The organism is Micromonospora sp. NBRC 110037 (genome assembly GCF_001652995.1).
GTDB classification, from domain to species: Bacteria; Actinomycetota; Actinomycetes; order Mycobacteriales; family Micromonosporaceae; genus Micromonospora; species Micromonospora chalcea.
In genome coordinates, this window is the sequence record NZ_BBVA01000004.1 from 680,855 (window position 1) to 727,088 (window position 46,234).

Sequence of the window (46,234 nt, forward strand, 5' to 3'; positions counted from 1 at the left end):
GGCGAGCAGGTCCGGCTCGGGCCGGTCCGGGTGTCCGACGTAGCGCAGCAGCTGGTAGCGGGCCCGGGCCGCCTCCGGCGAGTCCGGCGGCCACCAGCCGTGCAGCAGACCCAGCCAGGCCATGGTGTGGTCGACCGTCACCAGCTCCAGCAGCCCGTCGCGCAGCCGGTACGCCCGCGAGTCGCCGAGCTGGACCAGCCAGCCCTGGTCGCCGTCGGGCTGGACGACGAGCGCGGTGAGCGTGCATCCGGTCAGGCCGGGCTGCGCCGCTCCGGCCTGGCGTACCCGCCGTTGGGTCTCGGCGACGGCGGCGCGCAGCCCGGTGGGGCCGACGGCGGGCCAGTCGGCGCGGACCCGCGCCACGAACGTCTCGGCGGCGGTGGTGCCGGCGATCCGGCTGCCCTCGCCGTCGCCCATGCCGTCGCAGACCACCGCCAGCGGCAGCTCCGGGTCGACGTGCAGCACGTCGTAGTTCTCCGGGTAGCGGTGCCCGACGACGCTGCCCCCGGCGATCTCCAGGGTGAGGCGGCCGGCGGTGAGCCGGCGCGCGGGCTCGACCGGCCGGTCCAGCGGACGGCGGCGGAACACCAGCGGACCGTAGCACCGCCGCGGGCCGCGGGTGGCAGGCCACGACGGGTGTCAACCAGGGTTGACACCCGTCGTGCTGTCAACCTACATTGACACCATGAGTCAGGCGACGGAACTCGCGGCGGCGGCCGGCAGCACCGACCCCAAGATCGGCCTGCGTGCCGTGCTCGCCCTGCGCCGGCTGCTGGAGCGGCTGGAGGTGATCCAGGTGGACAACGCCCGGCGACAGGGCTGGTCCTGGCAGGAGATCGCCGACGCCCTCGAGGTCAGCCGGCAGGCGGTCCACAAGAAGCACGCCGGGCGACCGGCGGTACGCGACAGCTGGGAGGCGTGATGTTCGAACGATTCACCGACCGGGCCCGTGCCGTGGTGCACCACGCGCTCGACGAGGCCCGCACCGAGGGACGGCGGCCGGTCGGCACCGAGCACCTGCTGCTGGGCGTGCTCGCCGACCGCGACAACCTGGCGGTACGGCTGCTCGCGGCCGGTGGCGTCGAGGCCGACGCCCTGCGCGCCGCGGTGGCCCGCCACACCGCGCAGGGCGTGGACGGGCTCGGCGCGGCGGACGCCGCGGCACTGCGCGAGATCGGCATCGACCTCGCCGCGATAGTGGCCCGGATCGAGGAGTCCTTCGGCCCGGACGCGCTGCGTGAGGCGACCCCGCGCCCGCGCCGGTGGTGGCGTCGCGGGACGCACCACGGCACGTTCTCGCCCCGCGCCAAGAAGGTGCTGGAGCTGTCGCTGCGCGAGGCGCTGCGGCTGCGCCACCGGCACATCGGCACCGAACACATCCTGCTCGGCCTGCTGCGCGAGGGCGACGGCCTGGCCGCCGCGGTGCTCACCGAGGCCGGGGTGGACATCGACGACCTGCGACGCCGCATCGACACGGCGCTGCGCGAGGCCGCCTGACCCGTACCCGGTTTTCAAACCTGTTTGCGGTCATCGCAACGTCCCGCTGCGCCGGGTCGCCGTCACGCCCCGTGTCCTGCACACTGACGCCGTGGACGGTGCAGACGACAAGCGCCCGGTGAACGCGGAGAACCGCACCCCGCGCTCGGCAGTGGTGGTCAACCCGGTCAAGGTGGCCGACCTGGACGAGTTCCGCCGGACCGTGGAGGGCGCGCTCGCCGCCGCCGGCTGGCCGGCCCCGACCTGGTACGAGACGACAGTCGAGGACCCGGGCCGCGGGCAGACGGAACAGGCGGTGAAGGCGGGCGCGGAGGTCGTCTTCGCCTGCGGCGGCGACGGCACGGTGATGGCGTGCGTGACCGCGCTGGCCGGCACCGACGTGGCGCTGGCGGTGCTGCCCCAGGGCACCGGAAACCTCCTCGCCGCCAACCTCGGCCTCTCGAACGACCTGGCCGCCGGGCTCCAGGTCGCCGTCGAACGCGGGATGCGCCGCCTCGACGTCGGCGTGGTCGGCGACCAGTGCTTCGCGGTGATGGCCGGGATGGGCTTCGACGCCCAGATGCTCGACTCCACCTCCGAGACCACCAAGAAGCGGATCGGCTGGCCGGCGTACCTGATGGGCGCCGCCCGCCACCTGCGCGACCGGCCGATGCGGGTCTCGGTGCGCATCGACGGCCGCCCGCCGCTGCGCCGCCGGGCCCGGTCGGTCCTGGTCGCCAACGTCGGACGCCTGCAGGGCGGGGTACGCCTGCTCACCGACGCCGAGCCGGACGACGGCTGGCTCGACGTGGCGGTGCTGACACCGCGCGCGCTGCGTCACTGGCTCGCCATGGGCTGGGCGGTGCTGCGCCGCCGCGACAGCGTGCCCCGGATGGAGGTGTTCCGGGCCCGCTCGGTCGAGATCACCAGCACCCGGGCGCAGCCCCGGCAGCTCGACGGCGACCTGATCGAGCCGGGCCGCTCACTGAAGGCCACCATCCGCCCCGAGTCGCTCTGGCTCTGCGTACCGCGCCCCGAGGAGCACCCCGACCTGGCGGTGGACGCCGACGCGGTCGGCGAGCGCGGCGAGCACCTGGTCGAGGAGGCCCGCCGTGAGTAGCACCAAGCTGGTCCCCGAGACCCGGTTGATGACCGAGAACGAGCTGTCCGCCGACGACGCCTGGCACACGCTGCGCCGGCACGGCGGCTGGTGCCTGCTGCGGGACGCGTTCGTCCGGTTCCGCTACGGCGACGGCTTCAGCCACTCCCGGGCGCTGGGGTTGCAGCTCTGCCTGGCGGTGGTGCCGTTCCTGATCGCGCTCACCGGCCTGATCACCGACCTGGGGGTGGACGAGGGCGGCAAGGTCGTCGCGGACACCGTACTGGCCATCACGCCCGGCCAGAGCGAGGCGATGGTGCAGGACCTGCTGACCGACAGCGAGCGCAGCGAGGACGCCGGCGAGCTGGCGCTGACCCTCGGCCTGCTCACCGGGCTGGTCGCGCTGACCACCACGATGGCGCAGATCGAGCGGGGCGCGAACCGGATCTACGGCGTCGAGCGGGACCGTCCGGCGCTGGCCAAGTACCTGCGCGCCACGGTCCTCGCGGTGGTCGCCGGCGTACCCGCGCTGGCCGGCTTCCTCATCCTGGTCGGCGGCCGGGCGATGGGCGAGTCGGTACGGCGGCACTACGAGTGGGGCGACGCCGCGATGGCCGGATGGGACGTGATCCGCTGGCCGCTGAGCCTCGGCCTGACGGTGATCGCCGTCGCGGTGCTGTTCCGGCACGCGCCGCGACGCCGCCAGCCCGGCCTGTCCTGGCTCGTCTTCGGCGCGGCCATCGCCATCGCGATCTGGTGGCTGGCCAGCCTGCTGCTGGCCGCCTACGTGAAGTACAGCGGCGGATTCGGCCAGACCTACGGCGCGTTGACCGGCATGATGGCGCTGTTGCTCTGGGCCAACCTCACCGGCATGGCGCTCTTCGGCGGGCTGGCCTTCGCCGCCCAGCTGGAGGCGATGCGCATCGGCGTGGAGGAGCCGGCCCAGCCGGATCTGTGGCAGCCGGAGGCGCACCGCGAGGACCTGTTCGACACCGGTGAGATGACCTCGCTCTGACGCCGCGCCGGTCCGGCGTGTACGGGACACGCCGATCGGGTACAGCGCGCCTCGCAGAGGAACGAGGGAGGTGCGGTGTGACCGCGGTCAAGGAAGCCGGGCGCCGGCCGCTGGGCCATTTCGCCGAGCGGAGTCTGGCGGGCCTGCTCGCCGTGGCCGGCGCGGGAGTCGGGTTCGGGCTGCTCCTGATGCTCGTCCGGTTCCGCTGGAGCCCGCTGCGCGACGCCGATCATGCGGCGGCCGAGTGGTTCAACGGCCTGGTGGCGCCGCACGGCCCGCTGGTCATGGTGCTCCAGGCGATCACCGACCTGGGCGGCCGGCCGGTGCTGATCTGGCTGGTCACCATCGCGGTGGTGGGTCTGCTGATCCGCCGCCAGTCCCGGCTGGCGGTCTACCTGATCGTCACCGGCGTGGGCGGGCTGATCCTCGACCCGTCGCTCAAGGCGCTCGTCGGCCGGCTGCGCCCGGTGGTGGACGTGCCGATCGCCGACGCTCCCGGCAACAGCTTCCCCAGCGGGCACGCGCTCGGCTCGTTCGTCGCGTACGGGGCGCTGCTGCTGGTGTTCCTGCCGGCCATGTCGCCGCGCTGGCGCAAGCCCGCCATCGCCGTCGCCGCCGTGCTTGTCTTCCTGGTCGGGCTGACCCGGATCGCGCTGGGCGTGCACTTCGTGTCCGACGTGATCGGCGGCTGGCTGCTCGGCGCGGCCTGGCTGGGCGTCACCGCGTACGCCTTCCGGCTGTGGCGGCGCGAGCGCGGCCGGCCGGTGCCGCCGCTGCGCGAGGGCCTGGAACCGGAGGCGGGCGACGAGCTGGCGCTCGCGCCGGACGAGGAGAAGGTGCTGGAGCACCCCCGCTCCGCGGTGGCCGAGCTGCTGGTCGGCTGGGTGCTCGTCTTCGGCGCGCTCTACGCGTTCGGCATGTTCGTCAGCTACCACGCCAAGGGCACGTTCTTCGACACGCTCGACACGAAGGTGCCGCGCTGGTTCGCCGAGCGGCACACCGATCTGCTCACCGACCTGAGCTGGTGGTGGAGCAAGTTCGGCGACACCCACGCCATCCTGCTGGTGTCGCTGGTGTTCTGCCCGATCGTGCTGGCCGTGTGGCGGCGCTGGCGGCCGGTGCTGTACGTGGTGCTGGCGATGTTCGGCGAGCTGAGCCTCTTCCTGGCCAGCGCCCGGGTGGTGGACCGGCCCCGGCCGCCGGTGGAGAACCTGGACGGGCAGATGCCCACCTCGTCGTTCCCCTCGGGGCACATCGCGGCCACCATCTGCCTCTGGGCGGCCATGGCGGTCATCGTGTTCCCGCGTACCGACAGGTGGTGGCGGTGGCTGTTCGTGGGCATGGCCGTGCTGATGCCGGTCGGCGTGGCCACCTCCCGGATGTACCGGGGCATGCACCACCCGACCGACTTCATGGGCGCGATCCTGCTCGGCGCGCTCTGGCTGTCGCTGCTGTACTGGGTGATCAAGCCGAACGCCGACGTGCACGAGGGCAACCAGCCGGCGATCGAGTCCGAACAGGTGGACGAGCTGGACGACGAGCTGGCCAAGGCCGCGCGGCCGGACTGAGCCGATGCTGCGGGTGATGACCTGGAACATCCGGACCGGCGGGCGGGACGCGGGCGGCGCCGACCGCCGGGACCGGATCGTCTCGGTCGTCACCGCGCAGCGCCCCGACGTGCTGGCGTTGCAGGAGCTGCGCGGCATGGACGCCACGCTGGGCGGGCTGGCCGAGCGGCTCGGGATGGCGGCGTACCTGGCCCGGTCCTGTCTCGGCCAGCCGGTGGCGGTGCTGGTCCGCCCGCCGCTGCGGGTGCTGCGCGCCGGCCGGGTCCGCCGCCCGTTCCACCACGCCGCCGCCCGGGTGCAGGTCGCCACCGGCGCGGGACCGCTGACCGTGCTGAGCACGCACCTGTACCCCTACTCGGGTGGGCGGCGGCGGATGGAGGCGGACTGGCTCGCCGCCGCGCTGCGGCGGACCGGGGGAGAGCTGGCGCTGCTGGCCGGGGACCTGAACACGCTGGAGCCCACCGTCGACCACACCGCCCGGCTGGCCGGGCTGGCCACTCCGTACCGGCGGCGGCACCTGCGCCGCGACGGCCGTACCGTGGACACCCGCGCGGTGGCCCGGCTGCTCGACGCCGGGCTGGTGGACCTGTGGCCGCGCTCCGGCGGCGACGAGCCCGGCGGCCGGACCGTGCCGACCCGGCACGGCGGCGCCGAGTTCGCCGGGATGCGGCTGGACTATCTGCTCGCCACCCCGGCGCTGGCCGACCGGGTACGCGCGGTGCGGGTGGTCCGCGACGGTGACGCCGACTCGGCGTCGGACCACTATCCGGTGCTGGCCGAGGTGGACCTCACGGCCGGCTGAACGACGCGCCAGCCCAGACCGAAGGCGTACGTGGGCCGGGGGCGCAGCCACCCCGTTCTGGTGTCGCCGCCGAGCGCGCCGGGCCGGGTGCTACAGGACCAGGTTGAGCAGCACGGTGAGCACCACCGAGGCGACGATCGAGAAGAGGATCATCAGCAGGCAGCCGAGCCCGCCCCCGGCGGGCCGGATCTCGGTGTTCCCGATACGCATGGCGTCAACTCCTCAGCGGTCACAGCTCCCGCAGCCGGGGCAGCAGCTCCTCCTGGGCCCAGTCGAGGAACATCGGCTGGGTGTCGCCGCCCACCTGGACCAGCGCGACGTGGGTGAAGCCCGCCTCGACGAACTTCTTGAACGCCTCGACGTGCCGGTCGGTGTCCGGGCCGCAGGAGATGCCCTCGGCCACGTCCTCCTCCCGGACGAACCGGGTGGCCGCCTCGAACGACTCCGGGCCGGGCAGGTCGGCGTTGACCTTCCAGCCCAGGCCGAACCAGCGGAACTGGTCGTGCACGATCTTGCGGCACTCGTCCTCGTCCGGGCCGTAGCAGATGGCGACCTGCCCGTAGCGGGGGCGGCCCGCGCCACCGGCCTCCTCGTACATGTCGATCAGGTGCGACAGCGGGTCGGTGGCGATCATCGCGTCGGCGTACTCGGCGGCGAGCGTGGCCGACTGTCGTCCGGACGCGGCCACCGCCATCGGCACCGGCCGGTCCGGGCGGTCCCAGACGTACGCGTCGGGCACGTCGAAGTGGTTGCCGGAGAACGTCAGCGTCTCGCCGTTGAGCAGCGGCCGGATGATCTGCAGCGCCTCCTCGAACATCTCGTGTCGCTGCTGCACGTGCGGCCATCCGCCCACCACGTGCTCGTTGAGGTTCTCCCCGGCGCCGAGGCCCAGCGTGAAGCGGCCGTCCGAGAGCACCCCGATGGTGCTGGCCTTCTGCGCCACCACGGCCGGGTGGTACCGCCGGATCGGGCAGGTCACGAACGACATCAGCTCGGCCCGGCTGGTGGCGTGCGCGACCGCGCCGAGCACCGACCAGGCGTACGGGGAGTGGCCCTGCGATTCCAGCCAGGGGTAGTAGTGGTCGGACATGACCAGATGGTCGAAGCCGGCGGCCTCGGCGCGTACGGCGTGGTCGACGAGTTCCTTCGGGCCGGCCTGCTCGCACATGAGGGTGTAACCGACGTTGACCATGGCACGTCTCCTTCCCGGGCGGATCGTCCCCGGATACCCCGCCCGGCGCGGGTCAACCCTGCTGTCCGCTTTCGCATTCGTCTCTTAACCGGTTCAGTTCATACGGCGCGTCAAGCGGTGTCGCCTCCCGGCCGATCCTGCTTAACCGGTTGCCTCACGCCTTCCATCGTCCTACGCTGATGCCTGCGTCCGTTCGGGAACCGGGCGGCGGCTACCGGGCTCAGTCGCCACCACCCTCTCACCGTCACCGCACCCCCGCTCGGGCACGGGGGATCCTTCCCCTGAGGACAGCCATGAAGAAACTGCTCTCCGTCGCGGGCGCCGCCCTGCTGACGGCCCTCGCCGCCGTCTTCGCCCTCGGGCAGCCGGCCCAGGCCGCCACCGGCTTCTCCGTCTCCAACGGGCGTCTCTACGACGCCAACGGTGTCGAGTTCGTGATGCGTGGCGTCAACCACGCGCACACCTGGTACCCGCAGCAGACCAGCTCGTTCGCCAACATCAAGGCGCTCGGCGCGAACACCGTCCGGGTGGTGCTGTCCAGCGGCGACCGCTGGACGAAGAACAGCGCCGCCGACGTGGCCAACGTGATCTCCCTGTGCAAGGGCAACCGGATGATCTGCGTGCTGGAGGTGCACGACACCACCGGGTACGGCGAGGACGGCGCCGCCACCACGCTGGCCAAGGCCACCGACTACTGGCTGAGCATCGCCGACGTGCTCAAGGGCCAGGAGAGGTACGTCATCGTCAACATCGGCAACGAGCCGTTCGGCAACCAGGGCTACAGCGCCTGGACCACCGACACGTCGAACGCGATCAAGCGGCTGCGCGCCGCCGGCCTGACCCACACGATCATGGTGGACGCGCCGAACTGGGGCCAGGACTGGTCGTTCACCATGCGCGACAACGCCGGCACCGTGTTCGCCGCCGATCCGCAGCGCAACACCGTCTTCTCCATCCACATGTACGGCGTGTTCGACACCGCCGCCGAGATCAGCGACTACCTGGGCCGCTTCCGTACCGCCGGGCTGCCCATCGTGGTCGGCGAGTTCGGGTTCAACCACTCCGACGGCAACCCGGACGAGGACGCCATCATGGCGTACGCCCAGGCCAACGGCATCGGCTACCTCGGCTGGTCGTGGAGCGGCAACGGCGGCGGCGTGGAGTACCTGGACATGACCACGTCGTTCAACCCGGCCCAGCTCACCAGCTGGGGGCAGCGCATCTTCAACGGCGCCAACGGCATCGCCGCCACCTCCCGGGAGGCGTCGGTGTACGCGAGCACCACCCCGACCGCCAGCCCGACGGTCAGCCCCACCGTGAGCCCGACGACCAGCCCGACCGTCAGCCCGACCCCGCCGCCGCCCACCACGCCCCCGCCGTCCGGTGGCTGCACCGCCACCTACACCGTCGCGAACTCGTGGCAGGGCGGCTTCCAGGGCGAGGTCAAGGTGACCGCCGGAGCCGCGGCGATCACCGGCTGGACGGTGCGCTGGACGTACGCCAACGGCCAGTCCGTCACCCAGGCGTGGAACGCGAGCATCAGCAACAGCGGGTCGGCGTACACCGCTCGCAACGTCGACTACAACGGCCGCCTCGGCGCGGGCGCGAGCACCACCTTCGGCTTCATCGGCAGCTGGCAGGGCACGAATTCCACCCCCGCGGTGACCTGCACCCCCGCCTGACCCTCTAGTGCGTGATCAAGGAGTTTGTGTCCCGTTCGGACGCCTGCGGTGACACAAACTCCTTGATCACCGGGGTGGGGCGCGGGGTCAGGCCGCGACCACCTCCAGCAGGAGGGCCTGTTCGGGGTGCAGGGCGGGGAGCTGAACGCCGACCGTGCCCAGCACCGAACCGGTCACCGTGATGCCGTCGCCCGGCCAGGCCAGCCAGCCCGGCGGGGACAGCTCCAGCATCGCCGGCTCGGGCGCCTCGGCGGGCGGACGGACCCGGTAGCGCCGGGCCGGGTCCAGCCCTGGGAGCCGCACCACGCCCGGCACCTGCGCCGCCGAGGTGGCGACCCGGCTGACCGCGTACACCGCGTGGTCGCGGTCGTGGGCGACCACGCCGTGGGCCTGCACGGCCGGGTCCGGGTGGTCGACCCGGACCACCCGGCCGCCGTGCAGCAGCGGGCGCAGCCGCTTGTGCAGCGCCACCCAGGCGGCGAGCTCGGCCCGCTCGGTCGCGTCGATCGCGGTGATGTCCCACTCGATGCCGTGGTGGCCGAACAGCGCGGTGACCGCCCGGAAACCCAGGTCGTGCACGCGGTGCGTGGTGTGCGAGCGCTGCGGCCCGATGTGCGTGCCGATCAGCTCCGGCGGCAGCAGCAGGCCGGTCCAGCGCTGGATGGACAGCCGTTCCAGCGCGTCGTTGCAGTCGCTGGCCCATACCCGGTCGGTGCGGCGCAGGATCTCCAGGTCGGCCCGGGCACCGCCGGACGAGCAGCTCTCGATCTCGACGCCCGGGTGCCGGGCGCGCAGCTCGTCCAGCAGCCGGTAGACCTCCAGGGTCTGCGCGTGCACGCCGGGCCGTCCGGCGTGCCCGGCCTCGGTGAGGTCGCGGTTGTGGTCCCACTTCAGGTACGCGATCCCGTCGTGCTCGCTCAGCACCGCGTCGAGCCGTTCGAGCAGGTACGCGTACGCGTCCGGGTTGGCCAGGTCGAGCACCTGCTGGTGCCGCCACGGCGGCGGCAGCCGGCCCGGCGTCTGGAGCACCCAGTCCGGGTGGGCGCGGAACAGGTCGGAGTCGGGGTTGACCATCTCCGGCTCCACCCAGAGCCCGAACTGCATGCCGTGCCCGCGTACGTGGTCGATCAGCGGCTGCAACCCGTCCGGCCAGACCTCGCCGTCGACCCACCAGTCGCCGAGCCCGGCCTGGTCGTGCCGCCGGCCCCGGAACCAGCCGTCGTCGAGCACGAAGCGTTCCACGCCGACCTCGGCGGCGGCGTCGGCGAGCGCCCGCAGCCGGTCCAGGTCGTGGTCGAAGTAGACCGCCTCCCACACGTTCAGCGTCACCGGCCGCGGTGTGCGCGGGTGCGACGGGCGGGCCCGCAGGTGCGTGTGCAGCGCCTCGCTGAGCCCGTCCAGCCCGTCGGTGGAGTGGGCCGCGTAGAGCAGGGGAGTGGCGTACTCCTCGCCCGGCCCGAGCACGATCTCGCCGGGCGCCAGCAGCTCACCGCCGCCGAGCGTGGACTCGCCTGTCGGGCGGCGCTCGGCGGCGGTGACGTGGTCGCCGCTCCACGCGGTGTGCACCGCCCACACCTCGCCGTGCCGGAAGCCGAACCCGGCGGTGCCCGCGACCAGCAGCAGCGTGGCGTCGTGGCCGGTGCGGCCGTGCCGCCCCTCGCGCACCCACGCGCCCATCGGCCACGGGTGCCGCTGCGGCGCGCGTTCCCGGCACCACCGTCCGGTCAGGTCGAGCAGTTCGGTGGCGACCGCCGGCACCGGCAGCACGGGCGTCAGTTCCCGCAGCTCGTACCGGCCGTCGCCGTCGTTGCGCAGCCGGTGCCGCAGCGTGAGCACGCCCGCCGGGTCCAACGTGATCTCGACGGTCAGGCTCAGCCCGGCGCCCGGGTCCGCCGCCCGCACCACCACCCGCCCGGAGGAAAGGAAGGGCCCCTTGTTAACGCCTGGTGCATGTAAAGGGGCCCCTCCTAACCGCGCGGGCCCGCCGGCGGCGGCACCATCGGGCGGCGCCGCGGGCTCGTCGTGCACGTCGAGGCCGGTGAGGCGGAACGCCGTCGACCAGTCCCGGCCGTCGCGGTGACCGGCGAGACCGGGCCGCCCGCTCCACCCGGCGCTCGCCTCGGGCAGCAGCGACAGCACAGTTGGCGCGTCGAAGCTGCTCGGCACCACCGGCGGCACCGTGGCGTCGGCGAGCGCCGGCAGGTCCTCGTCGGGCAGCGGGCCGAGGTCGGCGCCCCAGTGCACGACCCGGGGCAGCCCAGGGCCGCGTGCGTCGAGCACCAGGCTGGTCCGCGCGCGGCGCAGGTGGACGATCGTCATCCCTTGGAGGCTCCCAGCGTCAGACCCCGGACGAACTGCTTCTGCAGCAGGAAGAAGATCACCAGGGTGGGGATCGCGACCAGCACCGAGCCGGCCGAGACCAGGTTGTTGTCGGTGAAGAACTCGCCGCGCAGGTTGTTCAGCGAGCTGGTGACCGGGAACTTGTCGCCGGTACGCATGAGCACAGTGGCCCAGAAGAACTCGTTGTAGATCCAGGTGACCTCCAGCGTGGCGAGCGCGGCGAGCGCCGGCCGGCACAGCGGCATCGTCACCTGCCAGTACTGCCGCCACACGTTCGCCCCGTCGACCATCGCTGCCTCGTACAGCTCGTGCGGCAGCGCCTTCATGTAGTTGCTGAGCACGAACACGCAGAAGCCGCACTGGAACGCGACGTTGACCAGGATCAGTCCCCAGTAGCTGTCGTACAGCAGCTCCGAGTCGCTCATCCAGGCCGGCAGCGGGATCTCGGTGAACATCCGGAACAGCGGGATGAGCAGCGCCTGCTGCGGCAGCAGGTTCGCCGCGGTGAACAGGCCGAGCAGCGCGATGTTGAGTTTCCAGCTGAACCGGGCGATCACGAACGCCACGCACGAGGCGAGGAAGAGCGTGAGCAGCACCGCCGGGACGGTGATGTACGCCGAGTTGAGGAAGTGCTTGCCGAACTCGGCGGTGCGCCAGGCGGTGACGTAGTTGTCGACGGTCCAGCCGCCGAGCGACACGTAGCCGTTGGCGGCGGTGTACTCGTAGGAGCGGAACGAGGTGAGCACCGCCCACAGGATCGGGAACAGCCAGCCCACTGCGACCGTACCCAGGAAGAGGTGCAGGACGGCCCGGGCGGGCCGCACGGGGCGGCGGCGGCCGGCGGAGACGGCGGTCATCGCTTGTCCTCCCGCATCACGGTCCAGAGGTAGATGGTGATGAAGACGAGCGAGACGGCCAGCATGATCGTCGCCAGCGCGGAGCCGAAGCCGATCCGGCTGGCCTCGCCGACCACGTTCTGGGTGACCAGCGCGGAGATCAGCTCCAGCCCGTTGCGGCCCTTGTTGATGACCCAGACCAGGTCGAACGCGCGCAGCGACTCGATCACCGTCACCACCAGCACGATGATGTTGATGGGGCGCATCACCGGGAAGACGACCCGGAAGAACGTGCTGGTCTCCGAGGAGCCGTCGACAGCGGCGGCCTCCCGCAGGGACGGGTCGACGCCCTTGAGGCCGGCCAGGTAGAGCAGCATGATGTAGCCGACGTGCCGCCAGCCGGCCGCGACCAGCACGGCCCAGATGTTGACGTTCGGGTCGCCGTACCAGTCGGTCTCGCCGCCGAAGACGCCGTTGAGCAGCCCCTGGTCGCGGCTGTAGATGAGCTGCCAGACGAAGCCGATGAGCGCCAGCGACAGCACCACCGGCAGGTAGAGCGCGGTCTGGTAGAAGCGGCTGCCGCGAATCTCCTTGTCCAGCAGCACGGCGAGGAACATGCCGAACGGGGTGGCCACCACGAACAGCGCGGCCAGCCAGAGCAGGTTGTTCTGCACCGCGGGGACGAACGGCGGGTAGATGTTCACCACGTCGTCGTAGTTCTTGAGGCCGACCCACTCGATCTCGGAGACCGGGCCGATGCCGTCCCAGTTCGTGCCGGAGAGCAGCACCGTCGCCACCGCGGGCAGCCAGACCAGGCCGGCGACGAGCAGCAGGGGTACCAGCACCATGAGCGTGATGACCACGCGGTCGGTGCGGGACAGGAGCCGTAGCCGGCGACCGCGACCACCGTTGCTGGTGGTCGCGGCCGGCGGCGGCACGGCGCGATCCGCTTGGATCAGGGGCAGGTCGGACATGATGTCCTTCCCCCTTCCGCCGTCAGCTGGTGAAGATCGACTTCTTCTGGTTCTCGATGCTGGTGAGCAGCCCGCCGATGTCCTTCGGGTCCTTGATGAACTGCTGCAACGCCGGGATCATCACGGTGGAGGCGAAGTCCGGCCGGGTGTCGCGGTCGAGGAACTGGGCGATCTCGGTGGCGGAGCCGACCAGCTCGGCGGCCTTCTTCTGCAGCGCGGTGTAGGCACCGGTGTCCGCGCCGCTGTTGGCGACGAGCGTGCTCGGGTCGTTCTTCACAGTGATGTCCGCTGCCTCCTTCGAGCCCAGGTACGTCAGCAGCTTCTGCGCGGCGTCCTTGGACTTCGGCTTGCGGGCCATCATGTAGCCGTCGATCGGGGCGTCCAGGGCCTTCGCGCCGATGGTGGAGTCGATCTCGGGGAACGTGAAGAAGTCCAGGTCCTCCAGGTCGGCGCCGCTGAACTGCTGGCCGACGAACAGGCCGAGCAGGTACATGCCGCTCTTCTTCTGCTGCAGCGACTGCGCGGCCTCCTGCCAGGTGCGGCCGAGCGAGTCCGGCTGGTGCAGGGGGAGCAGCCCGGCCCAGGTGTCGAAGACCTTCTTCACCTTGTCGGAGGTCCACGCCTCCTTGCCGGCCATCAGGTCGATGTGGAACTGGTAGCCGTTGATCCGCAGGTTGAGGATGTCGAACGTGCCCATCGCCGGCCAGCCGTCCTTGTCGGCGAACGCGATCGGGTTCAGCCCGTCCTTCTTCATCTGCGCGCCGAGCGTATTCAGGTCGTCCAGCGTCTTGGGCACCTCGTAGCCGCGCTGCTGCCACACCGACTTGCGGTAGAAGACGGCCCACGGGTAGTACGACGCGGGCACGAAGTACTGCTTGCCGTCGTCGCCGGTGGACGCCTTCTTGAACGCGTCGGAGTAGCCGTCGAGCTTGCCCCACACGTCGCTGAGGTCACCGGCCAGGCCCTTTGCCGCGAAGAACCGCATCCGGTAGCCGGCGAACCAGGTGAACACGTCGTCCGGCTTGCCCTGCAGGTAGTTGTTGATGTTCTCCTGGAACGTGTTGTGGTCGACCGTGTTGATGTTGACGGTCACCCCGGAGGACGTCTTGAAGCCGTCCATCACCTTCGCGACGACGTCCTTGGGCTTCGGGTCCGACTGGTTCGAGCCGACCGAGACGCTCTTGGCGTCACCGCCGGATCCGGAGTCGGAGTCGCCGCAGCCGGCGAGCAGACCGGTGCCGAGCAGCGCTCCCGCGCCGGCCGCGCCGGCGAGCAGCGAGCGCCGGTTCAGGCCGGCGACGGACGGGGGTACGAGCCGGGCGAGGTATTCGGCTTGCGAGCGGGGACGGGACATGGTGCCTCCTGCGTGGAAGAGGTGCGCTGCGCTCATGGACCGTGATCGTTGGCGGTGAGCGGTGTCGTGTCGGTCGCGGTAGATCCACCGAGAATCCACACGTCCGAACACAAACAGCCGGTGGCGCTTGAAGCTACCCCTTGGCGCGGCGCTGTCAAGGGGGCAAAAAGGCGACGCCGTCGGCGGTTAGGCGGGGCAAAGAGCCGGTAAACGTTGGAACTTCAGTCGATGTTGGAAAGTGTTGACTTGGGTGCTGTTCGGGGGCAACCTCTGCTGTCATGCGGAACTGGCACGGCGAGGGCATCTGGTACGGCGCCGACTACAACCCGGAGCAGTGGCCCGAGCAGACGTGGACCGAGGACGTCGAACTCATGCGACGGGCCGGCGTCAATCTGGTCTCGGTCGGCATCTTCTCCTGGGCCCTGCTGGAGCCCACCCCCGGTCGGTACGTCTTCGACTGGCTGGACCGGGCGATCGACCTGCTGCACGACGGCGGCATCAGCGTCGACCTGGCCACCGCCACCGCCAGCCCGCCACCGTGGCTGGCGCACCGGCACCCGGAGACGCTGCCCCGCCGCGCCGACGGCACGGTGCTCTGGCCCGGCGGCCGGCAGGCGTACTGCCCCAGCTCGCCGGTGTTCCGGGACCACTCGCTCGCCCTGGTCGAGGCGGTCGCCCGGCGGTACGCGCGCCACCCCGCCGTCGTGCTCTGGCACGTCTCCAACGAACTCGGCTGCCACAACGTGCACTGCTACTGCGACGTCAGCGCCGAGGCGTTCCGCGGCTGGCTGCGCGAGCGCTACGGCGACCTGGACTCGCTCAACGCCGCCTGGGGCACCGCGTTCTGGAGCCAGCGCTACCACGACTGGGCCGAGATCAACCCGCCGCGTACCGCGCCGACGTTCGCCAACCCCACCCAGCAGCTGGACTTCCTGCGGTTCTCCTCCGACGAGCAGCGCGCCCAGCTGCGCGCCGAGCGGGAACTGCTGAACCGGCTCGTCCCGCAGCCGGTCACCACGAACTTCATGATCGGCACCGGCATCAAGTACCTGGACTACCACTCCTGGGCCGCCGACGTGGACGTGGTCGCCAACGACCACTACCTCACCGCCGCCGACCCGCAGCCGCAGGTCAACCTGGCGCTCGCGGCCGACCACACCCGGGGCGTGGCAGGTGGCGCGCCCTGGCTGCTGATGGAGCACTCCACCAGCGCCGTCAACTGGCAGCCCCGCAACGTGGCCAAGACACCCGGTCAGATGCGCCGCAACAGCCTCGCCCACGTCGCGCGCGGCGCCGACGGCGTGCTGTTCTTCCAGTGGCGGGCCTCCCGGGCCGGCGCGGAGAAGTTCCACTCCGCGCTGGTGCCGCACGCCGGCCCGGACACCAAGGTGTTCCGCGAGGTCTGCCGGCTCGGCGCCGACCTGCGCGCGCTCGCCGAGGTACGCGGCAGCCGCGTCGACGCCGACGTGGCCATCCTCTTCGACTACGAGGCGTGGTGGGGCGCCGAACTCGACTCCCACCCGAGCGTCGACGTCACCTACACCGACCGGTTGTCCGCGCTGCACGCCGCGCTCTGGCGGGCCGGGATCACCGCCGACGTGGTGCACCCCTCGGCCGACCTGTCCCGCTACCGGCTCGTCGTGGTTCCCACGCTCTACCTCGTCCGCGACGCCGACGCCGACGCGCTGCGCCGGTTCGTGGAGGCCGGCGGCACCGCTGTGGTCACCTACTTCAGCGGCATCGTCGACGAGCACGACCACATCCGGCTCGGCGGCTACCCCGGCGCGTACCGCGACCTGCTCGGCGTACACGTCGAGGAGTTCTTCCCGCTGCGGGCCGGCGAGACGGTACGCCTCGACGACGGCGCCCGCGCCGACGTGTGGACCGAGTGGCTGCACGCCGAGGGCGCGGAGGTGCTGGCCGCGTACGCCGACGGGCCCCTGCCCGGCGTGCCGGCGCTGACCCGCAACACCGTCGGCGCGGGCGCGGCCTGGTACGTCGGCACCCGGCTCGACGACGAGGCCACCGACCGGCTGGTGGCCCGGTTGCTGGCCGAGGCCGGCGTCCGGCCGCCGGTGAGCGCGCCGACCGGGGTGGAGGTGGTCCGCCGCCGCGCGGAGGACCGGAGCTGGCTGTTCCTGATCAACCACACCACCGAGCCGGTACGGTTGCCGGTCACCGGCGTCGAGCTGCTCGGCGGCGCCCGCTGCGACGGCGAGCTGGAGGTGCCGGCGGGGGAGGTGGCGGTGGTCCGCGAGGAGCCCGCGCCGGCGCCCGTGAGCGCCTGACCGCAACCCTGCCGTTCGCGCCGATGGAGGTCCACATGCTCGCCCAGCAACGGCAGAGCGCCATCCTGGAGTTGATCCGCCAGAGTGGCGGCGTCCGGGTCAGTCACCTGGTCAGCCGCTTCGGGGTGTCCGACATGACGATCCGCCGCGACCTGGAGGTGCTGGCCGAACGCGGCCTGATCGACAAGGTCCACGGCGGCGCGACGCTCGCCGGTCCCGGCTCCACCGAGGAGCCCGGCTTCGCCGCCAAGTCGGTCCGGCAGCAGGCCGAGAAACGGGCCATCGTGGAGCGGGCCGCCGGCCTGGTCGAACCGGGGATGGCGGTGGCGCTGTCCGCCGGCACCACCACCGCCGCGCTGGCCGCGCGGCTGGCCGAGGTACGCGGGATCACTGTGGTCACCAACTCGATACCGGTGGCCGACGCGCTCTACCAGAACCCCCGCGCCGATCAGACAGTCGTGCTGACCGGCGGCATCCGTACCCCGTCGGACGCGCTGACCGGCCCGGTCGCCGAGGCGGCGATAGCCGCGCTCAACGTCGACCTGCTCTTCCTCGGCGTGCACGGGATGAGCCCGCGCACCGGGTTCACCACGCCGAACCTGCTGGAGGCGGCGGTGAACCGGCGGCTGATCGGTTCCGCCCGGCGGCTGGTCGTGCTCGCCGACCACACCAAGTGGGAGACGATCGGCATCGCCACCATCGCGCCGCTGGAGGAGGCCGACATGCTGATCACCGACAGCGGCCTGTTGCCGGAGGCCCGACGCCAACTCGGCGAGCAGGTCGGCGAACTGGTGGTGGTCCGGGCGGACTGAGTCCACGACCTGCCTCACAGCCACTTCTCAGTCGCGGCATTTAGGGTGCCCTGACGAAGCGTCCGACGGTCCATGTCGGAATGCAGTTCAGCGGGAGTGACCGATGGTCTTCAAGAAGATGTTGAGCGCGTTCGGCGTGGGCGGTCCGAGCGTCGACACGGTGCTCACCAACCCGAACACCCGGCCCGGGCTGACCCTGGACGGTCACGTCAACCTGGTTGGCGGCGACAGCCCGGCGCGGATCGAGCAGATCAACCTCGGCCTGGTCACCCGCGTCGAGATCGAGAGCGGCAACCACGAGTACGCGGGCGTCATGGAGTTCCACCGGCTGCCCGTCAGCGGCGCGTTCGATCTGGCGCCGAAGCAGCAGCTGTCGATCCCGTTCCAGATGCCGGTGCCGTGGGAGACCCCGATCACCGACGTCTACGGCCAGCGGCTGCACGGCATGACCATGGGCCTGCGTACCGAGCTGGCGGTGGCCCGCGCCGTCGACAAGTCCGACCTGGACCAGGTGTCCGTGCACCCGCTGCCGGTCCACGAGCGCATCCTGGAGGCGTTCCAGGCGCTCGGTTTCCGGTTCAAGCACGCCGACCTGGAGCGGGGCCACATCTACGGCGTGCCGCAGACGCTGCCGTTCTACCAGGAGATCGAGTTCTTCGCCGCGCCGCAGTACGCGCAGACGGTCAACGAGGTCGAGCTGACGTTCGTGACCAGCCCGCAGGGCGTCGAGGTGATCCTGGAGTGCGACAAGCGGGGCGGCTTCCTCAGCCCCGGGCACGACGTGATCGGCCGCTACTCGGTCCCGCACACCGACGCCGCCCGTACCGACTGGGTGCAGGTCGTCGACGGCTGGCTGCGGGAGACCACCGGCCGCTACGGCAGCATGCGCGCCCAGGGCTTCGGCATGCCGCACCACGGCGGCCACGGCTACCCGGGTCACCACGGCTACGCCGGCCACGGGCGGCGCGGCCCGGGCATGGGCGGCGTCATCGCGGGCGCCGCGCTCGGCGTCGCCGGCGGCATGATCGCCGGCGAGATGCTCGACGACGCCTTCGACGGCGGCGGTGACGACTTCGGGGACTTCGGCGAGGAGTGAGCAGACGCGACGACGCCCCCGGGACGGATCCCGGGGGCGTCGCCGTTCGCGCGGCGTCGGATCAACGTCCGCGGCGCTCCTTGCCGGAGCGGCGCGCGCTGCCCGCCTTCGACAGGCCACGGCTGACCAGGTACGCGCCGGTCAGCGCGGTCAGGTACCACCAGGCCTGGTTCGGGTTGTTGATGTTCAGGCCGTTGGCGGTGGTGCCCTTCCAGAACGCGGCGATCACCACGAGCGCGACCGCTGCGGCGTACACCCAGAACTCGGTGGTCAGGAACGCCTGCTTCGTCTCCGTACCCGGGGACGGCATGTTCTCCCGGTGACCGTCGTGCATCGACGGCATGTGCCGGGTCGACGTGTCCTGCATGCTCGACCGGTTCTGGACGTCGGACATCGGCCGGTTCATCGGCCTGGTGGATGCAGCCTGCGTGCTCATCTGGTCCTCCTCAGGATTTGATGAGTCGTTAACCTGCACACCCTCGCCCCGCTACCGCAGGTCGGCCACGGCGCGGTTCGCGCTCTGTGGCGGGGGCACCCTGGGTCTACCCGAGGCCGGAGACAAGGTAACCGCCGGTCGCCGTCGAATGGCCACCACGCTCGGCCTTGCAGCCGGAACCGGACACGAGGGCGCACACCGGTCCTCCCGCCGCCGGTTCCGGTTTCAGCCACCCACCCTCGGGCACGCAACACCGATACCCCGAGAGCTGCGAGGTGGTTGACGTGCGTGAGGACGACATGCGGCAGGACGCCGCCCGGCGGGCCGAGCAGCGGGTCGCCGGCGGCGTGTACGGCGACGGCGCGCTGGACGAGATCACCGTGCCGCAGACCGACGTGGAACGGATGCGGCAGGAACTCGACCCGGACGACCCGGCGGACGTACCCGTCGACCCGACGGTGCTGCGCGACGGCGGACCGACCCGGGGTCAGGGCGCGGTGACCACGACCGGTGGCACGGCCGGCCCGGCCAGTGTGCGCCGGTTGGCCCGGCAGCCCGAGAAGCACCCGGGCAAGGTGGCCCCGACGACGACCGGGGACGCGGGTACGGGTGGCCTGAGCACCCCGGCCGGTGGCTCCACGAGCGACAATTCGGCCACCGGCGCGCAGGTGGGCAACTTCACCAACAATCGCCCTAATCCGGGCTGACCGAGGCAGTACGCGAGGGCGGGGGTGGCCTCCGGCCACCCCCGCCCTCGCGCACCCGCGTCTTGACTGCGCCACTTCGCCGAAGTGGCGTGGTCAGCGCGGCCATGATGTAGCAACTTCCCCGTTCTGGTGCGAGGGTCGCCAGTTCGGCGGGGTGGTGTGGTCGGGGCGGGTGTGATGCAGCAACTTCCCCGATCTGGTGCGCGTGACCGCCACTCCGGCGAACTGGCGCGAACAGGCCACCCGGACACACGCCCCCGTCCGCCGCCCCCAAGCCCGCACTCGCCGATCTTGCACTTCCGACCCAAAAAATGTCCGTTTGATGGCGCTTTTCCGGGGCCGCAACTCCATGATCGCCGAGCGGGGCGAGGGGCGAGAGTGGGCGCGGCGGGACGTGAGGCAGCACGTGCTCGGCCCGGTCGATCATGAAGTTGGCGGCCGACTTGGAGATCGACAAGGCCGCCAACTCCATGATCAACGGGGCGGAGGCGGAGGCGGTCAGGGGGTGCGGAGGATGCCCAGGCGCTGGGTGGCTCTTGTCAGGGCCACGTAGAGGTCACTGTGGCCCCTCGGGGACTCGGACACGATGCGGGCCGGGTCGACCACCAGCACCGAGTCGAACTCCAGGCCCTTGGCCTGCTCGGTGGTCAGCACCACCACCCGGTTCGCCAGCTCGGGCTGCTCACCCACTGTCGCCTCCGGCAGCGCCGCCACCACCGCGCCGCCCAGCTCGTCCACCCGCCCGGTCGGCACCAGCACGCCGAGCCGCCCGTCGCCGAGCGACGCGGCCTCCCGGGCGGTCGCCTCGACCAGTTCGACCACGAGGCGGTCCGCCGGCACGGTCCGGTCCCACGGCGGTACGCCGGTGGCGCGTACCGAGCGGGGTGGCCGCAGCGCCGGGTCGATCTCGGCGAGCACGTCGGCGGCGACCGCCATGATCTCGGCCGGGGTGCGGTAGCTGACCGTGAGCTCCTCCAGCCGCCACCGGTCCGCCACGTACGGCGCCAGCGCCTCGCCCCACGACGGCGTGCCGGCGAGCGCGCCGGTCTGCGCCACGTCGCCGACGATCGTCATCGACCGGCTGGGGCAGCGGCGCATCAGCAGCCGCCACGCCATCGGCGACAGCTCCTGCGCCTCGTCCACGATGACGTGCCCGAACGCCCAGGTCCGGTCGGCGGCGGCGCGCTGGGCGGTGGTGAGCCGGTCGGACTCCTCCTGCCGTTCGGAGAGCCGGTCGGCGTCGATCAGGTCGGTGACGCCGAGGATCTCGCCGCCGTCTGCCTCGTCCTCGACGTCGATGGAGCGGGAGCCGCGCCAGATCTCCAGCACGCCCTCGGCGTACTCGCGTTCCAGCGCCCGGATCCGCTCCCGCCGGGCGACGGCGGCGCGCTCGTCCTCGCCGAGCAGTTCGGCGGCCTCGTCCAGCAGCGGCACGTCGGCGGGCGTCCAGCCGCCCGGCTCGCGGTGCAGCGCGGCCCGCTCGTCCTCGGTGAGCATCGGCGCGGCGGTGGCGATCCGCTCCGGCGAGGCGTACAGGTCGGCGAGCAGGCGTTGCGGGGTGAGCACCGGCCACAGCTCGTCCAGCGCGGCCCGGATCTCCGGCTCCTCGCGCAGCTCGCGGCGGATCTCCGCGCGGTCGGCCTCGGAGAGCAGGTTCTCCCCGCCGAGCGGGTCGGCGCCGATCCGCTCGGCCACCTGGTCGGCGAGCGCGTGGACGATCTCCACGTCGAACAGGGCGCGGGCCAGGTTGTGCGGGCGGCCGGTGCGGCGTACCCGGTCGCGGGCCTGCCGCACGGTGTCCGGGTCGAGCGTCAGCACCTCCCGTTGCGGCAGTTCGATGGTGACCGGCTCGTCGGGCACCCACTGCCGGTCGCGGACGGCCGCGGCGAGCACGTCGGCCAGCACCGCGCGGCCCTTGAGCGCCGCGGTGGTGGCGGGTTCCGCGCGGCGCGCGTGCACGCCGGGGAACAGGTCTGCCTGGGTACGCAGCAGCACGCCGGTCTCGGCCAGCGTGGGCAGCACCTGGGAGATGTAGCGCAGGAACGTGGCGTTCGGGCCGACCAGCAGCACACCGCGGGTGGAGAGCTGCTGGCGGTGGGTGTAGAGCAGGTACGCGGCGCGGTGCAGCGCCACCGCGGTCTTGCCGGTGCCGGGGCCGCCCTGCACCACCATCACGCCGGGCAGGTCGGCGCGGATGATCCGGTCCTGTTCGGCCTGGATGGTCTCGACGATGTCGCGCATCCGGCCGGTCCGCCCGGCGTTGAGCGCGGCGAGCAGTGACGCCTCGCCGGTCAGTTCCTCGTGGGCGGTGGGGGAGGCGGCGGTGATGTCCAGCACCTCGTCGTTGAGCCCGGTCACCTTGCGGTCGCGGGTACGCAGGTGCCGGCGGCGGCGTACGCCCTGCGGGTTGGCGGCGGTGGCCAGGTAGAACGGCCGGGCGGCGGGGGCGCGCCAGTCCATCAGCAGCGGGTCGTAGTCGCCGGAGGAGTCGAAGATCCCGATCCGGCCGATGTAGCGGACCGCGCCGTCGTCGCCGTCGAGGCGGCCGAAGCACAGGCCGCTCTCCACGGCGGAGAACTGCTCGACCTGGTCGGCGTACATCGCCACGGTCGAGTCGCGCTGGGAGCGGGCCTGCTGTGTGCCGCCGGTGTGGCGCAACTCCTCGTCGAGCCGCCGGGCGGCCTGTTCCCGCATGCCGTCCAGCCGGTCGTACAGCATCGAGACGTATTCCTGCTCGCGGCCGATCTCGTCGTCCTGGCGCAGGTCAGCCGACACGTCGGAGTGCGTTGACAATCCGGCTCCTCATTGACTAAAATTGCCGCAGGAATGGCATTCAGAAGCCATTCCTTTTTTGTGCCTGAACTGAGAAAGATAGCGCGTCGGCCGCCACCCGACCAAGCCCGGACACGACTCGGGGCCCGGTCGACGTCAGCCGACCGGGCCCCGGGCACGGCGATTCTCAGCCCTTGGCCGCCTGGTAGAGCCGCTCCGGCGTGACCAGACCGGCGATCACCCGGCCGTCGTCGGTCAGCAGCACGCTGAACAGCTTGCCGCTGAGCAGCCGGCCGCTGCCCCAGTCGCCGCTGACCTTCGGCAGGTCACCGAGCACCTGGGCGAGCATCTGGGCGTCCGGCGCGTCCGCGCCGGGCTTCGCGCCGTCGCCGGTCGCCGCATCGCCGATCTTGGCGACCACCACGGTGGTCCAGCCGGTGCCGACGGTACGCACGTCCGGCTTCTCGGCGTCCTTGCGATCGAACCGCTTGCCCGCCGGACCGGGCCGCTCGCCCTCGGTCGCCTCGGTGACCTTCACGCCGGGCGGCGGGTTGAACCGGAACTGGTCGGCCTCCGGCGTGCGGAAGTCGACCTGGGTGAACGCCACCTGGAACGCGGGCTCGTCCTGCCCGTCGGCGAGCACCTGCAGGCGCAGCGGCACGTGCTCCTTCGCGTCCAGCGCGATCCGGACCTGGTGGACCAGGGACGCCTTGTCGCGCGGCGTGAGCACCAGCTCGTACGCGTCCCGCCCGGCCACTGTGGCGGTGCGGCCGACGGTGACCGCGGTGGTCGGGTCGATCGCCTCCAGCGCCCGGTCCGCGGCGTCGGCCGGGGTGGCCGGCACGGTGGCCCGGTCCGGCGCGTCGGCCGGCAGCAGCCGGTGCGTGGCGGTGTTCTCCCGGCTGTTCCAGGTCCACACGTCGCGGCCGTTGCGCAGGATGTCCTGCTCGCCGAGCGTGTCGACCAGCGCGAGCCGCTGCCGGTCCTCGCCGCCGTACCAGACGCGCAGCGTGTGCGTACCGGAGACCAGGCCGGCCAGGTCGTTGCCGGCGGCCCGGCCGGCGAGCGCGGCGATCGGCGGCAGGCCGAGGTCGGCGCGCTGCACCACGGTGCCGGAGAGCCCGTCCAGGCGGGACGTGCGCAGGTCTTCCAGGAGCTGGGCGGCGCTGCGCGGCGGCAGCGCCGGGTCGGCGCCGGCGGCGAACGTGCCGACGGCGGCGCCACCGCCGATCACGGCGACCCCCGCGGTCACCGGGACCAGCCAGCGCAGCACGGCGCGGTTCTTCATCACGGACATAGTGTGCACCTCCTGCGCACCATGCTGCGCGAGCGTCGCTGTGACCACGCTGAGGAGATCCCCTACGGGTGACCCCATGGTGGCACCCTGGACCGGTGCGGTTGCTGGTGGTGGAGGACGAGACGCGGCTCGCGGCGGCGCTGCGCCGTGGTCTGTCGGCGGAGGGTTTCGCGGTGGACGTGGCGGCGACCGGCCCGGCCGGGCTGGACGCGGCGCGGCACGGCGAGTACGACGCGATGATCCTCGACGTGATGCTGCCCGGCCTGTCCGGCTACGAGGTGGTGCGCCGGCTGCGCGCCGAGCAGCGCTGGCTGCCGGTGCTGATGCTCTCGGCCAAGGACGGCGAGTACGACCAGGCCGACGGCCTGGACTGCGGCGCCGACGACTACCTGACCAAGCCCTTCTCGTACGTGGTGCTGCTGGCCCGGCTGCGGGCGCTGCTGCGTCGCGGCGCGCCCCGCCGGCCGACCGTGCTCACCGTGGGCGACCTGCGCCTCGATCCGGCCCGCCGCCGGGTCACCCGGGCCGACGCCGAGGTGGTGCTGACCAGTCGCGAGTACGCGCTGCTGGACTATCTGATGCGCCGCCCCGGCGAGGTGGTCTCCAAGACCGAGCTGCTGGACCACGTCTGGGACGCCTCGGTCGACACCGCCCCGAACGCGGTGGAGGTCTACGTCGGCTACCTGCGCCGCAAGATCGGCCGGGAACGGCTGGAGACGGTACGCGGCGCGGGCTACCGGCTGGCCACGTGAGCCGCTGGGTACGCGGGCCGCTGCCGCGCCTCGGCCTGCGGGCCCGGCTGCTCGCGCTCGGTGTGCTGGGGCTGGCGGTCGGGTTCGCGTTCGGCGGGACGCTGCTGGTCGGCGCGCTGGGCTGGACGCTGCAGCGCTCGGTGGACGAGGAGGCGCTGCGTACCGCCGACGCGGTGGCGCTGCTCACCGCCGAGGACGCGCTGCCGGACCCGCTGCCGGTGGCCGGCGGGCAGTTGCGGGTGCAGGTGGTCGACGTCCAGGGCCGGATCCGGGCCGCCTCGATCGACGCGGACCGCCTGGTGCCGATGCTCGGCCCGGACGAGCTGCGGCCCGGGCAGCGGCAGCGGCTGGTGGTGGACGGGCGGCGGGTCGGCATGCCCGGCCCGGTCCGGGTGGTCACGGTGCCGGCCGGCACGCCGCAGGAGCCGCGTACGGTGCTGGTCGCCAGGTCGCTCACCGACGTGCGGCACAGCCTGCGCGTGGTCCGCAACCTGCTGCTGGTGGGCTTCCCGCTGCTGGTTGCCGGGCTGGGCGTGGTGGCCTGGCGGGTGGTGGGCGCGACGCTGCGACCGGTCGAGCAGTTGCGCAGCGGCGCCGCCGAGATCACCGGGCGGGCCGGGGCGGAGCGGCTGCCCGTACCGGCCGGGCAGGACGAGATCCACCGGCTCGCGGTCACGCTCAACGACATGCTGGACCGGCTGGCCGCGTCCCGGGACCGGCAGCGGGCGTTCGTCGCCGACGCCGCGCACGAGCTGCGCAGCCCGCTGACGAACATGCGTACCGAGCTGGAGGTGGCGCGGCGGCTCGGCGACGACACCGACTGGCCGGCGGTCGCCGACGACCTGCTCGCCGACACCGAGCGCCTCAGCCGCCTGGTGGACGACCTGCTGCTGCTGGCCCGCCTGGACGAGCAGGACGCCCGCCCGGCGCCGGTGGGCCCGGTGGAGCTGGGCGAGCTGGTGCGCGCGGTGGCGGCCCGCTACCCGTCGCCGCCGCTGCGGCTGACGCTCCCGGACGGGCCGCTGTGGGTCGAGGGGAACGCGGGGGAGTTGCGCCGGGTGCTGGTGAACCTGGTGGACAACGCGCTGCGGCACGCGCGTACCGGCGTGGAGCTGGCCGTGAGCGGGCCGGACGGGGCGTACCACCTGGTCACGGTGACCGACGACGGGCCGGGCGTCCCGGCGGCGGACCGGGAGCGGGTGTTCGCCCGGTTCACCCGGCTGGACGACGCGCGGGCCCGCGACGCGGGCGGCGCGGGCCTGGGCCTGGCGATCGTGCGTGAGCTGGTGCGCCGGGCCGGCGGCGCGGTGGAGCTGGCCGACGCGACGCCGGGCGCCGCCGCGCCGGGGCTGCGGGCGACGGTACGGCTGCCCGCGCTGGCCGAGCCGGACCCGGAGTGAGCGGTCAGCGGCGGCGTGTGGTGCAGACCGGGCCGGTGCGGGCGACGGTGTCGGTGGACCAGACGAGCGCGACGGTGAAGCAGTAGTCGGTGGTGCGGTCGAGCCCGTAGGCGATGTAGTCGGCGGAGCCGGCGGGCAGCGTGGCGAACGTGCCCTGCGGCTGCCCGGCACGGCCGCCGGCGACCACCACCGGTCCTTCCGCGCCCGGCGGGTACGTCCAGCTCAGCACGATGCTGTCGCGGCGGTCGGTGAGCGTGAAGCTGCCGGGCGGGGTACCGGGCTTGGCGGCGGCGGGAGTGGACGGCGCGGGACCGGCGGAGGTGGGCGGAGGCGCGCTGGACGCCGGTGCGCCGGTGGCCGGTGGCGGGGTGTCGCGGCGGTCGTCCACCCGGGACACCCCGGCGATCACCGCGATGGTGCCGAGCAGCAGCGCCACCACCACGCCGAGCACCACGAGCGGCAGCCAGGGCAGTGTGCGCCGCTCGGCGGCCGGTGGCCGGGGCACGTGCACCGGCAGGTAGCGCGACGGCGGCTCGGGCGGGGCCGGTGGCACCCGGCGTACGCCGTCCGGCTCGTCGCCGGTGAGCCCGACCACGGTGGGCGGCAGCGGGTCCGCGCCGGGGCGCCACAGCTGGTCGGCCGGCTCGTCGGGCGGCCAGGGGTAGTCGTCGAGCGCGTCGGCGTCGGCGTCGGGCGCGGTACGCGGCGTCGGCACGTGCGCGGTCTCGGCGGCCCGGCCGGGCGGGTGGTAGAGCGGCGTCTCGACCGGCTCGTCCAGCGCGGGCGGGCTGTACGGCGGCAGGTCGTGCGGCCCTTCGTCCTGCGGCGGGACCCGCGCGGCGGGCACCACCGGCGTGGTCCGGGCGGGCGGCGGCTCGGGAGCGGGCGCGGGCGGGGGCGCGGGGCAGACGTGGTCCGGGTCGGCGGCGGCGCGGGCCAGCCCGGCCACCTGGGCGGCGAGCGGGTCGTCGGGGTCCAGGTGCAGGCGGCACAGCTCCTCGGCGAGCGTCAGGTGCTCGTGCGCCTCGGCGTACCGGCCGCAGTCGCGTTCCATCGCGCCGAGCTTCGCCAGCATCTTGATGCCGCTGGGGTGGCCGTCGCCGTAGACCTCCCGGTGCAGCTCCCAGGCGTCCTGCAACCGGTCGCGGGCCACCTCGCACTGGCCGCGCGCGTACTCCACGGTGGCCAGGTCGGCGTGCGCGGCGAGCACCCGCTGCGATTCCGGGCCGTCGCGGGCGGTCAGCTCGATGATGACGTCGGAGTAGAGCCGGGCGGCCCGGGCGTCGCTGCCGACCCGGTGCAGCACCGCGGCGAGCGTCGCGGCGGCGGTGACGGTGCGCTCGTCGGAGCGGCCGAACAGCCGGGTGGCGGCCGCGTACGCGAACGCGGCCCAGCCGCGGGCGGAGTGCGGCTCGCCGAGCGCGACGAGCACCCGGGCCTGGAGTCCGGCCGCCTCGGCCAGTTCGGGGGAGGCGTTGTCGGGGCGGGGATCGGCGTCGCTGAGCGCGTCGGCGAGCAGCCGCTCCGCGCCGGTGAGGTCGCCTTCGGACACCAGTTGGTGCGCCTGGACGGTCAGGTCAGCGAAGCCGGAGGACACGCCCCATCGTGCTCGTCCGGCGACGGTATGTACAAGACCCGGAGTGGATCAGTTTGGTCCCGAATCCGTCAAGTGTTCGGCGAGCGTCTCGCTGATCCGGCGTAGCTGGTCGACCTGGGCCGGGCTGAGCGCGTCGAACAGGTGCCGGCGTACCCCCTCGACGTGGCCGGGCGCGGCGGCGGCCAGGGTGGCGAAGCCGGTGTCGGTGAGCACGGCGATCTGCCCGCGCCGGTCGGTGGGGCAGTCCTCGCGGCGGATCCACCCGGACGCCTCCAGCCGGGCGGCGGCGTGCGAGAGCCGGCTGCGCGAGGAGCCGGTGAGCTCGGCCAGTTCGCTCATCCGCAGCCGCCGGTCCGGGGCCTCGGAGAGGCGGACCAGGATCTCGTAGTACGCGTGCGGCATGCCCGCGTCGCGTTGCAGCTCGCGGTCGAGCGCGTCCATCAGCGCCCGGGAGGCGGTCAGGAAGGCGCGCCAGGTCCGCTGCTCGTCGGGGTCCAGCCACCGGGTCATGACGCCCATCATAGCGCCGATAGTTGAACGCTCAACAAAACCGGGGTACGGTCGGTGGCATGGGCATCCACCGACTCAACCACGCCGTCCTCTACGTCAGTGACCTGGAGCGCAGCGTCGCCTTCTACCGCGACGTGCTGGGCTTCCGGCGGGTCCCGATGACGCCCGAGGGCTTCCGCGGCGCCGCGTTCCTCCAGGCGCCCGACTCCACCAACGACCACGACCTCGGGCTGTTCGAGATCGGCGCGGCGGCCGGGGCGTCCCAGGCCGGCCGGGCCACCGTCGGCCTCTACCACCTGGCCTGGGAGCTGGACACGCTCGACGAGCTGGGCGCCACCGCCGAGCGGCTGGCCGCCGCCGGAGCGCTGGTCGGCGCGTCCGACCACGGCACCACCAAGAGCCTCTACGGCCGCGACCCGGACGGGCTGGAGTTCGAGATCGTCTGGATCGTCCCGGCCGAGCTGCTCGACGACGCAGCGCTGGCCGCGCGTACCCGCATCGGGCGGCTCGACCTGGACCGCGAGCGGCAGCGCTACGGCGGGCAGACCCGCGGCGGCGTGGGCATCTCCGTCCCGGTCTGAGCGGGGTTCACGGCCGGTCCCGCCGCGCCGTGCGGTAGAAACGGCACCATGTCGACCGACGCCGTCCTGCGCGAGCTGCTCGTCCGCCAGCTCGACCACTGGCTCCCCGCCGCGCTGCACCGGGCGCGGCGGGCCACGCTCGCGCTCGCGTACGCCGGGGGTGACGCCACCGGCGCGGAGGAGGCGTTGCGGGTGGTGGCCGAGTTCGCCGACCGGCTGCGCGGGCGGCGGCTGACCGTGCTGGTGGTGGCCGACGACGGCACCGACCTGGCGACGCGGCTCGGCGCCGCCGAGGCCGCACTGCCGGCCGACGTCGCCGTGCACCTGGTGCCCGGCGGACCGGACCGGCTGCCGGTGGCGCTCAAGGCCGCGGGCGCGGCCGGCGCGCCGCTGCTCACCGTGGCCGACGGCGCCGACCCGGACCCGGCCCTGCTCGCCGCCGCCGCGTCCGGCCGCCCGGCCGAGCTGCTGCTGGTCACCGTGCCCGGCCGGTCGCTGCGCCCGGCGCTGAGCGCCGCCGGGTTCCCGCTCGCCACCGAGGTCGAGCTGGTGCCCGACGGGGACGCCCCGGCGCGGCTGCTCGGCTACGCCACCGGCTCCGACAAGGGGCTGGAGACGGTCAAGGAGGCGCTCTGGGCGGTCGACGAGTACGCCGGGGTGCGCTACCGCGACCCGGCCGACCCGCAGGGGCGGCTGCTCGACATCTCGCTCGAACCCGAGCCCGGCCCGCTGCGCCGGGAACTGCTGGCCGAGCTGGCCCGCTCCGGTCCGCGTACGGTCACCGAGCTGCGCCGCTTCGCCACCACGGCGACCGTCTACCGGGCCGCCGACGCCAACCGGGCGCTGGCCTCGCTGCTCGCCTCCGGCGCGGCGACCCGCGATCCCGAGCACGGCCGGCTCGGCGGGGACGTGCTGATCAGCGCCGCCCCGAACGCTGGGTCATCTGCTTGACCACTATCGAGGCTCCGGTGGCGACCACACCGATGCTGAACACCATCTGCGCGCACACCGCGATGCGGGCGATCTGGCCCTGGGCGTGTACGTCGCCGTAGCCGACAGTGGTGAGGGTGGCCAGCGCGAAGTAGAGCGCGTCGACCCGGGTGCGCAGGCCGACGAACTCGCCGGGCCGGGTGTTCGCCACCACGTAGTCGCCGAGCGCGAAGACCAGCAGTCCGGCGATCAGCGCGACCGCGAGCCGGGTGAGCGCCCGGTCCTCGTCCCGGCCGGTCGGCTGGTCCTTGACGAGCTGGCGGCGGACCTGACCGGTGACCAGGAACGCGATCACGGCCACCAGGATCGCCGTGCCGATCGAGCGCAGGGCCAGCCGCAGGCCGTTCGGGTCGGCCTCGACCGGCACGAGGAAGTAGCCGACCAGCATGAGCGCGCAGGCCGCCACGGCCCGCCGTCGTATCCGCCGCAGGGACAGGTCCGTCATGCGGCGATTCTCCGGTCACGGGGACGCCGTGGCGGGCGGAACCGCGAACCCGGCCCGCAGACGACGAGCGGGGTGCCGGCACGTCGCCGGCACCCCGCTCGTCGCCTGGGAAGGTCAGGCCTTGTCCTGCTTCCACGACAGTGGCCCCGGAAGGTCCACGCGGTGGGCGCGGGTGTTCGAGTTCCAGGACCAGCGGCCGATCTTGATGCTCCACGACGAGAAGCCGTTCTGGGTGAAGTGGAGGATCAGCGGCCCGTACTTCTTACGCTTGCGGAACTGGACGCCCATCGGGGGTGCCTCCTTCTCTCCCTGCCTCTGCAGTCGTCTGCATGCCTTCGCGGCATCGAACATGCCCGGATCGACGATTCGCGAAACCCTGCCCGGTCCGCTCTGGACGGTGGGACTGCCGCCCGGCAAAATCTCTATCCAACGGGTAGGTGTTAAGGAGTCGTAAATGCTGGTGGGGGTGGGTCGTAACAAAGCCAGCGATGAAAGTCTCACTGAATGGAAGGGCATTGACCGGCGTGGAGAACGGTCGGCAGCATGAGGGCATGTCGCAGCGGGACGAGCTTCTCCTCACCGCTCGCGTGCACGTCGACCTGGTCCGGCACGCGAGCGCGCTCTGTTGAGCCGAGCGCTCGTCGTTCCCTCTCCGCCCGTCCGTTCCCGCAGCCGGCGCACCGTGGCCCGGCGCGGCACGGCGTGCTCCCCGGCCCCGCGCGGGCCCCCTCCACCGCATCGTGGACAGATCAGGAGACTCCGCCATGCCCTCGACCCGATCACCGCGGCGTGCCCTCACCGCCGCCGTCGCCCTGCTCGCCCTCACCACCGCCACCGCGTGCGGCGCCGACGCCGCCGCCGGCGCACAGACCAAGGAACTGCGCTACCAGGGTTCGGTGGGCCAGGTGACCCTCCCCGAACTCGCCGCCGACCTCGGCTACCTCGGCGACGTCACGCTCAACTGGATCGGCAACGTCACCGGCGGCCCGGCCGACATCCAGGCCACCGCCACCGGCCAGAGCGACTTCGGCGGCGCGTTCAACGGCGCGATCGTCAAGCTCCAGGCCGCCAACGCCCCGATCACCGCGGTGGTCAGCTACTACGGCTCCGACGCGCAGACGTTCCAGGGCTACTACGTGCTCGACGGCAGCCCGATCCGCGGCCCGCGCGACCTGATCGGCAAGCGGGTCGGCATGAACACGCTCGGCGCGCACGCCGAGGCCGTCCTGCGCACCTGGCTGGCCCGGGGCGGCCTCACCGCCGCCGAGATCGGCAAGGTCGAGTTGGTCGCGCTCCCGCCGGTGAACACCGAGCAGTCGCTGCGCGCCCGGCAGATCGACGTCGCCGTGCTCGGCGGCGTGATCCGCGACAAGGCGGTCGCGAACGGCGGCATCCGCACCGTCTTCACCGACTACGAACTCCTCGGCGCGTTCAGCGCCGGCAGCTACGTCTTCCGCGACGACTTCCTCACCCGTAACCCGGACACCGTCCGGACGTTCGTCACCGCAGTGGGCAAGGCGATCGAGTGGGCGCGCACCCAGCCGCGCGAGACGGTGGTGGCCCGGCTCAAGGCGATCATCGCCAAGCGCGGACGCAACGAGGACACCACGCTCGTGGAGTACTGGAAGTCCAGCGGCGTCGCCGAACCCGGCGGCCTCATCACCGACCGGGAGTTCGCCACCTGGATCGACTGGCTGGCCGACACCGGCGAACTCAAGGGCGAGCGGCCGAAACCGTCCGACCTCTACACCAACCGGTTCAACGCCGCCGCGGCCACAGGCGGTGGCGCATGAGCACCGACAAGATCCGCTTCGACCGGGTGCGCAAGGTCTTCCCCGGGCGGCGTGGCGGCGGCGGCGCGGTCACCGCGCTCGACGACCTCACCCTCGGGGTACGCCCCGGCGAGTTCCTGGTCGTCGTCGGCCCCAGCGGCTGCGGCAAGTCCACACTGCTCGACCTGCTCGGCGGGCTGGCCACCCCGACAGCCGGGCAGGTGCTCGTGGACGGCCGCCCGGTCACCGGGCCCGGCCTGGACCGGGGCATCGTCTTCCAGCAGTACGCGCTGCTGCCCTGGCGTACCGCCGCCGGCAACGTCGCGTTCGGACTGGAGGCCAAGGGCCTGCCCCGCGCCGAGCGCGCCGAGCGGGTCGCGTACCACCTCGACCTGGTCGGGCTGACCGGCTTCGCCGACCGCTACCCGCTCGAGCTGTCCGGCGGCATGAAGCAGCGCGTCGCCATCGCCCGCAGCCTCGCGTACGACCCGGACGTGCTGCTCATGGACGAGCCGTTCGCCGCGCTCGACGCGCAGACCCGCGACTCGCTGCAGGACGAGCTGGTGCGGATCTGGCAGGCCACCGGCAAGACGATCGTGTTCATCACGCACGGCATCGACGAAGCGGTGCACCTCGGTCAGCGGGTCGCCGTGATGACGTCCCGGCCCGGCCGGATCAAGCAGGTCATCGACATCGAGCTGGGCGACCGGGAGGCCGAGGAGGACGTCCGCTCCACCGGCGCGTTCCGCCACCACCGGCACCAGATCTGGACGCTGCTGCGCGACGAGGTACGCGCCGCGCAGTCCGCCGTACGCGAGGAGGCCCGCGTTGGTTGACGTCGCCGCACCGCCGGCCCGGCCGGTGGCCGCCCCGCCCGCTCCGGCCGTCGCGCCCGGCCGGCCCGCACGCCTGCTCGGCCTCGGCGGCCGGGCGCTGCACCGCAGCGCCGCGCTGCTGGCGCTGGCCGCGATCTGGGAGACGGTGCCCCGCGCCGGGCTGGTCGACCGGGTCTTCCTGCCCCCGCTGTCCGAAGTGCTCGCCGCCTGGTGGGAGCTGCTGCGCACCGGCCAGCTCGCCGACCACGTCGGCGCCAGTCTCACCCGCTCACTGACCGGGCTCGCGCTCGCCGTCGTCACCGCCATCCCGCTCGGCCTGCTGATCGGCTGGTACCGGCCGCTCGCGGACCTGCTCAGCCCGCTGCTGGAGGTGTTCCGCAACACCGCCGCGCTGGCGCTGCTGCCGGTCTTCGTGCTCATCCTCGGGCTCGGCGAGACGTCGAAGATCGCCCTGGTGGTCTACGCCTGCTCCTGGCCGATCCTGCTCAACACCGTCGCCGGCGTGAAGGGCGTCGACCCGCTGCTGATCCGCTCGGCCCGCTCGATGGGGCTCAACCACCTGCGGCTGTTCCAGAAGGTGATCCTGCCGGCGGCCGTGCCGACCGTGTTCACCGGCGTCCGGCTCGCCGGGGCGTACTCGATCCTGGTGCTCGTCGCCGCCGAGATGGTCGGCGCCAAGGCCGGGCTCGGCTACCTCGTGAACTACGCGCAGTACAACTTCGCGATCCCCGACATGTACGCCGGGATCATCACCATCTCCGCCATCGGGCTGGTGGTCAACCAGCTCCTCGTCGCCGGGGAACGCCGCTTCTCCACCTGGCGCGTCGACGTCACCACCGCCTGAGAGGAACCGCCATGTCCCGGACCCTGCACCTCAACGCCTTCCTGATGGGAGTCGGCCACCACGAGGCGGCCTGGCGGCACCCCCGCGCCGACCCGAGCCGCCTGGCCGACGTACGCCACTTCCAGAACCTGGCCCGCATCGCCGAGCGGGGCACGCTCGACTCGGTGTTCCTCGCCGACGGGCTCGCCGTCGGACCGGCCGTACGGCACAACATCCAGGCCGTCTTCGAGCCGATCACGCTGCTCGCCGCGATCGCCACCGCGACCGAGCACATCGGCCTGATCGCCACCGCCTCCACCACGTACACCGAACCGTTCAACCTGGCCCGCGCGTTCGCGTCGCTGGACCACCTCAGCGGCGGCCGGGCCGGCTGGAACATCGTCACCTCCGCCCAGGCCCGGGAGGCCCGCAACTTCAACCTCGACGACCACCCGGCGCACGCCGACCGCTACCGGCGGGCCGCCGAGTACGTCGACGTGGCGATCAAGCTCTGGGACAGCTGGGAGGACGACGCGCTGGTCCTGGACGCCGCCGCGGGCGTCTTCGCCGACACCGCCCGGGTGCACGAGATCGACCACGCCGGGGAGCGGTTCCGGGTCCGCGGGCCGCTGAACACGCCCCGCGCGCCGCAGGGCCGGCCGCTGCTGGTGCAGGCCGGCTCGTCCGCCGACGGGATCGCGTTCGCCGCCCGGTACGCCGAGGCCGTGTTCACCGCCCAGCAGACGCTCGCCGACGGCCAGGCGTTCTACGCCGCGCTGAAACGGGCCACCGCCGACGCCGGACGTGATCCCGACCTGGTCAAGGTGCTGCCCGGTATCGCGCCGGTCATCGGGGGTACGGAGAAGGAGGCCCGCGACCTCGCCGACGAACTGGAGGCCCTGATCGTGCCCGAGCACGCGCTCGCCCAGCTCTCCGGCATGACCGGCCTCGACCTGACCGGGCTGCCGCTGGACGGCCCGCTGCCCGACCCGCCCGACGCCGGCACGGTGCAGTCGCACCAGAGCCGCTACCAGCTCGTCGTCGAGCTGGCCCGGCGGGAACGGCTCACGCTCCGGCAGCTCATCGGCCGCCTCGGCGGTGGACGCGGACACCGCGTCGTGGTCGGCACCCCGGAACAGATCGCCGACCAGATCGAGCTCTGGTTCACCCAGGGCGCCGCCGACGGCTTCAACGTCATGCCACCGCTGCTCCCCGACGGACTGGAGGACTTCGTGGACCACGTCGTACCACTGCTGCGCCGGCGCGGGCTGTTCCGGTCCGCGTACACCGGGCGCACGCTGCGCGAGCACTACGGCCTGCCCCGGCCGGCCAGCGTCTACGCGACCCGTGAGCTGGTGGCGTCGTGACCACCGTGGACCGGCCCGGCGCCGGAACGGTCGAGCTGCGCCCGGTCGACGTCGACTCGTTCCGCGGCCTGCTGCGCCGCCAGGCGTCCACCGTCACCGTGGTCACCACCCCCGGCCTGCGCGGCAACCGGATGCGGCCGGACCTGCCGCCGGCCGGCTTCACCGCCACCTCGTTCACCTCGGTGTCGCTGGACCCGCCGCTGGTCTCGGTCTGCCTGGGCCGCGCCTCGTCGAGCTGGCCCACCGTCGAGCAGGCCGAGCACGTCGCCGTGCACCTGCTCGCCTCCGGCCAGCAGGAGATCGCGCAGATCTTCGCCACCAGCGGCATCGACCGATTCAGCGCCCACCCGGGCTGGACCACCGGGCCGTTCGGCGTGCCGCTGATCGGCGACGCGCTCGCCGTGCTGCTGTGCCGGGTGGTGCGCCGGATCGAGGCCGGCGACCACACCATCCTGCTCGGCGAGCCGCTCGCGCTCGGCGCGGGCGAGGACGGCGACCCGCTGCTGCACCACCGCGGCGGCTACACCACCACGCTCGGCGACTGGCCCGAGGCGTGGTGACCACCGCCGCCGACGAGCTGATCGCGCTCGACCGGGCCGCCCAGGACCTGCTGTTCCGGGCGGCCCGCACGGCCAACGCGTTCACCGACCAACCGGTCGGCGACGAGCAGGTACGCGCCATCCACGACCTGGTCCGGTACGGCCCGACCGCGATGAACGCCCAGCCGCTGCGGGTGCTGCTGCTGCGCTCGGCGGCGGCCCGGGCGCGGCTGCTGCCGTACGTCAGCGCCGGCAACCGGAACAAGACGGCCGGCGCGCCGCTGACCGCGGTGCTCGCCGCCGACGTGGACTGGCACGACCGGCTGCCCGAACTGTTCCCGCACCGCCCCGGCGCGCGGGACTGGTTCACCGGCGACCCGGCCGGACGGGAGGCCCAGGCCCGGTTCAACGCCGCGCTCCAGATCGGCTACCTGCTCGTCGGGGTACGCGCCGCCGGGCTGGCCGCCGGGCCGATGGCCGGGTTCGACGCGGCCGCTGTGGAACGGGAGTTCTTCCCGGACGGGCGGCACCGGGTGCTGCTGCTGATGAACATCGGCCGCCCGGCGCCGGACGCCTGGCGGGAGCGGCTGCCGCGCCTGCCCTACGAGGAGGTGGTCAGCACGCTGTGATCAGCGCGGCTCCCACGCGTCCGGCTGGGCGGTCAGCTTGCGCACGTGCGCCGGCAGCCGGCCGCTGACCAGCTCGTCCAGGCTCACCTCGTCGACCACCCGGCGCACCGAGGCGCGTACCGCCACCCAGAGGCGGGGCAGGTTCTCCGCCGCCCCCTCGTACCGCGTCTCCTCGGGGCGCAGCCCGCGTACCCCGGCGAGCGGGCCGTCGACGGCGCGCAACACGTGCCCGATGGTGATCTCGCGCGGCGGCCGGGCCAGCGTGTAGCCGCCCTCGGCGCCGCGCTGGGCCCGGACGACCCCGGCCCGGCGCAGGTCGGCCAGGACCGCCTCGAGGAACTTGCGCGGCATGTCCTGCTCCGCCGCGATGGCCTGGGTGGACAGCAGGGTGGGGTACGCGGTGGCCAGGCTCAGGGCTGCCCGGACCGCGTAGTCGCCGCGCGCGGAGATCTGCACAGTGCCATCATGCCTGGCCGGTGGGTGCGGGGGAGTCGGCGGGCGGCCGTGGTCGCACCAGACGGACGGGTAGCGGGCGCTCCCGGTTGGCCCGGAACGTCCCCGGGCTCACCCCGACCTCCCGGGTGAAGAAGCGGCCGAAGTTCGTCGGCTCGGGAAAACCCAGGTCCCGGCCGATCCGGGCGATCGACTCGTCGGTGGCGGCCAGCAGCCGGCACGCCTGCAACGCGACCCGCTCGTCGATGACCTGCTTGGCGCTGCGCCCGGTCACCGCCAGGCAGGCCCGGGTCAGCGTACGCACCGAACAGCCCAGCTGGGCGGCGTAGTCCTCCACCCGGCGGGTGTGCCGGTAGCCGCGTTCCACCTCGCGGCACAGCCGCCGGAACGTGTCGGTCTCGGCCCGGGGCGCGGCCCCGTTCTCCGGGTGCGGCAGCAGGCTCAGCCGCAGCAGCAGCACCGCGAGCTGGTGACGCAGCAGCGCCGCGGCGGGCGGCACCATCGCGTGCCGTTCGGCGTCCACCGCGAGCTGGCTGACCTCGCTGATCACCGCGTCCTCGTCCTCGCCGGCGAGCTGACGGTGGGCGGGCACCGAGTCCGGGTCGACGTCGAGGCCGGCCAGCGCGTCCGGCCGCCAGCTCACCACTGTCGCGTCGAGCTGCGCGCCGACGCACCGCAACACCTGACCGGGGTACGCGCGCAGCAGCGTGCCGGGCCGGCAGGGCACCGGCCGGAAGTCCAGCTCGGCGGTGCCGTGACCGTGGGTGACCAGGATCAGCACATCGCGGTCGAGCAGGACCGGCCGGGGCCAGCCGGGCTCGGCGGCGAGGTCGTCGAGCGCACCGGTGAGGATCTCGTCGGCGCCGGGGCGCGGCTCCGGCGGGCCGGTGCGGGTGGCCGGGGAGGGCTGACCGGTAGTGACCATCTCCCCGACGGTAACCGGCCCGGCCGCACGTTGCATCTCGACGGTTTCGCCCGCACGGACCGGTCTTGTCGGCACGCACGGCCGACGGTTAGGTTACCGATCGGTAAGCCCCGGGTCGGCCGACCGGCCCCCGGCCGGGCGACGGCGATGGGATGAGCATGACGGAACTGTTCTCGGTCGACGGCAAGACGGTGCTGGTCACCGGCGGTTCGCGGGGGATCGGACTGATGATCGCGCGGGGCTTCGTACGGGCCGGCGCAAAGGTGATCATCTCCTCGCGCAAGGCCGACGTGTGCGAGTCGGTCGCCAAGGAACTCTCCGCCGAAGGGCACTGCGAGGCGATCCCGGCCGACCTCGGCAGCGACGCGGGCGCGCTGGCGCTCGCCGAAGCCGTGCGGGAACGCCACGACCGGCTGCACGTACTGGTGAACAACGCGGGCGCCACCTGGGGCGCGCCGTTGGAGGAGTACCCGGAGGGCGCCTTCGACAAGCTCTGGGCGGTCAACGTCAAGGCGGTCTTCCGGCTCACCACCGCGCTGCTGCCGCAACTGCGCGCCGCGGCCGGCGCCGACGACCCCGCCCGCGTGATCAACATCGGGTCGGTCGACGGCATCCGGGTGCCGTGGATGGAGGTGTACGCGTACTCGGCCACCAAGGCCGCCGTGCACATGCTCACCCGCAGCCTCGCCCACCAGCTCGCCGGCGAGCGGATCACCGTCAACGCGATCGCGCCCGGCCCGTTCGAGAGCAAGATGATGGCGTTCGCGCTCGACGACCCGGAGTCGCGCTCGGCGATCGAGCAGCAGGTGCCGCTGGGCCGGATCGGGCGACCCGAGGACATGGCGGGCACGGCGATCTACCTGGCGTCGCGCGCCGGCGCGTACCTGACCGGCGCGGTCATCCCGGTCGACGGCGGAATCACCACGCGCGGCTGAGGCGTACCCCGGTGAAGACGGCCCGGGGCCGCGCGGACTCGGCAGATCCGCGCGGCCCCGGGTGTTGCCGTGTCAGCGACCGGCGAGCAGCCGGTTCACCGCGGTGTCGACGTCCAGGTGCTCGGCCTCACGGCCGCGCGGGACGACGACGTAGGTCCGGCGCAGGAAGCGCACCAGCACGCTGCGCGGAACCTCGAACAGGGCGTTGCCGTCCGGGGACGACAGCGCGAGCGCGACGAAGTCGCCGCGCGGTGTGGCCCACGGCCAGACCCGCACATCACCGATGCCGGCCGGCTCGTCGAGCCCGGTGACCAGCAGTTCGCGTGCGAACGACCAGCTCACCGCCTCGCCGCCGGCGGACTCGGCGTGGAACAGGACATGGACCGCATACGGGTCAGCAGGGTCGTAACGCAGACTGGCACGCACCGGCAAGGCGGTGGCGTCAGGCGCGACGAGCCTTAGCGACGTCTCGACCTCTACGGTCGTCGGTCGGATGACACTCATGGACGTTCTCCCCCCGGCACCGCTGCGGAACGCGCGTGTCCCGCTTTTCCCATACTCAGGTGCTGCTCCTGGCTACGCTCCGCCATACGCTGACTTCACCCAGTGGTGGGAAGGGGTTCGGAAAGCCCCCGGGAACCACTCGGCCCCGCGTAGAATTTCCGGTTCCGCCCACTCCGTCGTCCCGCCCGGCAACGGGTGGTTCAGTCGTCGACTTACTCCGGTAACGTCCAGTCGTCAGCAGGGGTGACGGTCCCGCGCGACACTGGGGGTGGAAATGGTCACGGGGGGCGGGTCGGTGACGTCGCGGACCACGGCCGAATCGCCGAAAGGTGCGGCCCGAGCAGCCGAAAGTCGGGGGTACGAGGTGCCTGTGGAAGGGCGGTCGCGAGGCACTCTCACGGAGCAGCGCCGGCGCCGACGTGGCTGGCGGTTGCGCCTGCACACCACCCTCGAACTCATCCGCGCCAACCCCACCGGCCGCGTCGCCCTGAAGATCTTCATCGGCATCCTCGGCGCGATCGTGGTCACCGTCGGCATCGCGCTGATCCCGCTGCCCGGGCCCGGCTGGCTGCTGGTCATCGCCGGCCTCGGCGTCTGGGCCGTCGAGTTCCACTGGGCGCGACGGCTGCTCGCGTTCACCCGCCGGCACGTCAACTCCTGGACGCAATGGGTGAAGCGACAGTCACTGGGAGTGCGGTTCGTGTTGGGCGCGGTCGGGCTCGTGTTCGTGTCCGTCGTGGTGTGGCTGTCGCTCAAGTACAGCCTCGGCATCGACGTCGTGGCGCAGGCGCTGCACTACCTCGCGACGCACTGAGGGCCGGTTTTTGGTCCGGGCGGGTGATCGGGTAGAGTCATGCGCGCTGAGGGCGATTAGCTCAGCGGGAGAGCGCTTCGTTCACACCGAAGAGGTCACTGGTTCGATCCCAGTATCGCCCACCATGCATGTATGCAGGTCAGACGCCCGTCGCCGGAGTAGCCGGTAACGGGCGTCTGCCGTCTTGCCCCTTGAATTGGGAGCAGATCGGGAGCAGGGTGTCCGGCGCGCTGGTGTCCGGCTGCGTCGTGCGGTGTTGCCTGTCGGTCTCTTGAGAAGTATCGCTACCGGCACCCATCATGGCGCGCCGGTTGTGGCTTACGGGCCTGCTGGCGGCGCGGGTCGATGGGCCCTCCGTTCGGCGCTCCATATGGCGAGTCCTGTGGCCAGCGATGGGGGCGAAGTCGGCGTGCGGGGATAAGGGCAGCAGGACGGACCCGTCGCGCAAGGGCACCGGTCGTAGACTGTGCGGCGCCTGTTCGGACGGCACGCGCGGCGATGAGCCTGGCCAAGAACGACTTCGCCCGCCGCTATGCGGCAGCGATGGAGGCCGACGACAAGGTCACCCTTAACACCCTCGACCTGTTCCGCAAGGACGTCTCCACCTACGTCCGGCTTTACGACTTCATGAGCCAGATCGTCAACTACGGCGACCCCTACATGGAGCCCCTGTCGATTTTCCTGCGGCTCCTTGAGAAGGTCATCGCAGATGCCTCCTGGGCTGCAGAGGTCGACCTTTCCGACGTGGTACTGGTCGGGGTAAAGCACACCAAGGCGACGGCGGCCGACACCTCACTGACCGGTGAGGGCCAGCTCAAGGGCATCGGCGCTGCGGGCACCGGCACCCGGAGAGAACCGAAGTACGTCGCCCTACAGGTGGTCATCGACAAGATGAACGACCTTTTCGGTGCCGAGTCGTTTTCCGCCTCCCAGGTCCGTGAGTTCGTGCAAGGGCTCGTGCAGTGGCTGCTCGCCTATCCGGGCTTGGTCAACCAGGCCAAGGTGAACTCGAAGAGGCAGTTCATGGAGTCGCAGGACCTTCAAGCGGCGGTCACTGAGGCGGTCGTCGACAACCAGGAGGCCCACAACACAATGGCCGTCTACTTTTTCAGCGACGGCCCGGACATCAACGCCGTCATCATGGCGCTCGCGGACGCCTTCTACGAGGCAGCGATCGATCAGCGGACGGACGTGTGACCAAGCCCGGGTCCCGTCCCGGTCCGGGACCCGGGCAAAGTTGTGCATTACGAGCGGCGGCGAAGCAAGATCTTGAGGATCTCGACGGCGGTGCGGCGGCGGGTGGGGGTTCGGGTGAGAAGGGCGGTGAGTGCCGCTGCCGTCACCGTAGTGGCGTAGAGCAGCCCGCCGGCGCTGGCCGTCGCTGCCGTGGTGTCGAGTAAGTCAGGAAGGTTCGGCATCCAGGTCTCCATAGTCGAACTGAGGCGTTGCTGTCGCTCTTTTCTGCCGCTCCGGTCGTTTTCCGGCGATCCGCCGTCCGCTAAAATGCGGGAATGGCCAGGTCGCAACCGGTGGGAAAAACTCCGGCCCGGATCCGGCCCGGATCCGGCTCGAAGAGGGTAGCCAGGTGACGACCGAGTCCTCTGCCGCGGACCGATTCGCTTCTGCACTGCGTGAGCTATACGAGGCCGCTGGTAGACCGGAGCATCGGCTGCTGATTAAGCAGGCTGGACGACAGGAGCCCTCAGTCCTGCTGGCGCCGCGTAGCCTCAGCGACTGGTTCGGTGGTCGGCACCTGCCGCAGGACCCACGAGCGGTGAGGTTTCTTGTGACCTTCCTGCAGCCCATGGCTGCACAGCGAACCAGCTCTTATCGAGCGGAGGGCTGGGCCTGGTGGCAGGAGCTGCACGAACGGGCCCGCCGTGACCACAGCGCCCGCGCCGGTCGGCCACGGACTCGCCCCGCCAGGTCTGTACCGGAGCGCTCCCGGCTCGGTAAGCCGATCAGCGACTGCGATCCCCTGAGGCTGGAGGTGCACCGGGCGATGGACGTGCCCGGCCACGACGGCGTGCTACCGAAGATGCCACCGTATGTGTCTCGGGGACACGATGCACGGCTCCGCGAGGCGGTGCAGTCCGCTGCCAACGGACGCAGCGAGTTCGTGGTTCTGGTGGGGGGCTCGTCGACCGGAAAGACCCGGGCTTGCTGGGAGGCGATTCAGGTCCTGGATGAGCGGTGGCAGCTCTGGCATCCGATCGACCCTTCTCGTCCGGAGGCCGCTGCCCGGGCGGTAGCTGATGTGGGGCCGCGCACAGTGGTATGGCTCAATGAAGCACAGCACTATCTGCTCACGGCTGATCCTGGAGTGGGTGAAAGGATCGCGGCTGGGCTGCGGACCCTGCTTGCCGACCCGGCGCGGGGTCCAGTGCTGGTTCTCGCGACACTGTGGCCGGAGTATTGGACAACGCTAACGGCTGCTCCCAAGGTGGAGAAACCCGATCAGTACGCCCAAGCGCGACAGCTGCTTTCTGGCGCCGACATGCGGGTCCCGGAGGCCTTCACCGCAGCCGAACTGAGAGCGCTGGCCGATGCCGCAACTGGGGATGTCCGACTGAGGCACGCCGTCAGGCACGCCGCTGATGGGCGGGTTACCCAGCACCTGGCCGGTGTGCCGGAGTTGTCGGCTCGCTACCGCAATGCATTTCCTGCAGCCAGAGCTGTTATCGACGTAGCGATCGATGCACGACGGATTGGGTATTCGGTGCAGATCCCGCATAGTCTATTGGAACAGGCGGCCCCTGGCTATCTGACCGATCTGGAATGGCAGCAGGCCGGTGAAGGTTGGCTTGAAAGGGCTTTGGACTACACCGAAGAACCCTGCCACGGCGTTCGCGGCCCCTTGACACGGATCCGTGCCCGACCTGGAGACCTCGCCAACTCATCTGGCGAACCCCGCTACCGCTTGGCCGACTATTTGGAACAGAGTGGCCGCGCCGAACGCGCTGCAGCTTTTCCTCCCGACAGCTTTTGGATCGCTACCGCTAAGACCGTCAGCGACCCCGACCTGCTACGTCGCCTTGCCGATCATGCTCGAAAACGAGGTCGATACCAACACGCCGTCAACCTCTATCGGATGGCTGTCGCTCACGGTGACAGCCGCAGCCTCATGTACCTCGCTAGATTTCGAGTGTCGAACGGTGACCGCGACGCTGCCGCCGCCTTACTTCAGCAAGCTGCCGATCACGGCGATACCGACGTGTTGCGGCTCATGGCCTTGGCGGCTGAGCGGCTAGGGGATTCGGCGAGCGCCGAGGCCATCGCTACCCAGGCCGCCGACTACGGCAACACACAGGTGCTGCGTGAGCTTGCCTTCCAGCACAGCATGACGTTTGATCGTGCCCGCGCCGTGGCCCTGTACCGGCAGGCAGCTGAGCGCGGCGACAAGGGGGCGTTGCGGGACCTGTCGCATCTGCGGCAGCAGGCCGGCGACGCCGATGGTGCCGAGATGCTGGCGTTGGAGGCAGCTAGCGGCGGCGACACCCGTGCGCTGCGGGATCTGGTACGACATCGCTACGGAGAAGGCGACATTGCCGGCGCCAGAGCCATAGCTGTCCGCGCCGCCGATCAAGGCAACACCGAGTTGCTGCGGGACCTTGCTGAACGATGCGAGGCCGCCGGGGACACCGCTGCAGCCATGGACTTGTACCAGCAGGCTGCCAACCGCGGCGACATCCAGGCGTTGCGGGACCTAGCTGAGTTACGGCAGGCGGCCGGAGATACCGCCTCCGCCGCCGACTTGTTCCAGCAGTTGGCCGACCGCGGCGACATCCAGGCGTTGCGGGACCTAGCTGAGTTACGGCAGGCGGCCGGAGATACCGCCTCCGCCGCTGACTTGTATCAGCTGGCGGTCAATCGGGGCTACACAGAAGCGTGGTGGGACCTAGCCCGGCTGCGGGAACAGGCAGGGGACGCAACTGGCGCCGAGGTGTTAGCCCTTGAGGCGGCTAACCACGGCAACACTCGGGCGTTGTGGCACCTGTCGCAACTGAGAGAACGAAGGGGCGATCACGCCAGCGCCGAGGCACTCGCTCTACAAGCCGCTGACCGTGGCGACGCCAATGCTTTGCGAGACCTGGCACCGCTGCGGGAGCGAGCAGGCGATCGCGTCGGCGCCGAAGCATTAGCCATACAAGCTGCCGATCGCGGCTATACCGACATCCTGCAAAACCTGGCCGTATGGCGAGAACGGGAAGGCAATCTCCTCGGTGCTGAGCCTCTGTATCGTCAAGCTGCGGATCGCGGTGACACGCAGGCGCTTAAGCACCTGGCCGCGCTTCGCGAGCAGGCGGGGGACTACACTGAAGCCGAGGTCATGTATCGGCGCGCTATCGACCGTGGCGACGATGATGCGTTGTGGTGCCTAGCCAACCTGTGGGACCGGGCAAGCAACTGCACCAGCGCCGATCAGCTACGACGGTTTGGACTGACTAGCTGCGGCATGCCAGCGACCGGACTGGATTTTGATGCTCCCATAGTCCTACCGTCGGACGCAGGCACGTCGATATAGGAATGCCAGCGTTCGCCCGACTTTGCAAGGTCTATGAGCCTTTTTCATCCTGCGTAGCGGGCGGCTTCGACGTGGTGCAAGACGAGGGTGGCCTGCACGATCGCGGTAGCGCGGCGCGGGCAGCAGCGAAGCTTGGCCAGGATCTTCCAGACCTCCGATAGCTGTAAGGGTCAAGCGAGGGTTGGGTTTCGGGTGGGGAATGCCTTGGTCTCGTCGTAGAGCTGCCGTGTGGTGAGGCATTGGTGTAGGCAGCCGATGAGCCGGTTGAAGAGGTGGCGTAGGGCGGCGGCGTGGCGGTCGGCGTGGACTTCCCGGCGTCGTTTGTAGTGCTCGCGTGCGTGGGGTGAGTTGGTGGCGGCGACGAACGCCCAGACCCAGCCGGCGGCAGCGAGTCGGTCGTTCTTGACGCGGCGGTGAGTGATGGAGATGCTCCGTCCGGAGGCGCGGGTGACGGGTGCGGAGCCGGCGTAGGCCTTAACGGCGCGGGCGTCGGTGAAGCGGGCGCGGTCGTCACCGAGTTCGGCCAGGACACGGGCGCCGGTGAGGTCACCCAGGCCGGGAAAGCTGGTGATGATCTGGTAGTCGGGGTGTTGAGTGAATGCTTGGGCGCAGGCTTCGCCGAGCTGAGCGACGTTGGCGCACTCGGTGTTGAGGGTGGCCAGCAACGCCAGTGCGGTAGTGCCCATCGCGTCCTCGATCATCGACGGTTGCCGTAGGTGTGGCACGCGTAGTGCCTGCTGAATCTCGGCGGCAAGGGCGTCGATACCGCGTTGGCGGCCGCCGCGGCGCAGCGCTGCGGCGATGCGTGCCTTGCTCAGCTTGGCCCCGGCTGCCGGCGTTGGGGCAACGGCGAGGATCGCGCGGGCGTCGCTGCTGGTCAGGTAGTCCTTGCGGTTGATGAAAGCGTCGAGGAAGGCCGGGTAGTACTCGCGGAGCAGTGAGCGAAGCTCGTTAGATGCCTTGGTGCGCCGCCAGGTCGCGTCCTGCTGCGCGCGGGCCAGGACGGCGATGGCGCGAGCGAGTTCGGTGTCAGCGGGCAAGGCGCGGTGGACGTGGGCGTCGGTGCGCAGGATGTTCGCCAAGACCATCGCGTCGGCGTGGTCTGACTTGCTGCGCGAGACGCTGTGCCGGTCCCGATAGCGGGACACCGCCATCGGGTTGATCGCGTAGACGGGCCGGCTACTGGCCCGCAACGCCGCTACCAGCAGCCCGCGTGGCGTCTCGATCGCCACAGGGATCGGGTCCTCGGCGGTGTCGCCGGCGGCGGCCATCATGTCCAGCAGTTGTTGCCAACCTTCGACCGTCTCGTGGATGCGCCTCTTGGCCACCAACTCGCCGTGCTCGTCGACCAGCGCGACGTCGTGATGCCGTTCGGCCCAGTCGATTCCGCAGAACACCTTGCTCAAAGCTGCTCCCGTTCACTCGAACGTTTACATCGGCCTAGGTCAAACCCCTGGTAGGATCGCGCGGCACCCTAATAGCGAGGCTCGTGGCCTACCCTCCGATTAGCCATTTCGCGATCCCAGCGACCACCACGACTCCCGTGCTGGTTCAGAGCTCGACGGCTCCCGGTAAGCGAGGGGTGCATCATGCTGGCGGGCTCGAACCACGAACAAGTAACCATCCTGACCTGTGTGAAGTGATCCGCCCCGGCAGTGCCGGTCGTGCTGGGCCTGTAGCGACCGTGCGCCGGCAATCGAGACAATCCTGGCTGAACGGCCGCCGCCCGACCACCTGACCGTGCACTCGGCAGGGCGCACCAAGCCTGGAAAGAGGCCTCACAGGACCGGGGTCTTGAGTAGGAATCCACCCGGCTTCGGCATAGTCCCGAGGTCAACGGCGGCCGTTCGGGTTCTATTAGGTCTTGAGCGTGGCGATCGCGCGCTCACCGCGGGCGCGGATCTTCGCGTGCGCCCGGTTGACCGTCTTCTGCCGGCGTGACAGCTTCGGCCGGAAGCGGCGCCGCTTGAACGGGATGCGCAGGCTGCCACGGGCGCCCTGGTAGCCCTTGTCCGCGAAGGTCATCACATCGGCGCTGGTCAAGGCTTCGATGATGCCGTGGGTGCGGGCGGCGGTCAGGTCATGCGTTGA

The 46,234-nt window shown here is 71.8% G+C and carries 44 protein-coding genes, 1 tRNA gene and 2 pseudogenes (1 of these 47 only partly in view); 27 read left to right on the top strand and 20 right to left on the bottom strand.

Annotated features, from left to right (window positions below):
- Positions 1-588, bottom strand: partial view of a PP2C family serine/threonine-protein phosphatase gene (locus A4R25_RS16095; RefSeq protein ID WP_043325565.1) — the 5' portion only. The gene continues 213 nt to the left of window position 1, outside the view; only the first 588 of its 801 coding nucleotides appear in the window; its start codon is at positions 586-588; its stop codon lies beyond the left edge, outside the window.
- 97 nt (positions 589-685) lie between these two features.
- Here A4R25_RS16095 and A4R25_RS16100 point away from each other — a divergent pair, with 97 nt between their 5' ends.
- From A4R25_RS16100 to A4R25_RS16125, 6 genes are all read left to right on the top strand, one after another.
- Positions 686-922: an HTH domain-containing protein gene (locus A4R25_RS16100; protein ID WP_064447208.1), complete on the top strand. Its 237-nt coding sequence runs from the start codon at positions 686-688 to the stop codon at positions 920-922.
- Entirely contained in the window at positions 922-1,497 is a 576-nt protein-coding gene (locus A4R25_RS16105; protein WP_064447209.1) for a Clp protease N-terminal domain-containing protein, read from the top strand. The genes A4R25_RS16100 and A4R25_RS16105 overlap by 1 nt, the downstream gene beginning before the upstream one ends.
- A gap of 91 nt (positions 1,498-1,588) precedes the next feature.
- Positions 1,589-2,596, top strand: coding sequence for a diacylglycerol kinase family protein (locus A4R25_RS16110; RefSeq protein WP_043325560.1), 1,008 nt, complete (start codon positions 1,589-1,591; stop codon positions 2,594-2,596).
- The gene (locus A4R25_RS16115; RefSeq protein WP_043325557.1) at positions 2,589-3,590 is read left to right on the top strand and encodes a YihY/virulence factor BrkB family protein; all 1,002 of its coding nucleotides are present in this window, start codon (positions 2,589-2,591) and stop codon (positions 3,588-3,590) included. Before A4R25_RS16110 ends, A4R25_RS16115 begins: the two co-directional genes overlap by 8 nt.
- 77 nt (positions 3,591-3,667) lie before the next feature.
- Positions 3,668-5,158: a phosphatase PAP2 family protein gene (locus tag A4R25_RS16120; RefSeq protein WP_064447210.1), complete on the top strand. Its 1,491-nt coding sequence runs from the start codon at positions 3,668-3,670 to the stop codon at positions 5,156-5,158.
- Positions 5,159-5,162: 4 nt separating this feature from the next.
- Positions 5,163-5,960, top strand: coding sequence for an endonuclease/exonuclease/phosphatase family protein (locus A4R25_RS16125; RefSeq protein WP_064447211.1), 798 nt, complete (start codon positions 5,163-5,165; stop codon positions 5,958-5,960).
- Between the two features lie 229 nt (positions 5,961-6,189).
- Here the strand turns inward: A4R25_RS16125 and A4R25_RS16130 are convergent, their stop codons facing one another.
- Positions 6,190-7,152: a TIGR03557 family F420-dependent LLM class oxidoreductase gene (locus A4R25_RS16130; RefSeq protein WP_043325553.1), complete on the bottom strand. Its 963-nt coding sequence runs from the start codon at positions 7,150-7,152 to the stop codon at positions 6,190-6,192.
- Positions 7,153-7,445: 293 nt separating this feature from the next.
- Between A4R25_RS16130 and A4R25_RS16135 the strand changes: the two genes are divergently transcribed.
- Positions 7,446-8,834, top strand: a complete 1,389-nt coding sequence (locus A4R25_RS16135) for a cellulase family glycosylhydrolase (RefSeq protein ID WP_064447212.1) — start codon at positions 7,446-7,448, stop codon at positions 8,832-8,834.
- 87 nt (positions 8,835-8,921) lie between these two features.
- Here the strand turns inward: A4R25_RS16135 and A4R25_RS16140 are convergent, their stop codons facing one another.
- From A4R25_RS16140 to A4R25_RS16155, 4 genes are read right to left on the bottom strand one after another with little or no spacing between them, the layout of a single operon-like run.
- Positions 8,922-11,153: an alpha-galactosidase gene (locus A4R25_RS16140; RefSeq protein ID WP_064447213.1), complete on the bottom strand. Its 2,232-nt coding sequence runs from the start codon at positions 11,151-11,153 to the stop codon at positions 8,922-8,924.
- On the bottom strand, positions 11,150-12,031 hold the full coding sequence (locus tag A4R25_RS16145; RefSeq protein ID WP_064447214.1) for a carbohydrate ABC transporter permease: 882 nt from the start codon (positions 12,029-12,031) through the stop codon (positions 11,150-11,152). Before A4R25_RS16145 ends, A4R25_RS16140 begins: the two co-directional genes overlap by 4 nt.
- On the bottom strand, positions 12,028-12,984 hold the full coding sequence (locus A4R25_RS16150) for a carbohydrate ABC transporter permease (protein ID WP_064447215.1): 957 nt from the start codon (positions 12,982-12,984) through the stop codon (positions 12,028-12,030). The genes A4R25_RS16145 and A4R25_RS16150 overlap by 4 nt, the downstream gene beginning before the upstream one ends.
- Before the next feature lie 22 nt (positions 12,985-13,006).
- Positions 13,007-14,338, bottom strand: coding sequence for an ABC transporter substrate-binding protein (locus A4R25_RS16155; RefSeq protein ID WP_043325545.1), 1,332 nt, complete (start codon positions 14,336-14,338; stop codon positions 13,007-13,009).
- 278 nt (positions 14,339-14,616) lie between these two features.
- Between A4R25_RS16155 and A4R25_RS16160 the strand changes: the two genes are divergently transcribed.
- The 3 genes from A4R25_RS16160 (at position 14,617) to A4R25_RS16170 (ending at position 18,534) form a co-directional block, all read left to right on the top strand.
- Positions 14,617-16,626 carry a beta-galactosidase gene (locus A4R25_RS16160; protein WP_064447216.1) on the top strand — a complete coding sequence of 670 codons (2,010 nt, stop codon included), beginning with the start codon at positions 14,617-14,619 and terminating at the stop codon, positions 16,624-16,626.
- A gap of 35 nt (positions 16,627-16,661) precedes the next feature.
- A complete protein-coding gene (locus tag A4R25_RS16165; protein WP_030501763.1) occupies positions 16,662-17,438 on the top strand; it encodes a DeoR/GlpR family DNA-binding transcription regulator in 777 nt (258 codons plus the stop codon).
- Between the two features lie 103 nt (positions 17,439-17,541).
- Positions 17,542-18,534 carry a sporulation protein gene (locus tag A4R25_RS16170; RefSeq protein WP_064447217.1) on the top strand — a complete coding sequence of 331 codons (993 nt, stop codon included), beginning with the start codon at positions 17,542-17,544 and terminating at the stop codon, positions 18,532-18,534.
- Between the two features lie 61 nt (positions 18,535-18,595).
- Here the strand turns inward: A4R25_RS16170 and A4R25_RS16175 are convergent, their stop codons facing one another.
- Positions 18,596-18,970, bottom strand: a complete 375-nt coding sequence (locus tag A4R25_RS16175) for a hypothetical protein (protein WP_043325541.1) — start codon at positions 18,968-18,970, stop codon at positions 18,596-18,598.
- 284 nt (positions 18,971-19,254) lie between these two features.
- Between A4R25_RS16175 and A4R25_RS16180 the strand changes: the two genes are divergently transcribed.
- Positions 19,255-19,677 (top strand): hypothetical protein, encoded by a 423-nt coding sequence (locus A4R25_RS16180; RefSeq protein ID WP_043325539.1) that lies wholly within the window; start codon positions 19,255-19,257, stop codon positions 19,675-19,677.
- Positions 19,678-20,175: 498 nt separating this feature from the next.
- Here the strand turns inward: A4R25_RS16180 and A4R25_RS16185 are convergent, their stop codons facing one another.
- Together A4R25_RS16185 and A4R25_RS16190 are read right to left on the bottom strand one after the other, a co-directional pair.
- The gene (locus A4R25_RS16185; RefSeq protein WP_231915546.1) at positions 20,176-22,395 is read right to left on the bottom strand and encodes an AAA family ATPase; all 2,220 of its coding nucleotides are present in this window, start codon (positions 22,393-22,395) and stop codon (positions 20,176-20,178) included.
- Positions 22,396-22,636: 241 nt separating this feature from the next.
- The gene (locus tag A4R25_RS16190; RefSeq protein WP_064447219.1) at positions 22,637-23,746 is read right to left on the bottom strand and encodes a sigma-E factor regulatory protein RseB domain-containing protein; all 1,110 of its coding nucleotides are present in this window, start codon (positions 23,744-23,746) and stop codon (positions 22,637-22,639) included.
- Between the two features lie 95 nt (positions 23,747-23,841).
- Between A4R25_RS16190 and A4R25_RS16195 the strand changes: the two genes are divergently transcribed.
- Positions 23,842-24,498, top strand: coding sequence for a response regulator transcription factor (locus A4R25_RS16195; RefSeq protein ID WP_043325535.1), 657 nt, complete (start codon positions 23,842-23,844; stop codon positions 24,496-24,498).
- The gene (locus A4R25_RS16200; protein ID WP_064447220.1) at positions 24,495-25,898 is read left to right on the top strand and encodes a cell wall metabolism sensor histidine kinase WalK; all 1,404 of its coding nucleotides are present in this window, start codon (positions 24,495-24,497) and stop codon (positions 25,896-25,898) included. The genes A4R25_RS16195 and A4R25_RS16200 overlap by 4 nt, the downstream gene beginning before the upstream one ends.
- Before the next feature lie 4 nt (positions 25,899-25,902).
- Here the strand turns inward: A4R25_RS16200 and A4R25_RS16205 are convergent, their stop codons facing one another.
- Positions 25,903-27,495, bottom strand: a complete 1,593-nt coding sequence (locus A4R25_RS16205) for a tetratricopeptide repeat protein (protein ID WP_064447221.1) — start codon at positions 27,493-27,495, stop codon at positions 25,903-25,905.
- 48 nt (positions 27,496-27,543) lie between these two features.
- Positions 27,544-28,014 (bottom strand): MarR family winged helix-turn-helix transcriptional regulator, encoded by a 471-nt coding sequence (locus A4R25_RS16210; RefSeq protein ID WP_064447222.1) that lies wholly within the window; start codon positions 28,012-28,014, stop codon positions 27,544-27,546.
- Positions 28,015-28,064: 50 nt separating this feature from the next.
- On the opposite strand from A4R25_RS16210, the gene A4R25_RS16215 reads away from it, so the two are divergent.
- A complete protein-coding gene (locus tag A4R25_RS16215; RefSeq protein WP_043325531.1) occupies positions 28,065-28,586 on the top strand; it encodes a VOC family protein in 522 nt (173 codons plus the stop codon).
- A 48-nt stretch (positions 28,587-28,634) separates the two neighbouring features.
- Positions 28,635-29,537, top strand: coding sequence for a hypothetical protein (locus tag A4R25_RS16220; RefSeq protein ID WP_064447223.1), 903 nt, complete (start codon positions 28,635-28,637; stop codon positions 29,535-29,537).
- Here the strand turns inward: A4R25_RS16220 and A4R25_RS16225 are convergent.
- Positions 29,503-30,021 (bottom strand): potassium channel family protein, encoded by a 519-nt coding sequence (locus A4R25_RS16225; RefSeq protein ID WP_064447224.1) that lies wholly within the window; start codon positions 30,019-30,021, stop codon positions 29,503-29,505. The two genes, A4R25_RS16220 and A4R25_RS16225, sit on opposite strands and share 35 nt — an antisense overlap.
- A 114-nt stretch (positions 30,022-30,135) precedes the next feature.
- Positions 30,136-30,309 (bottom strand): DUF4236 domain-containing protein, encoded by a 174-nt coding sequence (locus A4R25_RS30385; protein WP_064498970.1) that lies wholly within the window; start codon positions 30,307-30,309, stop codon positions 30,136-30,138.
- 200 nt (positions 30,310-30,509) lie between these two features.
- Here A4R25_RS30385 and A4R25_RS31135 point away from each other — a divergent pair, with 200 nt between their 5' ends.
- The 7 genes from A4R25_RS31135 to A4R25_RS16255 all read left to right on the top strand — a co-directional run bounded on the left by A4R25_RS31135 (position 30,510) and on the right by A4R25_RS16255 (position 35,987).
- Positions 30,510-30,650: a putative leader peptide gene (locus A4R25_RS31135; protein ID WP_157539073.1), complete on the top strand. Its 141-nt coding sequence runs from the start codon at positions 30,510-30,512 to the stop codon at positions 30,648-30,650.
- A 135-nt stretch (positions 30,651-30,785) separates the two neighbouring features.
- Positions 30,786-31,814, top strand: coding sequence for an ABC transporter substrate-binding protein (locus A4R25_RS16230; RefSeq protein WP_064447225.1), 1,029 nt, complete (start codon positions 30,786-30,788; stop codon positions 31,812-31,814).
- A complete protein-coding gene (locus tag A4R25_RS16235; RefSeq protein WP_064447226.1) occupies positions 31,811-32,629 on the top strand; it encodes an ABC transporter ATP-binding protein in 819 nt (272 codons plus the stop codon). Before A4R25_RS16230 ends, A4R25_RS16235 begins: the two co-directional genes overlap by 4 nt.
- On the top strand, positions 32,622-33,473 hold the full coding sequence (locus A4R25_RS16240) for an ABC transporter permease (protein ID WP_082931027.1): 852 nt from the start codon (positions 32,622-32,624) through the stop codon (positions 33,471-33,473). Before A4R25_RS16235 ends, A4R25_RS16240 begins: the two co-directional genes overlap by 8 nt.
- 11 nt (positions 33,474-33,484) lie before the next feature.
- Positions 33,485-34,819 carry an LLM class flavin-dependent oxidoreductase gene (locus A4R25_RS16245; RefSeq protein WP_064447228.1) on the top strand — a complete coding sequence of 445 codons (1,335 nt, stop codon included), beginning with the start codon at positions 33,485-33,487 and terminating at the stop codon, positions 34,817-34,819.
- Complete coding sequence (locus A4R25_RS16250) at positions 34,816-35,379, top strand: flavin reductase family protein (protein WP_043325522.1); 564 nt, start codon at positions 34,816-34,818, stop codon at positions 35,377-35,379. The genes A4R25_RS16245 and A4R25_RS16250 overlap by 4 nt, the downstream gene beginning before the upstream one ends.
- Positions 35,376-35,987: a malonic semialdehyde reductase gene (locus A4R25_RS16255; RefSeq protein WP_064447272.1), complete on the top strand. Its 612-nt coding sequence runs from the start codon at positions 35,376-35,378 to the stop codon at positions 35,985-35,987. The genes A4R25_RS16250 and A4R25_RS16255 overlap by 4 nt, the downstream gene beginning before the upstream one ends.
- On the opposite strand, the gene A4R25_RS16260 is transcribed toward A4R25_RS16255, so the two are convergent.
- Together A4R25_RS16260 and A4R25_RS16265 are read right to left on the bottom strand one after the other, a co-directional pair.
- Positions 35,988-36,443: an Rrf2 family transcriptional regulator gene (locus A4R25_RS16260; protein WP_013284925.1), complete on the bottom strand. Its 456-nt coding sequence runs from the start codon at positions 36,441-36,443 to the stop codon at positions 35,988-35,990.
- Between the two features lie 7 nt (positions 36,444-36,450).
- Positions 36,451-37,365 (bottom strand): AraC family transcriptional regulator, encoded by a 915-nt coding sequence (locus A4R25_RS16265; RefSeq protein ID WP_043325518.1) that lies wholly within the window; start codon positions 37,363-37,365, stop codon positions 36,451-36,453.
- Between the two features lie 158 nt (positions 37,366-37,523).
- Here A4R25_RS16265 and A4R25_RS16270 point away from each other — a divergent pair, with 158 nt between their 5' ends.
- Positions 37,524-38,300: a glucose 1-dehydrogenase gene (locus tag A4R25_RS16270; RefSeq protein WP_043325516.1), complete on the top strand. Its 777-nt coding sequence runs from the start codon at positions 37,524-37,526 to the stop codon at positions 38,298-38,300.
- Positions 38,301-38,372: 72 nt separating this feature from the next.
- On the opposite strand, the gene A4R25_RS16275 is transcribed toward A4R25_RS16270, so the two are convergent.
- Positions 38,373-38,804 (bottom strand): SsgA family sporulation/cell division regulator, encoded by a 432-nt coding sequence (locus A4R25_RS16275; protein WP_007457244.1) that lies wholly within the window; start codon positions 38,802-38,804, stop codon positions 38,373-38,375.
- 274 nt (positions 38,805-39,078) lie between these two features.
- Here A4R25_RS16275 and A4R25_RS16280 point away from each other — a divergent pair, with 274 nt between their 5' ends.
- The 3 genes from A4R25_RS16280 to A4R25_RS16290 all read left to right on the top strand — a co-directional run bounded on the left by A4R25_RS16280 (position 39,079) and on the right by A4R25_RS16290 (position 40,815).
- Complete coding sequence (locus A4R25_RS16280) at positions 39,079-39,618, top strand: TIGR02611 family protein (protein ID WP_176722870.1); 540 nt, start codon at positions 39,079-39,081, stop codon at positions 39,616-39,618.
- 50 nt (positions 39,619-39,668) lie between these two features.
- A tRNA-Val gene (locus tag A4R25_RS16285) sits at positions 39,669-39,743 on the top strand.
- A gap of 373 nt (positions 39,744-40,116) precedes the next feature.
- Positions 40,117-40,815 (top strand): hypothetical protein, encoded by a 699-nt coding sequence (locus A4R25_RS16290; RefSeq protein WP_064447229.1) that lies wholly within the window; start codon positions 40,117-40,119, stop codon positions 40,813-40,815.
- 47 nt (positions 40,816-40,862) lie between these two features.
- Here the strand turns inward: A4R25_RS16290 and A4R25_RS16295 are convergent, their stop codons facing one another.
- Positions 40,863-41,048, bottom strand: a complete 186-nt coding sequence (locus tag A4R25_RS16295; protein ID WP_064447230.1) for a hypothetical protein — start codon at positions 41,046-41,048, stop codon at positions 40,863-40,865.
- Positions 41,049-41,737: 689 nt separating this feature from the next.
- Between A4R25_RS16295 and A4R25_RS31140 the strand changes: the two genes are divergently transcribed.
- Positions 41,738-44,143: a transcriptional regulator gene (locus A4R25_RS31140; RefSeq protein ID WP_157539075.1), complete on the top strand. Its 2,406-nt coding sequence runs from the start codon at positions 41,738-41,740 to the stop codon at positions 44,141-44,143.
- 44 nt (positions 44,144-44,187) lie between these two features.
- On the opposite strand, the pseudogene A4R25_RS31145 reads toward A4R25_RS31140, so the two are convergent.
- From A4R25_RS31145 to A4R25_RS16310, 3 genes and pseudogenes are all read right to left on the bottom strand, one after another.
- Positions 44,188-44,292: pseudogene (locus A4R25_RS31145) on the bottom strand (IS5/IS1182 family transposase); the annotation flags it as partial.
- A 21-nt stretch (positions 44,293-44,313) separates the two neighbouring features.
- Positions 44,314-45,549 (bottom strand): IS110 family transposase, encoded by a 1,236-nt coding sequence (locus A4R25_RS16305; protein ID WP_064447232.1) that lies wholly within the window; start codon positions 45,547-45,549, stop codon positions 44,314-44,316.
- A gap of 454 nt (positions 45,550-46,003) precedes the next feature.
- Positions 46,004-46,234, bottom strand: a pseudogene (locus A4R25_RS16310) (transposase family protein); the annotation flags it as partial.

Bases quoted from the DNA above. Each gene is read 5' to 3' on its own strand.
- A4R25_RS16100 (WP_064447208.1), top strand. From the start codon at position 686: ATGAGTCAGGCGACGGAACTCGCGGCGGCGGCCGGCAGCACCGACCCC.
- A4R25_RS16105 (WP_064447209.1), top strand. From the start codon at position 922: ATGTTCGAACGATTCACCGACCGGGCCCGTGCCGTGGTGCACCACGCG.
- A4R25_RS16125 (WP_064447211.1), top strand. From the start codon at position 5,163: ATGCTGCGGGTGATGACCTGGAACATCCGGACCGGCGGGCGGGACGCG.
- A4R25_RS16130 (WP_043325553.1), bottom strand. From the start codon at position 7,152: ATGGTCAACGTCGGTTACACCCTCATGTGCGAGCAGGCCGGCCCGAAG.
- A4R25_RS16135 (WP_064447212.1), top strand. From the start codon at position 7,446: ATGAAGAAACTGCTCTCCGTCGCGGGCGCCGCCCTGCTGACGGCCCTC.
- A4R25_RS16140 (WP_064447213.1), bottom strand. From the start codon at position 11,153: ATGACGATCGTCCACCTGCGCCGCGCGCGGACCAGCCTGGTGCTCGAC.
- A4R25_RS16145 (WP_064447214.1), bottom strand. From the start codon at position 12,031: ATGACCGCCGTCTCCGCCGGCCGCCGCCGCCCCGTGCGGCCCGCCCGG.
- A4R25_RS16150 (WP_064447215.1), bottom strand. From the start codon at position 12,984: ATGTCCGACCTGCCCCTGATCCAAGCGGATCGCGCCGTGCCGCCGCCG.
- A4R25_RS16155 (WP_043325545.1), bottom strand. From the start codon at position 14,338: ATGTCCCGTCCCCGCTCGCAAGCCGAATACCTCGCCCGGCTCGTACCC.
- A4R25_RS16160 (WP_064447216.1), top strand. From the start codon at position 14,617: ATGCGGAACTGGCACGGCGAGGGCATCTGGTACGGCGCCGACTACAAC.
- A4R25_RS16165 (WP_030501763.1), top strand. From the start codon at position 16,662: ATGCTCGCCCAGCAACGGCAGAGCGCCATCCTGGAGTTGATCCGCCAG.
- A4R25_RS16170 (WP_064447217.1), top strand. From the start codon at position 17,542: ATGGTCTTCAAGAAGATGTTGAGCGCGTTCGGCGTGGGCGGTCCGAGC.
- A4R25_RS16175 (WP_043325541.1), bottom strand. From the start codon at position 18,970: ATGAGCACGCAGGCTGCATCCACCAGGCCGATGAACCGGCCGATGTCC.
- A4R25_RS16185 (WP_231915546.1), bottom strand. From the start codon at position 22,395: ATGCTGTACGACCGGCTGGACGGCATGCGGGAACAGGCCGCCCGGCGG.
- A4R25_RS16190 (WP_064447219.1), bottom strand. From the start codon at position 23,746: ATGTCCGTGATGAAGAACCGCGCCGTGCTGCGCTGGCTGGTCCCGGTG.
- A4R25_RS16210 (WP_064447222.1), bottom strand. From the start codon at position 28,014: ATGGGCGTCATGACCCGGTGGCTGGACCCCGACGAGCAGCGGACCTGG.
- A4R25_RS16215 (WP_043325531.1), top strand. From the start codon at position 28,065: ATGGGCATCCACCGACTCAACCACGCCGTCCTCTACGTCAGTGACCTG.
- A4R25_RS16220 (WP_064447223.1), top strand. From the start codon at position 28,635: ATGTCGACCGACGCCGTCCTGCGCGAGCTGCTCGTCCGCCAGCTCGAC.
- A4R25_RS16225 (WP_064447224.1), bottom strand. From the start codon at position 30,021: ATGACGGACCTGTCCCTGCGGCGGATACGACGGCGGGCCGTGGCGGCC.
- A4R25_RS30385 (WP_064498970.1), bottom strand. From the start codon at position 30,309: ATGGGCGTCCAGTTCCGCAAGCGTAAGAAGTACGGGCCGCTGATCCTC.
- A4R25_RS31135 (WP_157539073.1), top strand. From the start codon at position 30,510: ATGAAAGTCTCACTGAATGGAAGGGCATTGACCGGCGTGGAGAACGGT.
- A4R25_RS16230 (WP_064447225.1), top strand. From the start codon at position 30,786: ATGCCCTCGACCCGATCACCGCGGCGTGCCCTCACCGCCGCCGTCGCC.
- A4R25_RS16235 (WP_064447226.1), top strand. From the start codon at position 31,811: ATGAGCACCGACAAGATCCGCTTCGACCGGGTGCGCAAGGTCTTCCCC.
- A4R25_RS16245 (WP_064447228.1), top strand. From the start codon at position 33,485: ATGTCCCGGACCCTGCACCTCAACGCCTTCCTGATGGGAGTCGGCCAC.
- A4R25_RS16265 (WP_043325518.1), bottom strand. From the start codon at position 37,365: ATGGTCACTACCGGTCAGCCCTCCCCGGCCACCCGCACCGGCCCGCCG.
- A4R25_RS16270 (WP_043325516.1), top strand. From the start codon at position 37,524: ATGACGGAACTGTTCTCGGTCGACGGCAAGACGGTGCTGGTCACCGGC.
- A4R25_RS16275 (WP_007457244.1), bottom strand. From the start codon at position 38,804: ATGAGTGTCATCCGACCGACGACCGTAGAGGTCGAGACGTCGCTAAGG.
- A4R25_RS16280 (WP_176722870.1), top strand. From the start codon at position 39,079: ATGGTCACGGGGGGCGGGTCGGTGACGTCGCGGACCACGGCCGAATCG.
- A4R25_RS16290 (WP_064447229.1), top strand. From the start codon at position 40,117: ATGAGCCTGGCCAAGAACGACTTCGCCCGCCGCTATGCGGCAGCGATG.
- A4R25_RS16295 (WP_064447230.1), bottom strand. From the start codon at position 41,048: ATGGAGACCTGGATGCCGAACCTTCCTGACTTACTCGACACCACGGCA.